Source organism: Acinetobacter sp. ATCC 27244, assembly GCF_000156555.1.
Lineage (GTDB): Bacteria > Pseudomonadota > Gammaproteobacteria > Pseudomonadales > Moraxellaceae > Acinetobacter > Acinetobacter haemolyticus.
Genome location: NZ_GG665959.1, coordinates 22,700 through 68,832, shown reverse-complemented (window position 1 = coordinate 68,832; position 46,133 = coordinate 22,700). Strand labels below are relative to the sequence as shown.

The 46,133-nt window shown below is 41.4% G+C and carries 49 protein-coding genes; 25 read left to right on the top strand and 24 right to left on the bottom strand.

The genetic code is table 11. The annotated features are described in order from the left end of the window. The coding region (locus tag HMPREF0023_RS10860; RefSeq protein ID WP_008942113.1) for a chlorhexidine efflux transporter at positions 1-211 on the bottom strand (211 nt) is incomplete at its 3' end. A gap of 94 nt (positions 212-305) precedes the next feature. On the opposite strand from HMPREF0023_RS10860, the gene HMPREF0023_RS10855 reads away from it, so the two are divergent. From HMPREF0023_RS10855 to HMPREF0023_RS10845, 3 genes are all read left to right on the top strand, one after another. Then, positions 306-1,196, top strand: coding sequence for a LysR family transcriptional regulator (locus HMPREF0023_RS10855; protein WP_004641653.1), 891 nt, complete (start codon positions 306-308; stop codon positions 1,194-1,196). A 516-nt stretch (positions 1,197-1,712) separates the two neighbouring features. Further along, positions 1,713-1,922 (top strand): cold-shock protein, encoded by a 210-nt coding sequence (locus HMPREF0023_RS10850; protein ID WP_004641656.1) that lies wholly within the window; start codon positions 1,713-1,715, stop codon positions 1,920-1,922. Between the two features lie 372 nt (positions 1,923-2,294). Beyond that, the gene (locus HMPREF0023_RS10845; RefSeq protein ID WP_008942111.1) at positions 2,295-2,594 is read left to right on the top strand and encodes a hypothetical protein; all 300 of its coding nucleotides are present in this window, start codon (positions 2,295-2,297) and stop codon (positions 2,592-2,594) included. Between the two features lie 72 nt (positions 2,595-2,666). On the opposite strand, the gene HMPREF0023_RS10840 is transcribed toward HMPREF0023_RS10845, so the two are convergent. The 4 genes from HMPREF0023_RS10840 to pncB all read right to left on the bottom strand — a co-directional run bounded on the left by HMPREF0023_RS10840 (position 2,667) and on the right by pncB (position 6,830). Next, positions 2,667-3,608 (bottom strand): exclusion protein, encoded by a 942-nt coding sequence (locus HMPREF0023_RS10840; RefSeq protein ID WP_171502684.1) that lies wholly within the window; start codon positions 3,606-3,608, stop codon positions 2,667-2,669. A 217-nt stretch (positions 3,609-3,825) separates the two neighbouring features. After that, on the bottom strand, positions 3,826-4,677 hold the full coding sequence (gene asd, locus HMPREF0023_RS10835; RefSeq protein ID WP_008942109.1) for an archaetidylserine decarboxylase: 852 nt from the start codon (positions 4,675-4,677) through the stop codon (positions 3,826-3,828). Beyond that, positions 4,674-5,522 carry a sulfurtransferase gene (locus tag HMPREF0023_RS10830; protein ID WP_008942108.1) on the bottom strand — a complete coding sequence of 283 codons (849 nt, stop codon included), beginning with the start codon at positions 5,520-5,522 and terminating at the stop codon, positions 4,674-4,676. The genes asd and HMPREF0023_RS10830 overlap by 4 nt, the downstream gene beginning before the upstream one ends. A gap of 102 nt (positions 5,523-5,624) precedes the next feature. Further along, a complete protein-coding gene (gene pncB / locus HMPREF0023_RS10825; protein ID WP_008942107.1) occupies positions 5,625-6,830 on the bottom strand; it encodes a nicotinate phosphoribosyltransferase in 1,206 nt (401 codons plus the stop codon). Between the two features lie 153 nt (positions 6,831-6,983). Here pncB and dtd point away from each other — a divergent pair, with 153 nt between their 5' ends. Next, the gene (dtd, locus tag HMPREF0023_RS10820) at positions 6,984-7,424 is read left to right on the top strand and encodes a D-aminoacyl-tRNA deacylase (protein WP_008942106.1); all 441 of its coding nucleotides are present in this window, start codon (positions 6,984-6,986) and stop codon (positions 7,422-7,424) included. Positions 7,425-7,529: 105 nt separating this feature from the next. Here the strand turns inward: dtd and HMPREF0023_RS10815 are convergent, their stop codons facing one another. From HMPREF0023_RS10815 to serB, 3 genes are all read right to left on the bottom strand, one after another. Further along, entirely contained in the window at positions 7,530-8,009 is a 480-nt protein-coding gene (locus HMPREF0023_RS10815; protein ID WP_004637199.1) for a hypothetical protein, read from the bottom strand. Between the two features lie 142 nt (positions 8,010-8,151). Further along, positions 8,152-8,487: a ciprofloxacin tolerance protein AciT gene (gene aciT / locus HMPREF0023_RS10810; protein ID WP_004637201.1), complete on the bottom strand. Its 336-nt coding sequence runs from the start codon at positions 8,485-8,487 to the stop codon at positions 8,152-8,154. Between the two features lie 407 nt (positions 8,488-8,894). Continuing rightward, complete coding sequence (gene serB / locus HMPREF0023_RS10805; RefSeq protein WP_005087273.1) at positions 8,895-10,115, bottom strand: phosphoserine phosphatase SerB; 1,221 nt, start codon at positions 10,113-10,115, stop codon at positions 8,895-8,897. Between the two features lie 86 nt (positions 10,116-10,201). Between serB and HMPREF0023_RS10800 the strand changes: the two genes are divergently transcribed. The 8 genes from HMPREF0023_RS10800 (at position 10,202) to glmS (ending at position 18,486) form a co-directional block, all read left to right on the top strand. Further along, complete coding sequence (locus HMPREF0023_RS10800) at positions 10,202-11,476, top strand: hypothetical protein (protein WP_004637204.1); 1,275 nt, start codon at positions 10,202-10,204, stop codon at positions 11,474-11,476. A 284-nt stretch (positions 11,477-11,760) separates the two neighbouring features. Continuing rightward, positions 11,761-12,882 (top strand): bifunctional 3,4-dihydroxy-2-butanone-4-phosphate synthase/GTP cyclohydrolase II, encoded by a 1,122-nt coding sequence (gene ribBA / locus HMPREF0023_RS10795; RefSeq protein ID WP_008942104.1) that lies wholly within the window; start codon positions 11,761-11,763, stop codon positions 12,880-12,882. An 11-nt stretch (positions 12,883-12,893) separates the two neighbouring features. After that, positions 12,894-13,364 (top strand): 6,7-dimethyl-8-ribityllumazine synthase, encoded by a 471-nt coding sequence (ribE, locus tag HMPREF0023_RS10790; RefSeq protein ID WP_004637206.1) that lies wholly within the window; start codon positions 12,894-12,896, stop codon positions 13,362-13,364. A gap of 3 nt (positions 13,365-13,367) precedes the next feature. After that, complete coding sequence (nusB, locus tag HMPREF0023_RS10785) at positions 13,368-13,817, top strand: transcription antitermination factor NusB (RefSeq protein ID WP_004679125.1); 450 nt, start codon at positions 13,368-13,370, stop codon at positions 13,815-13,817. Positions 13,818-13,831: 14 nt separating this feature from the next. Then, positions 13,832-14,749 (top strand): thiamine-phosphate kinase, encoded by a 918-nt coding sequence (thiL, locus tag HMPREF0023_RS10780; RefSeq protein WP_008942103.1) that lies wholly within the window; start codon positions 13,832-13,834, stop codon positions 14,747-14,749. Next, positions 14,727-15,248 carry a phosphatidylglycerophosphatase A gene (locus HMPREF0023_RS10775; protein WP_008942102.1) on the top strand — a complete coding sequence of 174 codons (522 nt, stop codon included), beginning with the start codon at positions 14,727-14,729 and terminating at the stop codon, positions 15,246-15,248. Before thiL ends, HMPREF0023_RS10775 begins: the two co-directional genes overlap by 23 nt. A 22-nt stretch (positions 15,249-15,270) precedes the next feature. Next, positions 15,271-16,635 carry a bifunctional UDP-N-acetylglucosamine diphosphorylase/glucosamine-1-phosphate N-acetyltransferase GlmU gene (gene glmU, locus HMPREF0023_RS10770; protein ID WP_008942101.1) on the top strand — a complete coding sequence of 455 codons (1,365 nt, stop codon included), beginning with the start codon at positions 15,271-15,273 and terminating at the stop codon, positions 16,633-16,635. A gap of 12 nt (positions 16,636-16,647) precedes the next feature. After that, on the top strand, positions 16,648-18,486 hold the full coding sequence (gene glmS / locus HMPREF0023_RS10765) for a glutamine--fructose-6-phosphate transaminase (isomerizing) (RefSeq protein WP_008942100.1): 1,839 nt from the start codon (positions 16,648-16,650) through the stop codon (positions 18,484-18,486). A 64-nt stretch (positions 18,487-18,550) separates the two neighbouring features. Here the strand turns inward: glmS and HMPREF0023_RS10760 are convergent, their stop codons facing one another. From HMPREF0023_RS10760 to pncA, 3 genes are all read right to left on the bottom strand, one after another. After that, positions 18,551-19,189: a YitT family protein gene (locus HMPREF0023_RS10760; RefSeq protein ID WP_005088791.1), complete on the bottom strand. Its 639-nt coding sequence runs from the start codon at positions 19,187-19,189 to the stop codon at positions 18,551-18,553. 223 nt (positions 19,190-19,412) lie between these two features. Then, complete coding sequence (locus tag HMPREF0023_RS10755) at positions 19,413-19,877, bottom strand: Lrp/AsnC family transcriptional regulator (protein WP_017396433.1); 465 nt, start codon at positions 19,875-19,877, stop codon at positions 19,413-19,415. Between the two features lie 88 nt (positions 19,878-19,965). Next, positions 19,966-20,625 carry a bifunctional nicotinamidase/pyrazinamidase gene (gene pncA, locus HMPREF0023_RS10750; protein WP_008942098.1) on the bottom strand — a complete coding sequence of 220 codons (660 nt, stop codon included), beginning with the start codon at positions 20,623-20,625 and terminating at the stop codon, positions 19,966-19,968. Between the two features lie 272 nt (positions 20,626-20,897). Between pncA and dapA the strand changes: the two genes are divergently transcribed. The 3 genes from dapA to purC are packed head-to-tail and all read left to right on the top strand — an operon-like array spanning position 20,898 to position 23,164. Beyond that, complete coding sequence (gene dapA, locus HMPREF0023_RS10745) at positions 20,898-21,791, top strand: 4-hydroxy-tetrahydrodipicolinate synthase (RefSeq protein ID WP_008942097.1); 894 nt, start codon at positions 20,898-20,900, stop codon at positions 21,789-21,791. 15 nt (positions 21,792-21,806) lie between these two features. Continuing rightward, a complete protein-coding gene (locus HMPREF0023_RS10740) occupies positions 21,807-22,409 on the top strand; it encodes a hypothetical protein (RefSeq protein ID WP_005087342.1) in 603 nt (200 codons plus the stop codon). 35 nt (positions 22,410-22,444) lie between these two features. Next, complete coding sequence (gene purC, locus HMPREF0023_RS10735; RefSeq protein ID WP_004637244.1) at positions 22,445-23,164, top strand: phosphoribosylaminoimidazolesuccinocarboxamide synthase; 720 nt, start codon at positions 22,445-22,447, stop codon at positions 23,162-23,164. A gap of 81 nt (positions 23,165-23,245) precedes the next feature. Here purC and yddG read toward each other — a convergent pair whose 3' ends face one another. From yddG to HMPREF0023_RS10710, 5 genes are all read right to left on the bottom strand, one after another. After that, entirely contained in the window at positions 23,246-24,133 is an 888-nt protein-coding gene (yddG, locus tag HMPREF0023_RS10730; RefSeq protein ID WP_008942096.1) for an aromatic amino acid DMT transporter YddG, read from the bottom strand. Then, a complete protein-coding gene (locus HMPREF0023_RS10725; protein ID WP_008942095.1) occupies positions 24,133-25,410 on the bottom strand; it encodes a replication-associated recombination protein A in 1,278 nt (425 codons plus the stop codon). Before HMPREF0023_RS10725 ends, yddG begins: the two co-directional genes overlap by 1 nt. Before the next feature lie 84 nt (positions 25,411-25,494). Further along, a complete protein-coding gene (gene ampC / locus HMPREF0023_RS10720; protein ID WP_008942094.1) occupies positions 25,495-26,682 on the bottom strand; it encodes a class C beta-lactamase in 1,188 nt (395 codons plus the stop codon). Between the two features lie 25 nt (positions 26,683-26,707). Next, entirely contained in the window at positions 26,708-27,868 is a 1,161-nt protein-coding gene (locus tag HMPREF0023_RS10715) for a PQQ-dependent sugar dehydrogenase (protein ID WP_008942093.1), read from the bottom strand. 114 nt (positions 27,869-27,982) lie between these two features. Next, positions 27,983-28,435, bottom strand: a complete 453-nt coding sequence (locus HMPREF0023_RS10710; protein ID WP_026056253.1) for a YcgN family cysteine cluster protein — start codon at positions 28,433-28,435, stop codon at positions 27,983-27,985. 188 nt (positions 28,436-28,623) lie between these two features. Here HMPREF0023_RS10710 and HMPREF0023_RS16330 point away from each other — a divergent pair, with 188 nt between their 5' ends. The 7 genes from HMPREF0023_RS16330 to ahr all read left to right on the top strand — a co-directional run bounded on the left by HMPREF0023_RS16330 (position 28,624) and on the right by ahr (position 33,430). Then, complete coding sequence (locus HMPREF0023_RS16330; protein WP_004637251.1) at positions 28,624-28,782, top strand: DUF1328 domain-containing protein; 159 nt, start codon at positions 28,624-28,626, stop codon at positions 28,780-28,782. A 161-nt stretch (positions 28,783-28,943) separates the two neighbouring features. Beyond that, positions 28,944-29,681 carry a dienelactone hydrolase family protein gene (locus tag HMPREF0023_RS10700; protein WP_008942091.1) on the top strand — a complete coding sequence of 246 codons (738 nt, stop codon included), beginning with the start codon at positions 28,944-28,946 and terminating at the stop codon, positions 29,679-29,681. Between the two features lie 213 nt (positions 29,682-29,894). After that, positions 29,895-30,929, top strand: coding sequence for an A/G-specific adenine glycosylase (gene mutY / locus HMPREF0023_RS10695; RefSeq protein ID WP_008942089.1), 1,035 nt, complete (start codon positions 29,895-29,897; stop codon positions 30,927-30,929). A gap of 75 nt (positions 30,930-31,004) precedes the next feature. Beyond that, positions 31,005-31,541 carry a M23 family metallopeptidase gene (locus tag HMPREF0023_RS10690; protein WP_005088803.1) on the top strand — a complete coding sequence of 179 codons (537 nt, stop codon included), beginning with the start codon at positions 31,005-31,007 and terminating at the stop codon, positions 31,539-31,541. Between the two features lie 9 nt (positions 31,542-31,550). After that, on the top strand, positions 31,551-31,796 hold the full coding sequence (locus tag HMPREF0023_RS10685) for a hypothetical protein (protein WP_008942088.1): 246 nt from the start codon (positions 31,551-31,553) through the stop codon (positions 31,794-31,796). Between the two features lie 26 nt (positions 31,797-31,822). Continuing rightward, the gene (locus tag HMPREF0023_RS10680; protein ID WP_008942087.1) at positions 31,823-32,377 is read left to right on the top strand and encodes a DNA-3-methyladenine glycosylase I; all 555 of its coding nucleotides are present in this window, start codon (positions 31,823-31,825) and stop codon (positions 32,375-32,377) included. 27 nt (positions 32,378-32,404) lie between these two features. Continuing rightward, positions 32,405-33,430: an NADPH-dependent aldehyde reductase Ahr gene (ahr, locus tag HMPREF0023_RS10675; RefSeq protein WP_008942086.1), complete on the top strand. Its 1,026-nt coding sequence runs from the start codon at positions 32,405-32,407 to the stop codon at positions 33,428-33,430. On the opposite strand, the gene HMPREF0023_RS10670 is transcribed toward ahr, so the two are convergent. After that, positions 33,427-34,854 (bottom strand): PLP-dependent aminotransferase family protein, encoded by a 1,428-nt coding sequence (locus HMPREF0023_RS10670; protein WP_017396435.1) that lies wholly within the window; start codon positions 34,852-34,854, stop codon positions 33,427-33,429. The two genes, ahr and HMPREF0023_RS10670, sit on opposite strands and share 4 nt — an antisense overlap. An 89-nt stretch (positions 34,855-34,943) precedes the next feature. Here HMPREF0023_RS10670 and HMPREF0023_RS10665 point away from each other — a divergent pair, with 89 nt between their 5' ends. Further along, on the top strand, positions 34,944-35,354 hold the full coding sequence (locus HMPREF0023_RS10665) for a hypothetical protein (RefSeq protein WP_017396436.1): 411 nt from the start codon (positions 34,944-34,946) through the stop codon (positions 35,352-35,354). Here the strand turns inward: HMPREF0023_RS10665 and HMPREF0023_RS10660 are convergent. Then, positions 35,302-36,204, bottom strand: a complete 903-nt coding sequence (locus HMPREF0023_RS10660) for a LysR family transcriptional regulator (protein WP_008942083.1) — start codon at positions 36,202-36,204, stop codon at positions 35,302-35,304. The genes HMPREF0023_RS10665 and HMPREF0023_RS10660 overlap by 53 nt on opposite strands. A gap of 129 nt (positions 36,205-36,333) precedes the next feature. On the opposite strand from HMPREF0023_RS10660, the gene dkgB reads away from it, so the two are divergent. Both dkgB and HMPREF0023_RS10650 read left to right on the top strand, forming a co-directional pair. After that, positions 36,334-37,140, top strand: coding sequence for a 2,5-didehydrogluconate reductase DkgB (gene dkgB, locus HMPREF0023_RS10655; RefSeq protein ID WP_008942082.1), 807 nt, complete (start codon positions 36,334-36,336; stop codon positions 37,138-37,140). Between the two features lies 1 nt (position 37,141). Then, complete coding sequence (locus tag HMPREF0023_RS10650) at positions 37,142-38,329, top strand: MFS transporter (RefSeq protein WP_008942081.1); 1,188 nt, start codon at positions 37,142-37,144, stop codon at positions 38,327-38,329. A gap of 41 nt (positions 38,330-38,370) precedes the next feature. On the opposite strand, the gene HMPREF0023_RS10645 is transcribed toward HMPREF0023_RS10650, so the two are convergent. The 6 genes from HMPREF0023_RS10645 to HMPREF0023_RS10620 form a co-directional block, all read right to left on the bottom strand. Continuing rightward, a complete protein-coding gene (locus tag HMPREF0023_RS10645) occupies positions 38,371-39,018 on the bottom strand; it encodes an START domain-containing protein (RefSeq protein WP_017396437.1) in 648 nt (215 codons plus the stop codon). 89 nt (positions 39,019-39,107) lie between these two features. Continuing rightward, positions 39,108-39,929 carry a 4-hydroxy-tetrahydrodipicolinate reductase gene (gene dapB / locus HMPREF0023_RS10640; protein ID WP_008942079.1) on the bottom strand — a complete coding sequence of 274 codons (822 nt, stop codon included), beginning with the start codon at positions 39,927-39,929 and terminating at the stop codon, positions 39,108-39,110. 114 nt (positions 39,930-40,043) lie between these two features. After that, on the bottom strand, positions 40,044-41,159 hold the full coding sequence (gene dnaJ, locus HMPREF0023_RS10635; RefSeq protein ID WP_004637270.1) for a molecular chaperone DnaJ: 1,116 nt from the start codon (positions 41,157-41,159) through the stop codon (positions 40,044-40,046). Between the two features lie 147 nt (positions 41,160-41,306). Next, on the bottom strand, positions 41,307-41,684 hold the full coding sequence (locus HMPREF0023_RS10630) for a membrane protein (protein WP_017396438.1): 378 nt from the start codon (positions 41,682-41,684) through the stop codon (positions 41,307-41,309). A gap of 132 nt (positions 41,685-41,816) precedes the next feature. Next, the gene (locus HMPREF0023_RS10625) at positions 41,817-44,945 is read right to left on the bottom strand and encodes an efflux RND transporter permease subunit (RefSeq protein ID WP_008942077.1); all 3,129 of its coding nucleotides are present in this window, start codon (positions 44,943-44,945) and stop codon (positions 41,817-41,819) included. Between the two features lie 2 nt (positions 44,946-44,947). Beyond that, entirely contained in the window at positions 44,948-46,048 is a 1,101-nt protein-coding gene (locus tag HMPREF0023_RS10620; protein ID WP_008942076.1) for an efflux RND transporter periplasmic adaptor subunit, read from the bottom strand. Positions 46,049-46,133: the final 85 nt, after the last annotated feature.

Sequence of the window (46,133 nt, the reverse complement as noted above, 5' to 3'; positions counted from 1 at the left end):
GCGTTTTAGAAATTTGTCGTTTTTCCCACATTTCAAAAACATAGTTGTAGAAAAAATTTACGGTCACCGCAATAACTGCGATTAGCACCGATAATGGTCCTGTATGACTCATACTTGTACCAGAAAGCACTGCCAAAATCATGGCACAGATCAAAAAGCTAAATACTTCATAGAAAAAAACATAAGTTACTCTTCGTTTCGTTCCTTGCATGATCACACCTTAAAATCAACAATCGCTAGATTTTACGCTCTAGATCTGATAAAAAAAGTCAATCGTTATCAGATTTACTGAAAAGGAAATTGCAATGAAACTGAGTAGTGAGCAGCTTGAATTGATTCTAGAAATCATTGATCGTGGAAGTTTCTCTGCAGCTGCCCGCGCCTTAAATCGGGTTCCTTCCGCAGTGAGCATGGCGATTGCCAATTTAGAAGCTGAATTGAATTTAAAATTATTTGAACGCAGTAAAAATCATCTAGCACCAACGGAAATTGCACTTTCAATTGAACCCCACGCAAGATTGATTGTGACGAAGCTACGCCAGCTCGAAATGCATCTCTCTGAACTTTCAACTGGATTAGAAACTCGTATCTGTATTGGTGTCGCAGCCGATATCAATCAAAAAATCATCTTAAAGGGCATTGAACAATTAATTCAGCACTATCCTCTTTTAAATATTGAAATAGTTTGCGCACCACAGCAAGAATTAAAAGCACGCCTACAAAACAATGAAATTGATTTATATATTGCTTATAGCTCATCAAATATCGATATCAATCAACGTTTTCGACTATTAGGTGTTGAACAGTTTGTCGCTGCCATTTCCCCCGAGCAAGCACAACAACTCAAGGCACAACATAAAAATGAACTCACGATGTTGTCTGAGTTTAGACAAATTATTGTCGCTAGTAAAAATTATCCTCTACCCGATCCTCGTATTTTGGTTTCTGACTCATATTGGTATACCGACAATCTATCGATGGCAATTCATATGGTAGAACAAGGGATGGGTTGGGGAAATTTTCCGCTTTCAGTCGTGTCGGAGCATTTTACCAAGCACAGTTTAGTGCGTTTAGAGTTTAGTGACACCACCAATGGACTGGATATGCCCATCCATGCCATTTGGGCCAGCTATAAACCCTTGAGTAAAACCATTCAACTGCTGATCGAGCTTTGGAGTAAAGAAATTTTTGAATAGGCATAAAAAAAGCCCGACATCCTGTCGGGCTTTTTTCGTATTTCGTTTCTAGGTGCAACTCCTGTCGTACCTCACGTCCTGATGCTCAAACTTATTATTTTTGTTTTATGTTTTGGAACCTCCTGTTCCTGATGAGTTCATATTAGGCAATTTAAAGCAGTCTGAATATGGGATATTGTCCCTAATCACTGTAAGAAAAAGCGTACATTGTTCACGGCGGAAAATAATTATTAGATCAGCTAAATTCACATAAAAACTTACACAGAACTTGATCATGAATATTGCAAAATATAAGAAAAATAAATATTACATATAAAAAACTTGAATATTATTCAATTCCATGTATACTTAAGTTAACTAGAAAAAGTATAGTTTAGTAAATCTTCTTTAAGTATCGCAGTTTTAGTCATAATCCTTCGTTTTTTTAGATCTTAAGCTCAATTCTTTATCCTTTTTCAAAGTTATACATAGCCTCATTAAGCGGCTGAAAATTATTAAAATTTAGTAGGATATATTATGTCTAATACAGTTACTGGTACAGTAAAGTGGTTTAACGAAACTAAAGGTTTTGGTTTCATTCAACAACAATCAGGTCCTGATGTGTTTGCTCACTTCAGCGAAATCGCAAATTCTGGTTTTAAAACCTTATATGAAGGTCAACAAGTTTCATTCAGCGTTGCTCAAGGTCAAAAAGGCCCAAATGCTGTGAACATTGTTCCTTTATAATCGCTAAATAAGCATGAAAAAAGCCCGACATCCTGTCGGGCTTTTTCGTATTTCGCACTTTAGGTATAACTCCTGTCGTACCTCACGTCCTGATGCTCAAACTTATTATTTTTGTTTTATGTTTTGGAACTTCCTGTTCCTGATGAGTTCATATTAGGTGATTCGATTGGGGCTGAATATAGGTCATTGACTGGAATTGGTGTAGGAAATGGCTTACAGGGCTTTTACTTTATTAATTTAAATAAAAGTAATATTAAAAAAATTTAAACCCTTTTAAAAGACCAGATTTTTATACTTTATTTTATCAAAAATAGACATTTTAACGTTAAAAAAGAATATCATTATTAATAATGAAATCGTCACGCTAAGTTTATGGCTTTTCTTATTGAAGGTTTAAATTCAAATAGAAATCTATCTTTAGATATGTGTTATCCAGAATCATTTCGAAATTTGGATGAATTAATCATTATACCTGAAGAAAATTTACTAGTTATTAAAGAACGATGGAATGGAAAATCATGCGATACATTCTTTAATTTACAAACCTTAGAGCGAACTGATCCTTTTAAAAGATACAATCAAGAAAATGGCAAAGCATTTCATAACGCCTATTATTTTAACTACAAGATACATCGAAAGATGCCATTTAGCTTAATCATTCATCTTGTTTAGCTGCACTAGCTCAAATTTAACCTGATAAATAGTACTATCAGACCAAATTTAAGCTAATACAATTGATTAAATTTAAAGATTACGCCAGTTTTCTACATTATAAAAATGAGAGAGAGCTATCAATTCTTTATCACAGAACTCTGTTTCCTTTTCATATTCAGCATATTTTCTATCAACGGTAGGTGAATGAATGGAATCATTCATTTCTTGAAAAATAATTGCTGTATCGAAACTCTTAACTTCATGAGTTATATTTCCTTTTTCGATAACACGATACTCTTTTAATTTTTTTTCATCCGCAGCAATCCTTTTAGCCTGCATCCGAATGCTTTCAAGCCCTTCTAGTTTGAGCTTATTTATAGCATTTTTAGCTGAATCACGAATATTTTGCTTTAGCTCTGGCTTTAGCGTTACTTGAATTCCTTCTATTAAATCTCTGTCAACAGAGTTCCCTATTAGATAATCTGCTATAAGCTTAAAAAGCTCATTGTCTTTATTTACAGTAATAGATGTCCTCCCAATTACTGGCAAATTACTTGCCTCAGACTTTTCTAGACTTTCTTGAATAGGATCAATTCTAAGTTCTAAACCACCGACTTTTAAAAGTGAAAATACATTATGCAGAAAGTTTTTGAACCCTGCTGCTGTCGGTGCACCTAAGCGGCTTGCAAAAGAAAAAATATTTCTATCAGGATCAAAGAAAATATAAGAGGCAAAACCTATATTAGTATCTTCCTCTAATTCTTTGAGAATATTTGAAGCATGTATATTATCTGCTGTTTTCTTAATTTTTTGGACAGCATCGTTTGTCTTAGCAGAAACAAACAAATAGAAATTTTTGATTCCATCAACAGGAACTAAGAAAATTTTGTCTCCCGTCATAACTACATTACTAGCTATCTGCATACTAGTATCCCAGTTTGTAAGAGCCTTTAAAAAAGGCTTTAAATCAAATGGATATACATCTAACGTATTTGTGTCCTGAATGTTGTAGCAATAGTGATATATTTTCAATTCATTTACCTTAATATAGATTGATTTAAATTTAATCTAATAACTATATACGGCATTCATATTTTAATAAATATCTATATATCAGGTTTTCAATAGTTAAAAAACTTTATGCGACAGATTAAGACGCTTTTATTTTTCGAAAACCAACATAATACAGTTTATAAAGAATATGTAAAAAAGCCCTTTAAAAATTTTAAAGGGCTTTTTATCTTTAAACTTAAATCGAATGACCCAAACGCTCACCCATCACCACGGTCGAATTGGCTTTGAACTGCTCGTCCCAAACCATTTTATCTTTTTCAAATAAAACCACAGCAGTTGAGCCTAGATAGAAACGACCTAACTCAGCACCTTTATCCAACTGCATTTGATGATGTTGCAATTCAACACGACCCGTCGGTTTTACCTTACCAGTTGCAACTGTTTCAATCCCTGCAACAATCATTGCACCAACCAACACCACTGCCATACGACCAAGCTCAGTGTCAAACAAACACACCATACGCTCATTACGCGCAAATAAACCTGGAACATTTTCAGCCGTGGTTTGGTTGACTGAGAACAACTCACCCGGAATATATAAAGTTTCGGTCAATGTACCTGCTAATGGCATATGCACACGATGATAATCTTTAGGTGACAAATAAACAGTTGCAAACTGCCCATCAACAAATGGTTTTGCTAGCTGTGGGTCGCCAATCAATTTCTCAACAGAAAAGCTTTGACCTTTCGCTTGAAAAATATCACCCGCTTCAATCTTGCCGAGCTGTGAGATCGCACCATCCGCAGGACAAACAATACTATCGGCACGTTCATCTACACCACGTACACCTTGTTTCAAAGCACGAGTGAAAAACTCATTAAATGATTTATATTGATTTGGATTGGTTTGCTCGGCAATGCTCATATCAATGCCATATTTTGCTTTAAACGCCTGAATAACAGCAGTTTTCACCAAAACATTTTCACTTGCGGCAACCTTGCCGACCACACGGCTAAGTTGATGTTGCGGTACTAAATTTTGTGCTTTGATAAAAAGTTGTTTTTTTAAATCTGCTGCGAAACTCAAGATGGTGACTCCCCTGTAGTAATAGGACTATCGAGGCGATTGCCCCATTCACTCCACGCACCATCGTAGGCTCTCACTTGCCAATCAAGCAATCTTGCTAAAATATATGCCAAACCAGAACGGTGATGTGACTGACAATACACCACTACAGGTTGTTGTAAATTAAAGCCGAGTTGCTCTAAACGTTGTTGAGTGCGTTCAAGCGGGTGTAATTTTAGATGATTTTCACGATTAAGGGCAGTACTCCACTCAAAATGCAGTGCATTTGGGATGTGACCGCCGCGTCGCGCAGCTAACCGTAACCCTGTATATTCCTCATTACTACGACAATCCCATAGTTGAATATCACCTTGTTCGACTTGCGCCAATAACTCTTGATATTCAACTCTGTACTGCTGTACTGCGTTCAAGTCAACTTGCACTAATTCCTGAACAGGGCTAAAACGCTCAACTTCAGCACTTGTTGGAAGTCCAGCGCCTAACCAAGCATGAATGCCACCATTGATCAGACTGGTTCGCGTAAAACCAAGGCAATGTAAATTCCAGATTAAACGCCCAGCCCAAGCACCGCCTTCATCATCATAGACCACGACATGATGCTGAGGAGAAATATTTAGCTTTTTAATTAAAGCGCTTAAACCGTCATTATCTGGCAACACCCCATTGGCCTGCTCATTTTGAGCAACTAAATATTTAGGTTGCAAATGAATGGCATGCGGAATATGTAATTGTTCATAAACCGAGGCACGGCTTAGATCAACAACACGAATTAGCTCATGCCCTAAATAAGGAACAAGCTGTTCAGGCTCAATCAGTAAACCAAGTTTAAAATCAATATCAGTCATTGTTATGCGCTTGTGTCATCACATCATGTTTGATTTTAGCATAGCTCACTTTTTATCTTTGCTCGATTTTTTGCATTCATTTAGCAGAAAAGGAGATATAAGCTAACTCTCATCCTCAATCTCAAACACCTGACGCAAATACGCCAAAAACGTTTCATTATCAGTCATGGTTTTACCAGAACTATCCGAAATCTTTGCGACAGATTGACGATTGCACTCGACCAACTTCAACACAATATTCAGCGGTGTCTGTCCCATATCATTGGTCAGATTAGTTCCGATCCCAAAACTCACCTGAAAGCGATCTTTAAAATATTGATGTAATGCCCAAGCTTTCTCTAAATTCAACCCATCACTAAAGGTCAACATTTTGGTTTTACTATCGATTTTCAACTTACGGTAATGCGCATAGGCTTTATCGCCCCATTCGTAAGGATCACCACTATCATGCCGTAAACCATCGAATAATTTGGCAAAATACAGGTCAAAATCGCGTAAGAATGCATCCATACCGACCACATCAGTCAAAGCAATCCCTAAATCACCTCGGTATTCTTGTACCCATGCTTCTAAGGCGGCTTTCTGAAAATTCCTCAATCGCACATCAAGTGCCTGAAAAGCCTGTAAAAACTCGTGTGCCATCGTCCCAATTGGGCTAATCCCTAATTCTTTGGCAAGCAATACATTACTGGTACCACGAAATACTTTCGGCGCAGCTGTATGAAAAGCCTGTACCACATGTTTTTGCCAATCAAAACTATAACGGCGACGTGTACCAAAGTCTGAAACCAAAAACGGTGGTTCATTATCTTGTTGCTCTTGGGCATATTGTTGTAGTTGAACCAGTTTCTGCTGGAGTCGACGTTCACCCTCCTCCAACACAGCATCCGTACGGATACGGCTGAAGTACAACTCATTCACGATGGCCAAGACGAAGATCTCAAACATCATCGCCTGTACCATCGGCCCCTCGATACGGATATCTAATCGCCCTGCCTCATCAATACTGGCTTTGATAAAACGACGCTTGAGTTGGAATAATTCTAAATAATCGACAAAGTCGCTTTTGATAAACCGCAATGAACGCAAGTATTGCAGTTCATCTTCTTTAAACTTTAAGTCACATAGTAGGTCAAGCTGATGGTTTAACTCAGGCAATATCTCCGATAAAGGATAAAGGGTGTCGTCTAAATTTCGACAACGGAATAAATAAACACTATGCGCTTGCGGAAACTGATGTAATACCACTTGTAACATAGTGAATTTATATAAGTCGGTATCCAGTAATGATCGAACAATGGCAGACATAGATGATGGTTTTAACCAATTTTTATAAGATATGTTTTGTTATACAACTAAATGCTTCTTATTGAATAGTAGACTTTTGCTGCACGGCTCAATTTTAACCCATGTCTCTGTTAAACTTAGCGCATTTCTTTCATTCATCATTCAAATTTATTTATGCGTGCACTAATTCAGCGAGTTCTCGAAGCCAAAGTTGTGGTTGACGGTCAAACAACTGGTGAAATTGAAAAAGGATTATTGGTTTTCTTAGGTTTAGGCAAAGAAGATAACTTAGAAAAAGGTCAAAAACTGATAGATAAAATTTTAAAATATCGAGTTTTTGATGATGAGCAAGGCAAAATGGGCTGGAATGTGAGCCAAGCCAATGGTGGAATTTTATTGGTTTCCCAGTTTACCTTAATGGCCCAAACGCAAAAAGGTTTACGACCAGACTTTGGTCCTGCAATGCCCCCTAATGACGCAAAAGTGCTGTATGAACAATTGGTTGAGTATACTCAACAACAATTTCAAAATGTACAAACGGGTATTTTTGCCGCAGATATGAAAGTGCACTTAGTTAATGATGGCCCTGTGACCTTTCAGCTTGAAATCGAATAAAATAACGCAATAAAAAACTCCCTTTTATAAGCTGCACCCTTCAAATTAGACTAAGAGCGTCCAACTCTCGGGGTACAGTTCATTTAGGGAGTTTTTCGAATCGGTTTATTTACCTGTTTTTTCTTTAATAAATGCACGTGCTTGGCGAATTTTTTCTTTCACTGGTTTTGGTACTTTTGGTGGAATCAATTTAGCGGCTTGGTTGAACCAAACCAACAGGCTAAAGTCACCTTCCATTTTGATGCTGCCATCTTGCATACCCGTCATAAATGCCGTTGGATCACCTTTTAATAAGGTTTTCACGCCCTGCTCACTTGATGCAAACTGTAAAATAAAATCAGCTTGTTCTGGGCTACCAGCAACTGTTTCAATCTTGCCACGATTAACTAGAATCTGGCGAGCCATGCCTAAATCGGTGCCAATTTGAATACGGAATTCACGGTCATGAACTAACTCAATAAACTTCGGGCTAGTACGTGCCAATTGCTTCATACGTAACGCCAAACCTGCCACCAATAAATCAAGCGGATCTGTGCTTACATCAACGATAGGTAACTTAACCACTGGTAAAGAAGAAAGCTTCATGACATTTATGCCTACAGTATTATGATGAAAATTAAGACAACCGTATCCTAGCACAATTGTAGATCAGACAGCCAAAGCTTTGTCACAGAATGCAACAAAGGCATGCTGAGCATGCCTTTGTTGCGATTCGAATTATTATAAATTATCGGCTAGAACATTGTTGCTGATCATCCTTGTATACTGGTGTATGTTCAATATACTGACGATTTGCCAGCTGTTTTTGTGCTTGTTTGTCTTCACGTAAAAGAATGAATGTAACCGTTACCATCGCAAGGCTTAAAGCAGTCAGATAACTATAGGCGACTGATATATCGAAGATCGTTTGTACTCCAAAACGTACGACTTCTAACAGTCCCCAGCAGAGCATACCCGCCAACATAAAACCTAACCAACGACGATAAGGAGAAAAGAAAACAGCAATAACTGCGACAGCGATTAAGCCAAATCCAACCCACATGGTGAAATTCGCTGCTTCCATAGGAACCTCCGTCTTTAAAGGGATGGTCTGTGTCTTGCGCAGACCTCATCATAATTGTTCTGTAATCTCTAACAGTACTACGTATTGCATTTGCGTCTTTATGCATTATGGAGGGTTTTTTTTAGAAAAAAAGAGCTTGAAATTAGCCTTACGACACAAGCTGTCGCAATATGCTTTTGTCATTACATTTTTTAAAATTACAAAAGTCCTGAATCTCCATATAGCATCAATTGCGGCGTGTCATTACAAAAAACTATCGCTATTTTTTAGCTCAAAAAAACTTTTTTTCGAATTTTTTTATCGTTGTTTTTCTATACATTTAGACATAATTATGACCAAATCATGACGCATCAAAAATGAACAATGCCGCTTTAAAAAGCGGCATTGTTGAAGCATAGAATCTCGATTTAAGCGCGATTTAAGTCTTTATCGTGCATACCTAGTAGATACAGTACACCATCTAAACCTACACTTGAGATTGCTTGATTGGCATTTTGACGCACTAAAGGTTTAGCTCGGAAAGCAACACCTAATCCAGCAATCGACAACATTGGCAAATCATTGGCCCCATCACCGACGGCCATTGCTTGCTCAAGTGAAATTCCCATTCTTTCTGCCAGTTGACGTAACAATTCAGCTTTACGCGCACCATCAACGATCGCGCCTTTTACCTCACCTGTCACCACACCATCTTCGACATCCAAAATATTGGCATGTACTTCATCAATCCCGAGTTTGGCTTGTAAATATTCAGCAAAATATTGAAAACCACCCGATAAAATAGCCGTTTTATAGCCTAGTGCTTTTAGCGTTGAAATCAAACGTTCAGCGCCTTCTGTCACGGTTAAACGCTCTGCGATTTTCGGTAAAACTGAAGCATCTAGGCCTTTTAGCAACGCCACACGTGCACGGAAACTTTGTTGAAAATCAAGCTCACCTTGCATCGCACGCTCTGTGATTTCAGCAACTTGCTCGCCTACACCTGCTTCTAATGCAAGCTCATCAATCACTTCTTGTTCAATCAAGGTTGAGTCCATATCGAAACAGACTAAACGGCGATTACGACGGTAAGCATTATCTTCTTGTACGGCGACATCAATATTCAGCTCACCTGACAAACTTAAACAAGCAGCACGCATCGCTTGTGCATCGAGCATCTGCCCGCTTAGACCAAATTGTACACAAGCCCGACGTGGGAATGGGCTTTCTTCATCTAACCCTAAACGTCCCGACAAGCGTGTAACCGTTTCAATATTAAAGCCTTGACTCGACACAATTCGGGTAACGGCTTGCAAGTGTTCTGCGGTCAACTCTGGCGCAAGCGCAGTCACGATATAGCGTGTACGCCCCCCCTCACTCACCCATTGATCATATTCTGCGTTGGAGATTGGTTTAAATCGCACAGTGAGACCAATATCATGTGCTAAAATCAAAATCTCTTTCATTGCCAATGCTGTTGCAGTCTCATTATCCGAAGCCACAACGATCCCAAGGGTCAATTGATTATGGATAACAGCCTGACCAACATCGAGTATTTGCAAAGAATGTACGGAGAGTACCTGCATTAATCGAGTAAACTGATTCGGTTGATCTGGTCCTAGAAAGGATATAAGAATGATTTCTCGCATGAATTGACTCGTGTTTGAGCGACAACTATTGTGTGTAAGAATCATAACATAACCGAACCTAAATCTATTTACCTTGGAAGTTTAACTTGAATGCGCCTCGCCAAGGGCTATTTGCTAGCCTACTGATCGTAAGTTTTGCATTGCATACCTTTTTATTGGTGATTGCAACGACACATCAACTCAATGAAAATCGTGCCAGCCAAGGACAGTTGATGACCAGTCAGCTGGTGGCCGACAGTCTTGCTGAACTAGAACCAGCCAATACGGTTTCATTGGCATTGGTCGCCAATCGCTATGCAACCAATCCAAGTGTTGCATCTATTCGAATTTTAGATGCGAATAAACAAGTGCTGGCAACCAGTGGTATGGCAAAAACTCGCCAAGGTGAAGTGTTTGTCCGTGATGCGCTGCAAAATGAAAAGAAAGTTGGAACCGTTGAAATTACACTGATTCAGCCAAGTATTGGTGAAATCTTACGAACTCAGTGGTTAGCCATTTTTGCTTCATTATTCCTTCACTTCCTCATCTGGCTGGCATATCGAGTCATTGCGCGTCCAACCCGTAGTGAATATTTGACGCGAATCAATCAAGAAAATCATTTAAAACATGAGATTCAACGCTTAACTCAAGCCCTTGCTTTAGAAAAGCAAAATGCCATCACTTTGGTTGCACAAGCACAACAGCAAGCAAAAACCCAAAACAAAACTCCAGCTGAGAAGAAACCAAGAGAATCTACTCAATTGGATGATCATAGCTTGGCTTTAAACATTCAGTTTTATGATCCAAAACAGTTACTAAATAGTGTCAACCAATCTGTTTCTGTGCCTTATTTTAAACTATGCCAATTGTTTCTCGATAAAAGTATTGATCTCTCAACTAAGCATTATCAGATCGATTCAACACAAATCCATGTGGTACAAGAGTTTAGTGCGGAGGGTGCAACCTTATCGACAACTTCGGAACAACCTGAAGCGCTTGAATGTCTGATGATGATCGGTGCTGTGTTCCAATTATTATCAGATGTTTTATATAAGCGTTATCGAGAAGACAAACGTTTTGCACTGCAAACACGAGGGGCTGTTGCCAGTGCCGTCGATGCGATGCAATTAGATGCAGTTGAAGCTGCAAAACGTTTAACACAACATATTCATGCCAAAGAAGCTGCTTTGCATTTGAACCATGAACAACTCAAAACCATTCAAAATCATTATGAACTGGTCGCAATGCCAAACCCAAGTAATATCATGACCCGCCATGCCTTTATGATTAATGGCATGAATGAAGAATGTGCAACCGTGGCGCAGACACTACGCACTGAAATCTTGATGGGCAAGAAAGCAAAAGCAGCAACCGAATCCTGATTCAAATGCTGTAGCTGATTAAGATATTTGATCCAGTTGCTCAATCTTTAATAAAAATAAGGCTTTGTTTTACGACAACGCCTTATTTTTTCCTGTGCAAATTCATCAAAAAATCATCATCAAAAGCCTATGACTGTGTATCCAGCCCAAGCCAATATTTGCTTTTCCACATCGCATTTTTGAATTGATCAAGAAGCACAGGCGAAATTTTTTAAAATGCGTTAAACTATGCCAGATTTATCGAATACTAGTGCCTGAAAAGGCAGCATCAAGGGTGAAAGCGAATGCCGCTGAGTCGTGTTGAAGAGCTTGTCGCAGATATTCGTGCAGGCAAAATGGTCATCCTTATGGATGATGAAGATCGTGAAAATGAAGGTGATTTAGTTATCGCTGCTACGCATGTACGTCCTGAAGATATTAACTTTATGATTACTCATGCCCGTGGTTTGGTCTGCCTAACCCTCAGTCGTGAACGCTGCAAACAACTTAATCTCCCGTTGATGGTTGATCAAAATGGTGCTCAACACGCCACCAACTTTACACTCTCGATTGAAGCAGCCGAGGGTATTAGCACAGGTATTTCGGCAGCTGAACGTGCGCATACCATTCATGCAGCAGTTGCAGCACATGCTAAACCAAGTGATATCGTACAACCTGGGCATATTTTCCCATTAATGGCACAACCAGGTGGTGTATTACACCGTGCAGGACATACCGAAGCAGGCTGTGATCTTGCTCGCCTTGCAGGTCTAGAACCAGCCTCTGTCATCTGTGAAATTATCAATGATGACGGTACCATGGCACGTCGTGCTGATTTGGAAATTTTCGCTGAAAAACATGGTTTAAAGATTGGAACCATTGCGGATCTTATTCATTATCGTATGACCAACGAACAAACCGTAGAACGTTTATCTCAAGAAACCATTGAGACAGAATACGGCACTTTCGATTTATATAAATATCGCGAAATTGGTGACCCTGATATTCATTTAGCATTGGTTAAGGGCGAGCCGAAAGAAGGCGTGACCACAGTTCGTGTGCATGGTTTCAGTCCTGTCCGTGATCTGCTCAAACTCAAAAAAGCAGATGGTTCAGCAGCGTGGAATCTTGATCTTGCCATGAAAACCATTGCCGCATGTGAACGTGGCGTGTTGGTTTGGATTGGTCAAGATCATTTGGAAGATTTGGGTCATGCACTTCATCAGCTCAATCAACCAAAACCATTGAAATCAAATGCCGCACTATCGCAGCAATATCAAACCATTGGTGTAGGCGCACAAATTTTACGCGATCTAGGTGTGGAAAAAATGAAACTGCTCAGCTCACCGCTGCGTTTCAACGCCTTATCAGGATTTAATCTAGAGGTAGTGGAATATATCACTGCCGATCAAATCACAGCAAAATAATCGAGGTTGCTATGGCAATTCGCCGAATTGAAGGTTTATTACATCTCGCAAGCGAAGGTCGTTATGCGATCTTAGTGGGTCGTTTCAACAGCTTTGTGGTTGAACATTTACTTGAAGGTGCGATCGACACCTTAAAACGTCATGGTGTTGCAGAAGATGCAATTACCGTGATTCATGCACCTGGTGCATGGGAACTGCCTATTGTTGCAAAAAAATTAGCCGCATCAAATAAATTTGATGCCATCATTGCATTAGGTGCAGTGATCCGTGGTAGCACACCACATTTTGATTTTGTTGCAGGCGAATGTGCCAAAGGTTTAGGTGTGGTTGCACTTGAAAGCACAATGCCAGTGATCAATGGTGTCTTAACAACCGACAGCATTGAACAAGCAATCGAACGTTCTGGTACGAAAGCAGGAAACAAAGGTAGCGAAGCTGCATTGACTGCAATCGAAATGGTTAACTTATTAAAGGCAATTTAAAGCATGTCGCAAACACTTCAGGCCGCTTATGCAGCGAAACGCAAAGCACGTCGTTTTGCTGTACAAGGGATTTATGAATGGCAAATGAGTCAGAATCCTGTTCATGAAATTGAAGCACGCACGCGTGTAGAAAATGCCATGCACAAAGTTGACCTTAACTATTACCATGAATTGCTCACTCAAGTGGTTGCTCAACATGAAGCTTTAGATGAGTTACTCATTCCTGTACTTGACCGTGAGTTATCTGCACTTGATGGTGTAGAACTTGCAACGTTACGACTAGGCGCGTATGAATTAAGAGATCACCTCGAAGTTCCGTACCGAGTAGTACTTGATGAAGCAATTGAGCTAGCAAAACACTTTGGTGGTGCAGACAGTCATAAATATATCAATGGTGTATTAGACCGTCTTTCATCAAAGCTTCGTGAAGCTGAAAAACAACAAGCAAAATAATAGGCTTGTGTACTATGGCTGAGTTTTCCATTATTGACCAATACTTTAAACGCCCATCAAACGTTGATGTGAGTTTAGGAATTGGCGATGACTCAGCCATTGTTACCCCTCCTCCCGCACAACAACTGGTGATCTGTACAGACACATTAGTTGCTGGCCGACATTTCCCCTTAAATACTTCTGCCCATGCCATTGGCTGGAAAAGTGTCGCGGTTAATTTATCCGACCTCGCAGCTATGGGTGCAAAGCCACACAGTATTTTATTGGCACTGAGTCTACCAACGATTGATCACGAGTGGTTAGCTGAATTTAGTCGCGGACTATTTGAATGCTGCGATCAGTTCGGTGTCAGTTTAATTGGTGGTGATACCACCCAAAGCACACAACTCACGATCAGTGTCACTGCACTTGGTTGGATTGAACAAGGTCAAGCCGTTACACGGGCTGGTGCACAAGTGGGTGATTTTATTTGTGTCAGTGGACAAGTTGGAGATGCCGCATTTGGATTACAGCATTTAGGGCATCCCTTACAGCAACGTTTGGATTATCCAACACCACGTTGTCAATTAGGACAACAGTTGAAGGGTTTGGCATCGAGTATGATTGATGTTTCAGATGGTCTCGCCCAAGATCTAGGACATATTTTAAAAGCATCAAATAAAGGTGCCACATTACAACTCGATCAACTTCCGATAGATGAATCACTAAAATCACTTGAAATGCAAAAGGCTTGGCATTATGCGCTGGCTGGCGGTGATGATTACGAATTATGCTTTACAATATCACCGCAAAACTATGAAAAACTATTGCGACAATCTTTAGATGTTCCGCTTACAATAATCGGCGAAATTACCCAACAAACTGGATTGTTATTTGAGTATATGGGTGAAACTTACCCATTACATGTTCATGGATACCAACACTTTGCATAAGCCACCCATTCACTTTAATCAAATGACTTGGTTTGATCGATTCATCGTTTTCTGCGGTGTCGGTTTTGGTTCTGGTTTAGCACCCAAAGCACCAGGGACTTTTGGTTCTGCATTTGCCTTGCTTTTTATTCCAATTTGGCTACAGCTTGGATTCATGGGCAGCATCATTGCAATTGTTCTCATGTCATTGGTCGGTATTTATATTTGTGGACATACCGCAAAAGTGATTCATGTTCACGATGATGGTCGAATCGTTTGGGATGAATTTGCAGGACAATCCATTACTCTGCTGCCTTTAATTTATTTACAACAAGTGAACTGGTTATGGGTCATTACTGGTTTCATATTATTCCGTATCTTTGATGTCTGGAAACCCTTTCCAATTAGTTGGGCCGATCAAAAAGTATCTGGTGGTTTAGGGATTATGCTCGATGATATTATCGCAGGGCTATGGGCAGCACTTTGTATTTGGATCATTCATTTTTATTTTTTAACTTAAACAATTGATACTAGAGTTAGGCATGTCAACAACAGTTATTATTCTTGCTGCAGGGAAAGGAACGCGAATGCGTTCACAACGACCAAAAGTATTACAACCTCTCGCTGGTCGCCCCTTACTCGGCCATGTGATTCAAACTGCTAAAAAACTGAATGCTCAAAATATTATTACCATTTATGGGCATGGCGGAGAGCTAGTTAAACAAAGTTTTGCTGAAGAACACATTGACTGGGTTGAACAAGCTGAACAACTCGGTACTGGTCATGCAGTTCAAATGACACTGCCTGTATTACCACAAGACGGTACTTCGCTGATTTTATCGGGTGATGTACCTTGTATTCATGCAAATACCCTACAAAAATTATTAGATGCATCTACTCAGACAGGGATTGGTTTGGTGACACTTACCGTAGAAGATGCAACAGGCTATGGTCGCATTGTTCGTCAAGACGGTAAAATTCAGGCCATTGTTGAACATAAAGATGCCAGCGAGGCACAACGCCAAATTAAAGAATTGAATACTGGTATTTATTGTGTCAGCAACGCAAAACTACATGAGTGGTTGCCTAAACTATCGAATGAAAATGCACAAGGCGAATATTACCTGACCGATATTGTTGCAATGGCGATTGCGGATGGTATGGAAGTTGCCTCTGTTGAACCAGAGCTGGCATTTGAGGTGGATGGTGTCAATAACCGCCTCCAACTGGCGACTCTGGAACGTCAATTCCAGCAACAGCAGGCCAAAGAATTGATGGAACAGGGTGTGCATTTGATTGACCCGAATCGTTTTGATTTACGTGGTAGTCTCAAGTGCGGTCAAGACGTGCAAATTGATATCAATGTCATCATTGAAGGTGACTGTGAACTGGGTGATAACGTACAGATCGGTGCAGGTTGTATCTTAAAAAATACCCGTATTGCTGCTGGCACCAAGATTCAAGCCTATAGTATTTTCGAAAATGCAGTCGTAGGTGAGAACACTCAGATTGGTCCGTTTGCTCGCTTACGTCCAGGTGCAAACCTAGCCGATGACGTACATATTGGTAACTTTGTTGAAGTCAAAAACACGAATATTGGTCAGGGCTCTAAAGCCAACCATTTTACGTATTTAGGTGATGCAGATATCGGCGCAGATTGTAATATCGGTGCAGGTACCATTACTTGTAATTATGACGGTGCAAATAAGCACAGAACAATTATTGAAGATCATGTTTTTATTGGGACAAACAACTCATTGGTTGCACCGATCAAAATTGGTCAGGGTGCAACAACTGGTGCGGGCTCGACGCTGACTCGCAATGTGACTGAGCATAGTTTGGCTGTCGAACGCTCAAAACAGTTCGAAAAAGCAAATTATCAACGTCCCCAAAAGCTGAAAAAATAAGAGGGTAATTATATGTGTGGTATTGTTGGTGGCGTAGCAGAGCGTTGTGTAACCGATATCCTGATTGAAGGACTCAAACGACTAGAATATCGCGGCTATGATTCCGCTGGTCTAGCCTTATTAAATAATCAAAAAATTCTACGCGAACGTCGTGTTGGTAAAGTTGCAAATCTAGATGAAGCCGTATCAGAACAACAATTGACTGGTAATATCGGGATTGCACATACCCGTTGGGCAACACATGGCAAACCAACCGAAGACAATGCACATCCTCATATCTCAGGCAATGTGGCTGTCGTTCACAATGGTATTATTGAGAACTATCAAGAACTCAAAGATGCATTACAAGCGCAAGGCTATGTATTTACGTCACAAACAGATACTGAAGTTGTTGCCCACCTCGTCAATGATGCGCTCAAGAACACGGATAGCTTACTTGAGGCAGTTCAACAAGTTGTTCCACAGCTAAAAGGTGCCTATGCACTTGGTATCATTCATACTGAACATCCAGATGAGTTAATTACCGTCCGTGAAGGTTCACCTCTAGTGATTGGAGTGGGCATTGGTGAAAACTTTATTAGCTCAGATCAATTAGCATTACTTCCTGTCACCAACCGCTTTGTGTATTTAGAAGAAGGTGATATTGCACGCTTAACTCGTACTAGCATTGAAGTGTTTGTCAATGGTGAACGTGTTGAACGTCCAGTGAAGGAACTAGATGCAACCGTGAGTAATGCCTCAAAAGGTGAATATAAGCATTTCATGCTTAAGGAAATCTATGAGCAGCCTGAAGCAATTCAGCAAACCATCTCCCAAGCGCTTAATGGTAATGCGCTACGCGAAGATTTCCTTAGCCATGCGAATGCGGATTTTAGTAAAATCCAGCAAGTGCAAATTATTGCTTGTGGTACCAGTTATCATGCAGGCATGATTGCCAAATATTGGTTTGAACAATTAATCGGTGTCTCTTGCCAAATCGAGATTGCAAGTGAGTTCCGTTATCGTAACCCTGTGATTGTGGCGAATACACTATATATCTGTATTTCTCAATCAGGTGAAACTGCGGATACCTTAGCTGCGTTGCGCGAAGTTCAGAAACGCGCCAAAGCACAAGAGATTTGCATTAGCACGATGACCATCTGTAACGTTGCAACTTCATCAATGGTGCGTGAAACAGATCATCATTTGCTCACCTTGGCTGGCCCTGAAATCGGGGTTGCATCCACCAAAGCGTTTACCACGCAGTTAGCTGCATTAATGCTTTTAATTCTAAAGATCGGTCAAGTCAAACAGCAAATTACTGAAACACAATTAACCGAGATTATCAATGGATTGTGGCATTGCCCTAAAGTCATTTTAGATACCTTACAATGCGATACTGAAATTCTACGCTTATCTACGCTATTCGTTGAGAAAAACCACTGTCTATTCTTGGGTCGTGGCACACATTTCCCAATCGCATTAGAAGGTGCTTTAAAACTTAAAGAAATTTCTTATATTCATGCTGAAGGTTATGCAGCAGGTGAGCTAAAGCATGGTCCATTGGCATTGGTGGATAACGAAATGCCAGTAGTCATTTTAGCGCCTCAAGATGACATGTTGGACAAATTAAAATCAAATATGGAAGAAGTTCAAGCACGTGGCGGTGAACTATTTATATTTGCAGATCAGCATAGCGGCGTGCATGCGAAAGATCGCCAACATGTCGTTCATATTCCAGCAGTTTGCGAATGGTTAGCACCAATTGTTTACAGTATTCCTGTGCAATTATTGTCTTATCATGTTGCGGTCTTACGTGGGACGGATGTCGATCAACCACGCAATCTCGCCAAGAGCGTTACTGTAGAATAATCAGATAGATAAAAGGAGGTTTCAACACCTCCTTTTATCTTTTTTTATCTATGCTGCCCAGCTTTTAAGCCACATAGCGTGTGGCTTTATGATTCAATAAAATAATCGAATTTAAGATCACTACACCCAATATTGAAATTAAAATGAGATGCCATTCCACAAAAAATAAAGACGTTAATAAAATGGCAACATCTATTCCCATTTGTACCTTGCCAGCAGGCAACTGAAAGCGCTCTTGCAAATACAGCACCAACAAATTAATTCCACCTAAGCTAGAACGATGTCTAAATAGAATTAAAAAACTGACGCCCATCAACACATTCGCGAAAACGGTTGCATAGATCGGATGTACAGTCGAAAGCTGTACAAAGTGAGGAATGATTTCAGTAAAACCCGCCAATAAAGCGACTGCGATAAAGGTCTTGACCACCAAAGCCAGTCCCATTTTTTTATAGGCAAAATAATAAAAAGGGATATTAATCAAGAAAAATAAAATTCCGAACTGAACATCAGTAATGTAATGAATTAACAATGATAAACCCGCAGTTCCACCTGTCATGATTCCTGCTTGTTTCAACAAGATCATGGCAAAAGAAAGAATAAATGTGCCAATTAACATCGCAAGTGCATCTTCTATCTTGGAATGTTGCTCAACCACAGGCGTGACGGCACTTACCAAAGATATATTTTGCTCGGTATTCATACGGGAAAAACTCAATAGGAGAACAACACAGGGAGAGACATCTTTCAAAGAAAGATGTGGCACATTTGATCATTTTTATTTAATTTTCGCAATTTATTCTTATATTTTTATCATAAATGCAATTTATGTTCATAATAATAGATTGGGTATGTACTGCCCCATTTTAATGCAATGGTGCTTTAAGGCCTATCTAGCCATCCGAGTTGCACGTATTATAATGTGGTTACTTCGTGGCAATCCCGTTCTCTTTAAGCTTTTCTAAGACAATCGAGGTGTTTAAATTACTCACCCCAAAGTCACTTGAAGATAATGTTCCGATTAACTTGACCATGTCATCCAGATTTCGGACTGCAACTTTAAGTGCGAAGTCATAACTGCCTGTTAATTTATGAATATCTTTAACTGCAGGCTCGTGTAAAAGGAAATCAACAAATCGATCATGGGTTGCATCATTATAATTCTGCAACTTCACTTCAATAATTCCCATGATAGGCGTCGGGTCGGCACTCAAAGCAACCTGAGCATAATAACCGGTAATAATTTTTTTCTGTTCAAGTTGAATACGGCGACGTGAGCATTGAGAGGTAGATAATCCCACCAATTCAGCTAACTCTTGATTAGCCAAACGTCCATTTAACTGTAAATGATGAATAATTTTTCGGTCAAATTCATCCAGCTCTTCAATCATAAAATTCTCAATTTTCAAATCTAGATAGGCATGGGGGTAAAGTGTATAGGCGATATTCAACACTTCTCAAAAGTTTAACCTTTTGAGCCTAGTTGTCACGAGTTTCGTTAAAAATTGGTCCCGACTGGATACGAATAACGCCTTTCGCTAACATCTGCTGCCATGCCTCGGATAAAGAGCCATTCAAATCAATCGCTTTACAGGCATCTTCAATCACATAGGTTTTAAAGCCCAAATCCGCAGCATCAATTGCTGTCCACGCTACACAAAAATCTGTGGCAATTCCTACAATATACACTGTATCGATCTGATGCTCTTTGAGATAGCCATTCAATCCCGTTGGTGTTTGACGATCTGCTTCCATAAATGCAGAGTAACTATCGATATGCTGATGAACACCTTTTCGAATGATCAACTGTGCCGTTGGGATCTGTAGTTCAGAATGAAATTCAGCATCATGTGTCCCTTGAACACAATGTTTTGGCCATAGCACTTGAGTCCCATAGCTCAATTCAATTGTCTCAAAAGGCTGCTTGTTTTTATGATTATCCGCAAAAGAAATATGCTGATCTGGATGCCAATCTTGGGTCAGTACGACATGTTCAAACTGAGGAGCAAGTCGATTAATCAAGGGAATAATTTGATCCGCATCGGCAACTGCTAAGTTCCCGCCGGGTGTGAAACCATTTTGGACATCCACCACAATCAATGCAGCATTGTTCAATAATTTTGATGTTTGATGACTCACCCTCAACTCCTTACGTGAATTGTAACCCTGCTTATAGATCAGACTACACCGATCATCGCATTGATCAAAACGAAATTCGTGGAAAGATGACTTAAAGTTTTCGACAGTTTCACCAAAGCATATTGTTCTTATGTCTCCGATCAGTCATAATTTGCATAATTGTCATTCAACTTCTACTCTATTGTTGAACGGCGAATCAAAATACTGCATCCATCCCATATTCGTTTTTAATTATCTCAATCTCGGATGGAAAAATAGGATATTTTTTTAAAATGACTCAGCTAGCACAGAATATTCAAGGCTCAATTGTCGCACTCGTCACCCCTATGTTTGAAGATGGTCGCGTAGATTGGAAGAGCCTTGAGAAGCTCGTTGAGTGGCACATCCAACAAGGTACACATAGTATTGTTGCTGTTGGCACAACGGGCGAAGCGTCTACACTAAGCATGGAAGAACATACACAAGTCATCAAAGAAGTGATTCGTGTTGCCAATAAACGCATCCCGATTATTGCAGGTACAGGTGCAAACTCAACTCACGAAGCGATTGAACTCACCAAAGCAGCCAAAGAACTTGGTGCTGATGCAGCTTTGCTCGTGACACCCTATTATAATAAACCAACTCAAGAAGGCTTATATCAACACTACAAAGCGATTGCTGAAGCTGTTGATATTCCACAAATTCTTTATAATGTTCCAGGTCGTACTGGTGTTGATATGCAAAACGAAACCGTAATTCGTCTTGCTGATGTGAAAAACATTGTTGGTATTAAAGACGCAACGGGTGATGTACCACGTGGTAAAGCACTGATCGATGGCTTAAATGGTAAAATCGCTGTTTACTCTGGCGATGATGAAACCGCTTGGGAATTAATCTTGCTCGGCGCAAAAGGTAATATTTCCGTTACTGCCAATGTTGCACCTAAACAAATGAGCGACGTTTGTGAAGCAGCACTCGCTGGCGATAAAGAAAAAGCGCAAGTTTTGAATCAACAAATTGCAAATCTACACAATATTTTGTTTTGCGAATCAAACCCAATTCCTGTGAAATGGGCATTGCATGAGATGGGATATATTGGAACGGGTGTACGCCTTCCATTAACCACTTTGGCAGAACAATATCGTGAACCTCTCCGCGCTGACTTAAAAGTTGCGGGAATTATTTAATACGAGCAATTTATGATGCAATTACGTGTTGGTATAGTCCTAGTCATTTCAGCATTGAGCTTGGCTGGTTGTGGTCGCTTTGCCTTAAATAATCACTCTTTAGATTATAAAAAAGCGGAAGCACTTGAACCACTCAAATTCCCTGAAGGAGCAACGGTCAGACCATTTACACCTTTGTATCCAGCTCCAACAGTGGATCCATTAGCGATTCAACACGCACCGACTTTTGAGAATAAGACAGGCAACCGCTACGCCTTACCACGTCCTGAATCGATGCAAACGACAGCAAGTAATCCAGATGATAACGTGGTGACGCTAGGTCGACCACAACTCGTTATGGATGGAAACCGCAATCCATTACTGAAAGTGGAAGGTCCAACTGCTGAAGCATGGCAATATACCTTTGCTACATTGAATAGTCTTAACTACAAAGTGATTTCTCAAGCCAATAACGGCTATGAGGCAACAATCCAAGTTGACAATCAAACCTATGTGTTAAAGCTCTCTGCTGTTGGTTCAAACAATACCATCGCTCTATTTAAACCTGACGCCACCTTTGCAGACCAAGCGATTGCAACCGAGGTGTTAGCCCAGATTTACCAAAATTGGCCAGCCTAGTCGTTTACTAGGCATATTTTTCAAAAGGTTCCCCCATGTTAAAACAAACCTTGCTCTATACTGGTAAAGCAAAATCTGTATATGAGACAGATAACGCTGATCATCTGATTTTAGTCTTTCGTGATGATGCCTCGGCATTTAATGGCGAAAAAATTGAGCAGCTAGATCGTAAAGGCAAGGTCAACAACCGTTTTAACGCCTTTATCATGGAAAAGTTGGCTGAAGCAGGGATTGAAACCCACTTCGAAAAATTACTTTCTCCAACTGAAGTGCTGGTTAAAAAACTTCAGATGATTCCTGTTGAGTGTGTCATCCGTAACTATGCTGCTGGCTCACTCTGCCGTCGTTTAGGTGTCGAAGAAGGTAAAGAGCTTACACCGCCTACATTCGAATTGTTCTTCAAAGACGATGCTCTTGGCGATCCAATGGTCAATGAGTCTCAAGCAATCGCTTTAGGCTGGGCGACTGCTGATCAACTTGAAAAAATGAAAGAACTCACTTACCAAGTAAACGATGTGTTAAAAGCATTATTTGATGCAGGTAATATGATTCTTGTTGATTTCAAACTTGAATTTGGTGTGTTCCACGATCGCATCGTACTTGGTGATGAATTCTCTCCAGACGGTTGCCGTTTATGGGATAAAGACACCAAGAAGAAATTAGATAAAGATCGTTTCCGCCAAGGTCTAGGTGGTGTGGTTGAAGCTTATGAAGAAGTTGCGGCACGTTTAGGCATTAACTTAGATGACCTTTAAACAATGCTAAAGTAAAAAAACCAGCAAATGCTGGTTTTTTTATGGCTATTTGAAAGGGGTCTTTTCATTTTAAAATATAGATCAATCTTTCCTTGTTCTTGTTGAAAACCAACATAAAATTGACCCTATACAAACCATAAATGCGCCATACCAAAAGGATAACTCTAATGGTGTACTCAGTAGAAATGCTGCAAAAAGCGCAGAAAACACAGGAATAAAATAAGACGCACCTGCCAATAACGTTACATTGCCATGTAAAATCCCGACATTCCAAGCTGCATAACCAAAACCCATGGCCACAGCTGCCATAACCAATGAAACAGAGGATGACCAATCAAAATTTAATCCGCCTCCGCCCATCAAGAAATACTTAATCCAAAGTACAACTGCCACCAGAACAAAAAACAAAGTGATGCCATTCGCACCCTGTGCAATTCTGGCTGTCAATGTGCAATAAGCCGCCCATAACAGTGTTCCAACAAAGGCCAGACCATAGCTCAGTGGGTTGCTTTGAATATTGCCCCACATATTCGGTAAATCAAAACCTTGCTCGCCACCCAGCACCCAGCCAATCCCCAATAAAGAAATAGCAAAACCAGGAATAATTAAGACATTGGCTTTCTGCTGATTAAACAAAATTGCAGCAACCATGGTAAAGGTCGGCCAGAGATAGTTCACCATTCCCACTTCAATCGCTTGCCTGTTATTTTGGCTATATCCAATTGAAAGTGATAAACATATTTCATAGGCAACAAATAAAAAACTTCCCAAAATTAGATACGTCTTTGGAAAACTTTTTAGTTGAACCCAGCCCACAGAAAACAATAAAAATACTGATGCAAGTGTATAAATCAGCGCTGCCCCCCCTACTGCACCAAAGTGAGTACTGACATCTTTAATCAGCGCAACGATCAAACTCCAAAGCAAGATCGCAACTAATCCAATGAGTGTGGCTTTTTTTGAGTTCATTATTGTTGCTGTTGTTGCTCTTGCTGCCAACGTCGTTGCTGCAAGCGTTCAGCCTCAACCTCTCGCTTATTTAAAGCCCGCTCATAGAGCTTGGTTCCTTGTAGTTCTGGCGGCAAATACGCTTGTAACACGAAATGTTCAGGGTAATTATGAGGATACAAATAATCTAGGCCATAACCCTGCTGCTTCATGAGTTTGGTTGGCGCATTACGTAAATGTAATGGCACAGGTAAATTCGCTGTTTTTTCTGCCAGTTCTAAAGCACGATTAATTGCTAAATAAGTGCTGTTACTTTTTGGGCTGGTTGCCAAATAAACCGCACACTGTCCCAAGATAATACGCGCCTCAGGCATACCTACGGCTTGCACCGAGCGGAAACATTCACCTGCTAACAATAATGCATTTGGATTAGAGTTGCCGATATCTTCCGATGCCGCAATCAACATCCGACGCGCGATAAACACAGGATCTTCGCCGCCTTTGAGCATACGTGCCATCCAGTACAGGGTCGCGTCTGGATCACTACCGCGGATCGATTTGATAAATGCTGAAACCAAATCATAATGCTGCTCACCCGATTTATCATAACGGGCAATATTCTGTTGAGCCACTTTGACCACAATCGCATTGGTGACAACATTTTCAACATCTGCCTCAAAGGTGCTGGCAATTAAATCAATCAGATTGAGTGCCTTACGTGCATCTCCAGCAGCGAATTGAATCAGTGCATCATATTCCTCAATCTGGATAAAACGCTCTTTTAGAAACTTATCCGTTTGAATGGCTTTATTGAGTAAGGTTTGAATGGCTTCCGCATCCAAACTATTCAATGTATAGACCTGACACCGTGACAGTAATGCACTATTAACTTCAAAAGATGGATTTTCTGTGGTTGCCCCAATCAGCGTGATTTTGCCTTTTTCAACTGCATTGAGTAAGGCGTCTTGCTGCGATTTATTAAAACGGTGGATCTCATCAATGAAGACCACTGGTGTAAGTAGATCACCGCTTTCAGCAATCACCTCACGCAGCTCTTTCACCCCTGTATTGAGCGCAGATAAGCTAATGAATGGACGATCCACAGCTTGGGCCAATAACAATGCGATCGTGGTTTTCCCTACCCCTGGTGGGCCCCAAAAGATAATCGAAGGCAAATGCCCTTGATCAATCATCTGACGCAAAGGTGCATTGTCACCCAGCAAATGATCTTGTCCAATAATTTCAGACAAATCACGAGGGCGTAAACGTTCAGGTAAAGGAATATGCGTATCTGACATCATCACTGGCTTTATGCTGTTTTGTCCTAGTCTATTGTGTCTGACACAAATCTACAATTTGAATCTGCAAAACAAATGATCAGGCTATTGAGCTGCATTCTGTTTGAGAATTTGCTGCATCGCTTGATAGGTTGCGGTAATACGTGCTTCATTCGGGAAATTGGTATTGGCGAGCATCACCATACCGATTTTTTGCTGTGGAATAAAAGCAGCATACGCTCCAAAGCCATTGGTCGCCCCTGTTTTATTAAAATAGGTTGCTGGTGAAGCAATCTTCGGTTGTTTGATTGGAGTAATCGCATGACTTTCCAGTGCCATTTTGCTCGAATTGCCTTCTAACAAGGTTTCTAATTTCACAGGATAAGCATATTGCTCCCAACCCAAACCTTGTGTCATAGCACCCAGTTCAAAATAGCCCACATGGGTATGTTCAATGGCTTTACGGATAGGCTGTTGCAACTGTTGCACATTGATCTGCGCATCTAGAAACTTCAACATATCTGCACTGCTACTTTTCACACCATATGCTTCTGCATCAAACATACCTGGTGATACACGCATGGCTTGATCAGCTTTGTACCCCCATGCATATTGCGACATATATGGCTTAGGTACATTGATAAAACTTTGCGTCATGCCCAATTGAGGAAAAAGCGTTTGCTCGATCAATTCTACATAAGGTTTTTTCATGGCTAAAGCAGTCACATAACCCATCAAACCAATACTCGGATTGGAATATTGACGTGCAGCACCGATTTTTGTTTTTGATTGCCATTCTTGAAAATATCGAATCATATCCTGCTGTTTCACGACATGATCAGGAAATTGCAGCGGGAAGCCTCCAGCGTTGTATGTGCCTAAATTCAATAATGTCGCTTGATTTACGGCTGTATTTTTAAGTTCAGGAAAATACTGCGCTGGATGATCAGAGAATGACAACTGCCCTTGTGCCTGCGCATAGCCTGCCAAAGTCGCATTGAAGACCTTACTCACCGAGCCAAGTTCAAATAAGGTCTTATTGCTCACAGCTTGCTGGCTTTGTTTAGAGGCTAGCCCATAATTGACAAAATAGTGTTTACCATTCAAGGTCACTGCTACTGCCATTCCCGGTACTTTATATTGCGTCAATAAAGGCTTAAATTGCTGATCAATCACAGCTTTCACCTGTTGCTCAGTCAGGTTTTTAGCCCAAAGTATTGAACTAAAAGATAATAGTCCTGCCGCCATCAGCAATTTTTTTAAAGTTCTCGAAAAGTCGTTCGGCTTAGTCATTCATCATTTCACTTTAAGTTAAGATTTAATTTGCATTGAGCTTAAGTAGTTTTGCCTGTGGTCCATCTTCAATGACCCAAATCGATCCATCTTGAGCCTGATGTAGACCACGGATTCGTTGTTTCATATCTAAACGTTGCACTTCTTTAACAGGCTGTGTATTGAGATCTACCACAACAATAGATTTAGATGATAAACCTCCAATCAGAGCCTTTTGTCGCCATAGCGGAAATTGATCACCTGTATAAACAATCATGCTTGAAGGTGAGATTACTGGAGTCCAATCAATTTCAGGCGCTTTAAACTCGGGTCGGGTGCTATGGTCTGGGATCGGCAGGCCTGAATAGTGATTGCCATTTGAAACAATTGGATAACCGTAATTTGCACCTTTGACAATCAGATTTAGCTCATCACCACCCTCTGGGCCCATTTCAACGACCCAAAGTTGTCCTTGGGTATCAAATGCGATGCCAAGCGGATTACGATGTCCTAATGACCAAATTTCAGCGCTTACTCCACCTTGTTGACTAAATGGATTTCCCTCAGCAGGCGTACCATCTTCATTTAGTCGCAATACTTTACCCAGATTGCTCTTCATATCTTGGGCTGGATCAAATTTTTGTCTCTCCCCTGAGCTTACCCATAGTTTTCCATCTGCACCAAATACCATGCGATGTCCATAGTGCCCTTGTCCTGATACCTTTGGAACTTGTTGCCAGATCACCTTTACATCCGTGAGTTTAGGTTGTGTGGCACTGGACAAATCGAGTTTGGCGCGTGAAATAACAGCTCCATAGCCTCCTTGTCCTTTTACAGCATAACTCAGATAAATCCAGTGATTATTCGGAAAATCAGGGTGCAGAATCACATCTCCTAAACCACCTTGTCCCCCATAACTAACCGCAGGGATCCCCTCGATACTCAAGCTTTGTTTGGTCTTAGGATCGAATATCTTTAACTGACCTCTGCGTTCTGTAATGAGCAAGCGTTGATCAGGTAATGATGTGATTGCCCAAGGTTCATTAAATTGTGCAATGTTTTCTATATGGTAAGTCTGAAGACTCGCTTGTCTGCTATGTTGCGCTGTACTTTGATCTGTGGTTTTAGGATTGCTATTGTTTGTACCGCAGGCTTGTAAAAATATAAAACCACTACATAAAAGTGGGGTGACGATGTGCTTGATCATTCCTTTTCTCCCTCTTATTGTCTTTTCTCATAGTACGGGGATTTATCTGAAAAACTGCTATAAAAGTGTTGTTTTTATTATACGTGCCCATTCAACTACAAATGATCAACACCACTAACGAACCCAGCGCACAATATATTCTTCGATTTGCTCTTCATCGATTTCAGTTTCTGAAATACAACGACCTGCGACTGATTTTTTCGCATTGATCACACTTTTGCGTGAGCCTGTCACCAAATAATGCCATGAGGGTAGATTTTTACCCTCGCTTAAACGACGATAGGCACAACTTGATGGCAACCATGAAATATTTTGTAATTGTTCAAAGGTGAGTTGGATACAATCAGGAACTTGTTGTTGCCGATTAGCATAATCTGAGCATTGAGCTGTTTTACAATCTAATAACTTACATGCCACCTTAGTGTATGCCACCTCAGCTGTATCTTCATCTTCCAGTTTAATGAGACAGCACAATCCACAACCATCACACAAAGCTTCCCATTCCGCTTGATTGAGCTGATCAAGCGAATATTGTTTCCAAAAGTTGGGGCGTAGCACAGTGGACATCATGATGTTTTCAATTTCAAACGAGCAATCCATTATAGCATTTTTGTGTCACATTCTTTATTTAAACAACACATTTCACCTATTGAACAGCGCGTGATCGAACATTAGCACCACAGAAAAACAATATAAGGATTAAAAAATATACAATAGGATAGATAGAGAAATAACTAAAAATAGGAGAATACAACATGTTCCGTTGGGCAATTATTTTTGCTGTGATTGCATTAATTGCGAGTTTACTTGGCTTTGGTGGTGTTGCAGGTTTATCCAAAGACTTTGCCGTTATCTTGTTGATTATCGCAGCAATCCTAGCAGTGGTGGGTTTTTTATCTCGCGGTAAGGTTTAAGTTTATTCATCCTGCAATCAAAAGAAGAATCGAAAGATTCTTCTTTTTTTTCACTAAAAATCCAGTTACCAAGAGACTCATTTTTGTTGTTTTAAGATGCCATCAATTACAATATTTTATGTTTTAATCGATACGTTTTAAAAAAAGACTAGGACTTTAAAATGAGCTCTCAAATTATAACTCGTGAAATTGAATATACCGCTCCAGATGGTCAACGCTTAATTGGTTATTTTGCAACACCACATACAGATCAGCCGATTGCAGGTGTCATTGTTGCACCTGAATGGTGGGGTCGTAACGAATATACTGAACAACGCGCACGTGAGCTTGCAGAACATGGTTTTTCTGCCTTAGCAATCGATATGTATGGTGATAAAAAAGTCACCACTGCTGTACCGCAAGCCTCAGAGTGGATGAATCAGACCTTTGAACAACCAGATACGATTGTCAATCGTGCGAAAGCAGGGTTAGCAACCTTAGCAGCTCAACCCGAAGTCAATGCCGAAAAACTAGCAGCTATTGGCTTTTGCTATGGTGGTAAGGTTGTACTTGATTTAGCTCGCTCTGGTGCAGATATCAAAGCAGTTGCCACCTTCCATGCCGTATTAGCAACAAGTACACCAGCACAAAAAGATCAGATCAAAGCTGAAATTTTAGTTTTACATGGTGAGCTTGATAGCATGGTCACCTTAGATAACGTCGCGAGTTTCCGTCAAGAAATGCATGATGCTGAGGTCAGCCATGAAGTCATCATTTTCGAAGATGCTAAACATGGATTCAGCAATCCTCTCGCGGATGAACGTGCGAAGGCGAATAATGTTGACCTCGGTTATAATGCAGAAGCAGAACGCCAAGGTCTTGAAGCCATGTATGAGTTGTTAGATAAGCATTTAAAGTGATTAAAAAAACTATCTCGAAAATCCATAAATATGGAATTAAATGAATATCTCGTTTGTTTAATTCCGAACAATTTCGACTAGTGCAAGGCGACAAGGATGCCGCCTTTGCACAAGCAAATATGAGTAAGGATTGAATAACAAATTTGTTTGTATGCACCAACTCCTCTCTGCTTTTCCGCTATACTAGCCCTCTGCTTTTGATTGTTCTGATTCATGTCTGATTTTTCATTTTCTGATGCACTGCTCGCTTGGTACGACCAACATGGTCGTCATGATCTGCCTTGGCAAATTGCAGATGATCCTTATAAAGTCTGGGTATCAGAAATCATGTTGCAGCAGACACAAGTCAAAACGGTATTGCAATATTTTGATCGTTTTATCGAACGCTTTCCTACCGTACAAGACTTAGGACAAGCCAGTTGGGATGACGTTGCACCTTATTGGGCAGGACTTGGGTATTACGCAAGAGCAAGAAACCTACATAAAGCAGCAGGTATCGTCAGTCAGCGAGGCAAATTCCCTGAAATATTAGAACAATGGATTGAACTTCCAGGAATTGGACGTTCCACAGCTGGCGCACTGATGTCACTCGGCTTACGTCAATATGGCGTCATTATGGATGGCAACGTGAAACGTGTTTTAGCACGTTTTTTTGCGATTGAAGATGATCTATCTAAACCACAACATGAACGTGCTTTATGGCAAATTGCAGAGGATCTATGCCCTCAACAACGCAATCATGACTACACACAAGCCATCATGGATTTAGGTGCGACTGTTTGCACGCCCAAAAAACCATTATGTTTATATTGTCCAATGCAACAACACTGTCAGGCCTATCAACAAGGATTAGAACAAGAGCTTCCATTTAAGAAAGCTAAAAAGCCTGTTCCGATTAAAACAGCCCATGTTTTGCTCATACAATCAGGTGATCAATGGCTATGGCAGCAAAGAGAAGCACAAGGTTTGTGGGGAGGATTATACTGCCTACCTATTATTGAGCAAGCAACCGAATTACAACAGATTGAGCAACACTTTAAACTACAAGCTCAAGTATCATCATTGCAGATTAGCCATAGCTTTACCCACTTTACATGGTTGCTAGAAGGAAAAGTGTTCCACGTGGAACATGATCAAAAAGAACAACTCAGTATTGAGTTGAATGGACACTGGCTTAGCCCAGATCAAGCCATAGCCAAAGGGATCCCTACTGCAATGAAGAAAATGATCAAGGCCGCAGATGCCTAAATAAGATTAAGTCATTATGAGTGTTAGCGCTGTGTTTAGTCGTTCCAACTTTCTATAAAAATGCAAGGAGCCAGTATGCATCATTCAATCCGCTATGCCCTTCTCGGTGTATTGACGATCTTACTCTCAGCATGTGCCAGCACACCTCAAAAACCAACACCGCTACCAAATACCCAAGTCAACAAACTACAAAATATGCGCCTCGATAGCCGATTACCAATACCGGTCAAAGGTATCAGTCGAAGTGCGTTGAGCGACACGTGGGGAGCTGCTCGTAGCCAAGGTCGTCGTCACGAAGGAATTGACATCATGGCAGCACGAGGAACGAAGGTGTATAGTGCAACTGACGGGCTCGTCGCAGACTTACGCAACAACAATCTGGGTGGAAAAGTGGTCTGGATTTTGGGGCCATCAGGATCATGGCACTACTATGCACATCTAGATCGTCATAAACGTGGGCTCAATGTCGGTGATTATGTTCGCAAAGGCGAGCACATTGGATATGTGGGAAATACAGGCAATGCACGCCATACAGCTCCACATCTACACTATGGTATTTATTTAAATGGCAAAGGGCGTGGCGCAGTCAATCCATTCCCTTATTTACGTTAGGAACACACAATGTCAGAAGCATTGATCGAACGACTGGTTGAATTTGCAGAGTCAGGGAATCAACAAAAAATCATTCTCAATGGAACCAGTTATCAAGGCTGGATCATGGAGATTACCGAAGATGCACTGCTAATCAGTACAGGTTTTGCAGATAAATCAGGTAAAGACTTTTGGCTAAAGTTTAATGATTTGGATAGTGCCACACTGTATTATTGGGATAATCATAGTGATGAGTGGGTTGAATTCAAACTCTAAAATTCACAGTATCAGGAGCAACAGATATGACGATTCAACGCTGTGGTTGGTGCTCTAACGACCCTTTGTATATAGCTTACCATGATGAAGAATGGGGCAAGGCTGAACATGATGAAGCACGTTTATTTGAAATGCTTTGCCTTGAAGGTCAACAAGCTGGCTTATCATGGATTACTGTTCTAAAAAAACGTGAATGTTATCGTACCCATTTTTTTCAATATCCAGTTGCACACATCGCAGCACTCACCGATGATCAACTAGAAAATAAGCTCAATGATTCAGGATTAATCCGTCATATCGGTAAACTCAAAGCCATTCGAGACAATGCGATCGCATGGCAAAAACTCAAAGATGAAGTTCAAGATGTTTCCGCTTGGTTTTGGAACTTCGTCAATCATCAAGCACCAAACAACGATGTGATGCATTATCGTGAAGCACCTGCTCAAACAGAAATCAGTCAAATACTTTCCAAAACACTAAAAAAGCGTGGTTTCAAATTTGTTGGGCCAACCACCTGCTATGCCTTCATGCAAGCGGTAGGTATGGTCAATGACCATGAAAACCATTGTCATTTTAAATAAAACGATCCCCTCCAAAGGAGTCCTTTCATGAGCAATAATCAAATTCGCGCTTATGCAGCGATGCAAGCAGGTGAACAGCTGGTTCCTTACCAATTTGATGCAGGTGAATTACAAGCCCATCAGGTGGAAGTCAAAGTTGAATACTGTGGTTTATGTCATTCTGATCTTTCAGTCATCAACAATGATTGGCGTTCTTCAACCTACCCTGTCATTGCTGGTCACGAAATCATTGGCACAATCACGGCGCTCGGCACGGAAGCAAAGGGGCTCAAACTGGGTCAACGTGTTGGGATCGGTTGGACAGCTGAAAGTTGCCAAGCATGTGATCCGTGTATTGGAGGCAATCAGGTGCTCTGTACAGGTGAAAACGTGGCAACCATCGTGGGTCATGCGGGGGGCTTTGCAGAAAAAGTACGGGCTGGTTGGCAATGGGTTATTCCTCTACCCGATGATTTAGCGCCTGAAAGTGCGGGTCCACTCCTTTGTGGTGGGATTACCGTGTTTGATCCATTACTTAAACATAAAATCCAAGCCACACATCATGTCGGTGTGATCGGTATTGGTGGCTTAGGTCATATCGCAATTAAACTGCTCAAAGCTTGGGGTTGTGAAATCACCGCGTTTAGTTCTAATCCAGAAAAAACGGACGAACTTAAAGCAATGGGCGCAGATCATGTCGTGAATAGTCGTGATGCTCAAGCGATTAAAGCACAACGTGGTAAGTTTGATTTATTATTAAGTACGGTCAATGTCACACTGAATTGGCAAGCCTATTTGAGTACCCTTGCACCCCATGGCAGTCTCCATTTCTTAGGTCTTACTTTAGAGCCAGTTCCTGTTTCAGTCGGTGCGCTCATTGATGGTGCCAAATCTGTCACAGGCTCTCCAACAGGTTCTCCTTTGGCATTACGTCAGCTTTTAAAGTTTGCTGCACGTAAAAATATTGCACCACAAATTGAACTATATCCTATGTCACAACTTAATGAAGCCATTGAGCGACTTCATTCTGGTCAAGCCCGCTATCGGATTGTTCTCAAAGCTGATTTTGATTAGGCTGAAGACGAGTCTAAGCTCTGTTTTACCCAATCCGCCAATTGCTGAATCGCTTGGCGGATTTCTTGTGTAAAAGCATGCCCCGCATTTAAACGGATAAAATGCCGATAGCGCTGATCTTCACCAAATACTTCACCCGGTACAATATTGATACCTTTAGCTTGTGCGAGATAATATAGATCAAGCCCTGTAATCGTGTCAGGCAGCTGCATCCATAAAGCATAGCCTCCTTGTGATTGACTTAATGCAATCGGAATCCCCTGAAAAGTTTCTAAAATACAGGCACGATACTGTTCCACCTGCTGCATGAGCTTGGGTCTTAATTGATCTAAATGTTCTCTATAACCACGACTATAGATAAAATCAGCCAAACCAAGCTGTAAAGGCGTATTCACACCAACGTTATTTGCCAATAATTGGGGGCGTAAGGATTCAAGTTGTTGCCCCAAACAGAACCAACCAACTCGATAAGCACTGGATAATGACTTTGAAACTGATGCACACCAGACCACATAGCCCTGTTGATCCCAATAACGAATCGGTAATGGGCGTTCCTTCTGGAAACTACACTCCGCATAAATATCATCTTCAATAATGAAACATTGATACTGCTGCGCCAGTTCAGCAATCCGTTGTTTCTGCTGGTTACTGAGACAATATCCTAACGGATTTTGATAGTTTGCCGTCAATAAACACAGTTTGGCACTGCCCTGCTGCATAAAATGCTCTAAGCGTTCCAGATCTATTCCCTGATGGTCTGCGGGGATTTCAATAATTTTACGTTTTAAACTGGCCAGCATTTGTAGCTGACCATTAAAGGTCGGGGTCGGAATCAGAATACTATCGCCCTCTTTGCTCATTTGCTGGATCAGTAGCGAAATCGCAGGCAAACAGCCATTGCTAATAAAAATATCCTCTGCCGCAATATAAATCCCATCCTCACGCCAATGATCCGCAAGCGCCTGTCTCAACACGTGATGCCCTTGTTTATTGCAATACAGAAAATCTTCAGGCTGGCAATGCTTCAACGCCCGTTGCAAAGAACGGCGCAACCCATCAACAGGAATGAGATGAGGTGAAAGTTGTATTGCCCCGAGTGGTGTCAAATGGCTTTGAATGGAGGCAGTTTGAATCTGATTTTGTAGATCAAAATTGGAAACTTGTCGTGGCATCGATTCAAACTGAGGACTGTCAGGAGCAGGACTTTGATACTGTCTAGAGCTAACAAAATAACCTGACTTGGCTTTGACATAAATCAGCCCTTTTGCTTCCAACAACTCATAGCATTGTTGTGCCGTACTCAAACTGATCTCTTGCTGACGTGCAAACTCACGTAAAGAGCTGAGCTTCTGCTGTGGTTGCAGCTCATGGTGATAAATCTTATGTGCCAACTGTTCGGCGAGACGCTGATATTGAAAAGTCATTCTGTACTGCTTTTTTAAAAATTTCTGTATCTGTATTGGTTTATACAACACTATTAAGCTATAAAAATCAACTACAGGAGGATAAGGCAATGAAAAATAAACTCTTATTTATAGTATGTAGCGTCCTATTTACTGGCTGCCAATTTACCGACCAGACCGTTTATCAACAGCAACAGATCTGTAAAAGACTTGCTGAGGGGTATTTAACCACTCAAAACCAACAAATGTATGAGTTTTGGAAACTTGAACAAAACCCAACACAAGGGCAGCAACATACAATCAAGTTGACCTATAAAAAACCCAATGAAAATGGACTGATTTTATCAGGTCTGCTTTTGCCAACCGTTGAGTTGGAGTGTACTTTAGAACAGCAACAGATTATGGTGTCGCTCATTCAGGCAGCAGGTAAACAAGTCCGTGTTTTAGAGGTTCAACTACCCGATGCAACTAACGACATACCGAGAAACCTTGTTCAAGTTGCTCAGTCAAAAATTCGATAAATAGGCGGACTCGTTTGGGTAAATGTTCTTGTTGATAATAAACCGCATGGATGCGTTGATAAGAATGTTCGATTTGGTCTTCAAACAAAGCCACCAAGCGACCCTCTTCTAAATCTTTCCAGATTTCAAACTCAGATAATCGGGCGATACCTAAACCACGTAAACATAATTGTCGTACCGTTTCTCCACTCGACGCTTTAATACTCGATTGCGCCACAAAGTATTCACCATCGATTTTTATCGGCCATTTATTGATATAAAGTGGACGAGTAAAACCAATCACATCATGCATCGCCAGTTGTTGCGGATGTCGTGGCGTACCACGCTGAGCAAGGTATGCAGGGCTAGCAACGATATATAAACGGCTTTGACACACCAATTTGGCATGCAAACTTGAATCATGCAACTCACCGAAACGAAACGCGACATCGGTTTTATGTTCAAGTAAATCAATCACCTGATCATTACTATTTAACTCAATCTCGATATTTGGGTAGCGTTGATGAAATAACTGCATTAACGGTGCAATCACATGCAAGATAAAGGGTACGGCTGAATCTACTCGAATGATGCCAGACGTATCCTGATCAGATCGAAGTAAGGCTTCTTCGGCTGCGTTGAGATCATTGAGAATTTTACGCGCGTGATTTAAAAACTGTTGACCTTCCTGCGTTAATTTTAATTTCCGCGTCGTACGCTCGAGTAAAGTAACATCTAATTTTGATTCTAAACGACTGAGCGAACGACTGAGTCCGGATGCAGTTTGTCCTAACCGCTCTGCTGCAGCAACAAAAGAACCTGTATCGACAATGGTAATAAAAGCCAGTAGTTCTTCAATACTTGATTTCATAGCGGATCATTATTGATATTGAGTCAACTATATTTTGCAAATTCATCTATTTTTTAGCAACAATAATCGTCGCACAATCACATCATCAACAAAATAGGCTCAATCGAGCACAACAAGATGAGGTGAAGCATGCATATCCCACAGTTTGGTTTAGGTACTTTCCGTCTTAAAGATCAAGTGGTGATTGATTCTGTTAAAACGGCGTTGGAAGTCGGTTATCGTGCAATTGATACAGCACAAATTTATGAGAATGAAGCTGCAGTCGGACAAGCGATTGCCGAAAGTGGTGTTGCACGCCAAGATTTATTTTTAACCACAAAAATTTGGGTTGATCACTTTGCAGAAGATAAATTGATCCCAAGCTTAAAAGACAGCTTACAGAAACTTCGCACTGATGCGGTCGACCTTACCTTGATTCACTGGCCCGCACCACAATTGGGTGTATCCATTCCAGCAGTGATGCAGTTGCTATTAGAAGCAAAACAACAAGGTTTGACTCAGCAAATAGGGATCTCGAACTTTAATATTGCCTTAACCCAGCAAGCGATTGACACCATTGGTGCCGAACACATTGCGACCAATCAAATTGAATTAAGTCCTTATCTACAAAATCTGAAGCTTGCGAATTATCTAACTCAGCAACACATTGATGTGACTTCTTACATGACGCTTGCCTATGGCAAAGTCCTGAATGATCCAACCTTGCTTGAAATCGCAGCACAACATCAAGCAACCACCGCACAAGTTGCATTGGCTTGGGCTTTACAGCAGGGTTATGCCGTGATCCCTTCTTCAACCAAACGTGAAAATTTAATCAGTAACTTAAAAGCACAAGATCTAACGCTGAGTTCTGAAGAAATGCAATTGATTGCTCAGCTTGAACGTAATGGTCGTGAAGTCAATCCTGAACAATGGGCACCTGAATGGGATCAATAATATGAACCGTCACGTTCATTTTACTTTGCTCGCGCTAGCGATTGGTGCATTTGCAATAGGTACAACCGAATTCTCCCCTATGGGACTATTGCCTAATATTGCCAACGATCTAGGGGTATCCATCCCCAGTGCAGGTCTACTCATCACAGGTTATGCATTAGGTGTCATGATATGCGCTCCTATCATGACTCTCTGGTTTGGTGGCTATGCGCGCCGCAATGCACTCATTCTGTTGATGGCGATTTTTACCATTGGAAATCTTATAGCAGCCTTTGCACCCAGCTATATGAGTTTAATGGGGGCGCGGTTGATTACCAGCTTGAACCACGGTGCATTTTTTGGAATTGGATCAGTGGTTGCCGCAAGTGTCGTTCCTGCAAATAAACAAGCCAGTGCGGTTGCAAGCATGTTTATGGGGCTGACCATTGCAAATATCGGCGGTGTACCACTTGCCACATGGGTAGGACAAAATATTGGTTGGCGCATGTCATTTCTTGCGATTTCAGCGCTCGGTCTGATTACCATGCTGGCGCTGTGGAAAGCCCTACCCGTCGGTTCGGTCGGGCAAAAGCCCAATATAAAAATGGAACTGAAAGTCCTCACCCGTTTACCTGTGGTATTAGCACTGCTCACCACTGTATTCGGGGCTTCAGCAATGTTTACCCTCTACACTTACATTGCCCCGAGCTTGGTCGAATTTACCCATGCGTCACCGAGCTTTATCACCATGATGTTGGTCTTGATTGGAATTGGTTTCTCTCTTGGCAATCATTTTGGAGGAAAATTTGCAGATGTATCGATGGATAAAACGCTGATCGGATTCTTAGGATTACTGATTGGCTTAATGGTGATTTTCCCAATCTTGGCTCAAACACAGTTAGGGGCAGCGATTGGTTTAGTACTTTGGGGTACTGCAGCCTTTGCAATCGTACCACCGCTTCAAATGCGTGTGATGTCTGTTGCACGAGAGGCTTCTGGACTCGCTTCCTCAGTCAATATCGGCGCATTTAACTTGGGCAACGCCATCGGTGCAGCAGCAGGAGGTGCCGTCTTAAGTTTGGGTTTAAATTATGCTGCAGTTTCAATGATTGGAGCAGTGCTAGCTGCGATTGGATTAGTTTTAGTTTTCATCCAAATAAAATTAGCCACTAAAAAAAATACGCGGTATCAACAGTGTTCTCAAACTTAAACGAGTAAAAGCCTGATGTAAAATCAGGCTTTTTATTATGATTATTTTAGCAAATCCGGTAATGTCGGTTGCTTATATAAAGGGTTTTGTACTTCTTTTTTCATTTTCATCAGCATCTGATAAGGCTGCTGTTGTACAAACATATTCACAAAACTTAATGGAATTGCACCTGCTGGATCAGCATAACCACGGGTTGAAACTTTCACTTTGTTGTCAGCCACTTTTTGGAAAATCCAATCCCCTTCATAACGACTCAAACGAATAATATCGGGTTGCACTGGATAATCATGCTTAATTGCCTGATTTTTGATACTAATACTGCCATCCGCATTCTTATTCATTTTTCCTTTAATCACCACATCACGATCTTTTAGCGGAAATGGAAAATCCAAAACCATATATAAGATGAACTCACCTTTTTGATCGTCTCGTGATAACAATTGCGCTTTGCCTACGTAGGGTACCCATTGTGGTGTGCGTTCAACATCCAATACCACAGCCACAGCACGTTCTAATGGCACATCAAAAGTGGTTTCTGCTTTGTATTGAATGACTGGATTATTTTCTGTTTGATAGGTCCAAACTTTAATGTCATTACGGTGTAAACTGAGTTTAGGCGCTGTTGCAGCACTGGCGACTAGACTCGCGGTACTAAGTAACGCAGCAAGAACGATATATTTTTTTTTCATGTCATGCTCAATTCTTTTCATCATTACTCGAGCTTGTATCGCCTAAAGATCGACATTACAAGCTCTTTTATCACGTAATATTTAAGGTTTTATACTTCAATTTCATTAAAACCCAAAACATCCTTCATATCATATTTTTGAGCTTTACGTCCTACTACCCATGCAGCAGCACGTACCGCACCTGAAGCAAAGTTCATACGATTTGTAGCTTTGTGTGTCACTTCAACACGCTCACCCTCGCCAATAAACATCACCGTATGCTCACCCACGATATCACCACCACGAATGGTTTCAAAGCCAATCGTTTGACGATCACGAGGTCCTGTATAACCTTCACGGCCATAAACCGCTACTTCTTTTAAGTTACGACCTAAAGTATCGGCAATCGCCTCACCCATCATAAAGGCTGTGCCTGATGGTGCATCTACTTTGTGACGGTGGTGGGCTTCAATAATTTCGATATCAACCGTATCACCGAATACCTTTGCAGCCAACTCAAGTAATTTAATTGATACATTTATACCAACTGAATAATTTGCAGCATATACGACTGGGGTATGTGTTGCAGTTTCATCTAAAAATGCCTTTTGCTCATCCGACATGCCTGTGGTCCCAATCACCATCGCCACACCGGCTTCACGACAAAGCTTTAAATGCTGTTCAGTCGCAACAGGTGCAGTAAAGTCAATCACCACATCACAGTCTTTCAGCACTTCACTCAAACTTCCCACAACTTTGACACCGATGTTGCCAATGCCTGCAAGCTCACCCGCATCTGCACCAACCAAGCTGCTTTCAGGACGCTCTACTGCTGCGGCAAGTTGATAGCCAGCCTGTTGTACTGCTTGAATCAGAATACGCCCCATGCGTCCGCCTGCACCCAAGATCCCAATGCGTGGAGAAGTTGACATAATATTTCCCAGTCTTTTATTTAAACAATCCTGCTACTATAGCAAAACTCTCACATTCCGCTAAAAAATTCCCATAAAAAAACCTGCCGAAGCAGGTTTTTTTGTTGATGCCGATTAATCAAATAGGCGATCAAAGAATGATTTTTTCTTTGGCGACGATGCATGACCATCTCCATCCAAAGATGCTTGTAATTCTTTTAATAACTCACGCTGACGACTGGTTAAGTTCACAGGCGTTTCAATAACGATACGACATAGTAAATCACCAACCATGCTACTACGTACTGGACGGACACCTTTACCACGTAGGCGGAACAGTTTACCTGTTTGCGTACCTTCAGGAATCTTCAAGCTGACGCGCCCTTCAAGCGTTGGAATTTCAATTTCTTTACCTAAAGCAGCATCGGCAATACTAACAGGCACATCCATATAAAGATCTGCACCATCACGCTGGAAGATTTCGTGTTCACGCACGACAACTTCTACATATAAATCACCAGACTGACCATCGCGAATCGCCTCACCTTTACCCGTCAAGCGTACGCGATCTCCATTATCCACACCCGCTGGAATGGTGACTTCAAGTGTTTGTTGACGGTCTGCTACCCCTGAACCATGACAGGTATTACATGGGTTCTTAATGATTTTTCCTTGTCCACGACAAGTACTACAAGTTTGCTGAACCGAGAAGAAACCCTGTTGCATACGGATTTGACCCGTACCGTGACATGTACGACAGGTTTCAACGTCATTTGGATTTTTCGAACCTTTACCATCACAGGTTTCGCATGGTGCAGGTGCAGTAAAGGTAATGGTCTTTTTCACCCCTTTTACCGCTTCTTCGAGCGTCAGTTCCATCACATAGCGGAGATCTGAACCACGACGTTGACGTTGTTGTTGACGACCGCCACCACCGAAAGCACCACCGAAAATATCACCAAACTGGCTAAAAATATCTTCTGCGCTAAAACCGCCACCGAAGCCACCGCCGCCACCAAAGCCGCCTTCAAAAGCACTGTGCCCAGCACGATCGTACATACTACGCTTTTCGCTATCGGAAAGTACTTCGTATGCTTCCGATGCTTCTTTGAATTTTTCTTCTGCTTCAGCGTTGTCAGGATTTCGATCTGGATGATACTTCATCGCCAACTTACGATAGGCTTTCTTGATCTCATCATCACTTGCGGTTTTCGAAACGCCTAAAACCTCATAATAATCACGTTTAGCCATGGTTGGCGATGCTCCTCACGGAATGTATTTAAATCTAAAAAACATAAAATAGGCTCTGCTGGCATTTTATTTATAAAAGCCAACAGAGCCTTAATAAGGACGATCTTATCTATTTACAAGGGTAATTCCGATAAAAAAACAATAAATTTAGAAAACTGCCTTGTTTCTAAAATACTTAGCGATGCCTTTTAACCACGCATTGAGTAAAAATAGCCATGCAATTGCACTAAATATCACACCAGCAACCGTCAAGGCAGTTACCCAAAGTGTGCTGTCCCATGCAAAGAAGAACAATGGAATAAACCACAAAGCAGCAAAAAAAGCCATTATGATGAATAACAGCACATTACGCATAATCCAGAGTGCGTGCGCATGAATCCATACCTCTGCATCATCCACAACAGCAACTTTTCGCGCTAATACATAGGCGAAGGCCGCAAATACGATTGTAAACAATGCAAGAAACATGAACACGTAAGAAATCGCCACGTAACGGCGATGCTGCTCAACCTTATCTTGCCCCATGCTTGATATCACCTCATTCATCACATTTTGCCAAATCGACTATGCAATGGGATTCCATTATTTTTTAATATTAAAATATAGGTGCTACTATATTGAAATTTTCAATATTTCGCACCTCTATTCGCAAAAAAATTATGTGCTAGGTGTTGCTTTCTTAACCTTAAACCATGTTGCATAGAGTGCAGGAAGGAAAAATAAGGTGAGTAATGTTGCAACAATCAATCCCCCCATAATCGCCACCGCCATCGGCCCGAAGAAAATACTGCGGGAGAGCGGAATCATTGCTAACACTGCGGCAAGTGCGGTTAACACAATTGGACGAAAACGACGCATAGTTGCATCAATCACTGCGTCCCAAGCTGCTTGTCCTGCTCGGATATCCTGTTCAATTTGGTCAATCAGAATCAGCGAGTTACGCATAATCATACCAGACAGCGCAATTGTTCCTAGCATGGCCACAAAACCAAAAGGTTTATTGAACAATAATAAGAACGCGACAACTCCGATTAAACCCAGAGGTGCTGTCAGCAATACAATCGTTGCTCGAGACATACTACGGAGTTGGATCATTAACAACGTCATCACCACGACTAAGAATAATGGCATACCGGCATTGACAGAACTCTGACCTCGTGCCGACTCTTCAACCGTTCCGCCCACTTCAAGTAGATAACCACTTGGAAGATCCTCACGCAAAGTTTGCATCTGATCCGCCAATTGTTGAACCACGGTGGCTGGTTGAAGTTGTGTGCGGATATCTGCTCTCACAGTAATGGTGGGTAAACGGTTACGATGCCAAATGAGACCTTCCTCAAAACGTGATTCAATCTGGGCAATTTGCGCCAAGGGCACCGTCGTCCCTTTGCTGGTCGGTACGGCTAAACTGGCTAAAGAGGCAACTTCAGCACGTTCCGTCTCATCACCACGTAAACGAATTTCAATCAATTCACGTTTCTCACGATACTGATTCATGACAGCCCCAGTCACCGAAGCATTGAGGAAGTTTGCCAAATCGACACTACTCACTCCCATCTGACGCGCACGATCTTGATCAATCTCGATTGCAATAATCTTACTCGGCTCTCCCCAATCCAGATGCACGTTGGTGGTATTTGGGTCCTCACCCACCACTCGTGCAACTTTTTGTGCCCATTGACGTACGGTTGCTAAATCCTCACCTGAAACTCGATATTGCAATGGATACCCCACAGGTGGACCATTTTCTAACAATGAAACACGCGTCCGCACTTGTGGCAGCAATTGCTTAATCTGTTGCTCTAAGGAATGACGAATTTCATCTCGATCATCCAAAGATGAAGCCAAAACGACAAATTGCGCAAAGCTCGCCTGCGGGAGTTGTTGATCTAAAGGCAAATAGAAACGAGGTGAGCCTGTTCCCACATAAGCCACATAATTATCAATTCCCTCTTGCTTGGCCAAGAACTGCTCTACTTTTTGTACAGCTTGCTCAGTCGCCGTCAGAGATGCACCTTCTTCAAGTTTTAAATCCACTAAAATTTCAGCGCGGTTAGAGGGTGGAAAGAATTGCTGTGGCACAAACTTAAACATCATTACTGAAAGTACGAATATGCCAACCGTCGTCGCAATGACCGTCTTGCGATAGGTAATACAGATTTCTACAGCCCGACGGAAAGACTGATAAAACTTGGTTTGATAGGGATCATGATGTGCACCATGCGCCTGTACGACTGGTGCAGGCTGCTTACGTAATCGTGCCCACAAACGTAGATACCATGCTGCCTTTTGCTGTTGCTTGCTAAAATCAGGTAATAATTTTTCACCCAAGTACGGTACAAATAATACCGCTGCAATCCAAGACACTACTAAGGCAATCGTCACCACTTGGAAAATCGAACGGGTATATTCACCTGTTCCCGATTGTGCGGTTGCAATCGGTAAAAAACCTGCTGCGGTAATCAATGTCCCCGTTAGCATCGGAAAGGCGGTGGTCTGCCATGCAAAACCCGCTGCTTTGAGTCTGCTGTAGCCCTGCTCCATCTTAATCGCCATCATTTCAACGGCGATAATGGCATCATCGACCAACAAGCCAAGCGCGAGAATCAGCGCCCCTAGCGAGATCTTATGCAACCCGACATCAAATAGGCTCATGCCCGCAAATGTCATGGCCAACACCAGCGGAATTGACAACGCCACCACCAGTCCAGTGCGAAAACCCAAAGAGAAAAAGCTCACCAATAACACGATGATTACGGCTTCGGCCAATACTTTTAAAAACTCTTGGATACTGCGTTTTACTGCGACAGGTTGATCAGAGACTTTTTGCAGTTTCATCCCGAGGGGTAAACTTTTTTGTAGGCGGGTAAATTCGGTTTCAAGGTTTTTGCCCAGAGCAATAATGTCTCCGCCTTTACGCATCGAGACAGCAATACCGATCCCATTTTCACCCATAAAGCGCATACGTGGCTGGGCAGGCTCGCTAAAACCACGATATACCTCGGCGACATCACCCAATTGAATGGTTTTGTCCCCGACCAACAACGGCATTTTTCTAAGCTCATCCACACTATGTAGATGCCCACTGACACGAATCTGAATACGATCTGTGCCTGTTTCAAAGAAACCCGCACTGGCCATGTCATTTTGTTTTTGTATCGCTTCTTGTATGGCGGTAACTGGAACCCCCAGCTGCACTGCCTTAGTATTTGACAGCTCAATCCAAATCTTTTGATCTTGCAAGCCGACTAAGTTGACTTTGCTCACATCTTTGACGCGTTGCAGTTGTAATTGCAAACGATCGGCATATTCTTTCATCACCGCATAGTCAAAATCCTTGCCTGTCAGCACATAAATATTGCCAAACGTATCGCCGAACTCATCATTGAAAAATGGTCCTTGCACCCCATTTGGCAACTCAGCGCGAATATCATTAACCTTTTTACGGACGTTATACCAAACGTCAGGAATTTGTTTTGATGGCAAAGAGTCTTTTGCCACAAAGGTGACCAATGACTCTCCTGGACGTGAGTACGCCATAATGCGGTCATATTGACCTGTGGTCATCAGCTCTTTTTCGATTCGATCTGTAACCAGCGTCGAAACTTCTTTTGCGGTTGCCCCTGGCCAGAAGGTTTGCACCACCATCACTTTAAACGTGAATGGTGGATCTTCACTTTGAGAGAGTTTTGAATAAGACATTATGCCAATAATGCCCAATATCAACATGAAGTAGAGCACAATACCTTTATTGTTGAGTGCCCACTCTGAAAGGTTAAATTTCATGCTTAACCTCCCGTTTTAACAAGAACTTCACGATTTTCACGGTCGATTGGATGGATTTTTTGTTGCTCACGTAACAAATGTACCCCTCCAACGACAACCCAATCGGTTGCCTTCAAACCAGAAATAACGGGCACCCTGTCACGTGCATAAGCACCTAAAGTCACAGGAACTTTACGTAATGTTTTATCCGTATTGACCACCCAGACATAGGCCTGTTGATCTGTCGCGGTAACACTCGATAAAGGTACACTCAATACATCATTTTCATTCGATACAAAGAATACGCGAGCACTTTGACCTAACTGGATACTGGACTGACCTTCGAGCAAGGAAACTTTGACGGTGAAAGTACGGGATTGATCTGCTGCTGGTGATACTTCACGCACCTTTGCAGCAAAACGAGCATCGGGTTGTGACCATAAAGTTACCCATGCAGGTTGCCCAACTTTGATTGCACTGACCGCTTGCTCAGGCACGCCAAAGACAACTTCTCGTTCGCCATCAATTGCCAATTGATATGCTGCTTGTCCCGCAGCCACCACTTGTCCAACCTCAATTTGACGCTGAGTAATCACCCCTTTCTTATTGGAGATCAGTTGATTATAACCAGTTTGATTTGCAGAAACTTGGTAGTTAGAACGTGCTTGCTGCAGATTTGCTTGAGCAGATTCATATTGATTTTTCACGGCATCAAACTGTGAACGGCTCACCGCATTGACAGGTAACAATTGCTGATATCGTTGGTATTCTTCCGTAGCAATTTTGGCTGCGGCCTCAGCACTTTGTAATTGTGCCTTCGCTGCATTCATTTGCAATTGAGCATCTTTTACATCAAGTTTAGCCAAGACTTGCCCAACATTGACTCGATCACCCACCTCAACATACCGCTCCGTCACCTGTCCCCCGACACGAAACGCCAAAGCAGTTTGCTGTCTTGCTTGTACATCACCTGCATAACTTTTTTGATCTGTGTGATTACGACTCGGTTGCGTCACCATGACATAAGGAATTTCCTCGGTTTTAGGAAGCTCTTTTTGGCATGCTGATAAAGTGACACTGCTGAGTACGAGCAACCCCACAATGACATGATTTAGCAAATTCATCTTTTTTCGCTCTTATTCAAATAGATTTTTTAAGGCACAATAAGTTTATTGACAGTTACCATCATAAATTGTTTAATTTTTAATT

Excerpts from the sequence above, each read along its gene's own strand:
- HMPREF0023_RS10855 (WP_004641653.1), top strand. The coding sequence starts at position 306 with ATGAAACTGAGTAGTGAGCAGCTTGAATTGATTCTAGAAATCATTGAT.
- HMPREF0023_RS10850 (WP_004641656.1), top strand. The coding sequence starts at position 1,713 with ATGTCTAATACAGTTACTGGTACAGTAAAGTGGTTTAACGAAACTAAA.
- HMPREF0023_RS10845 (WP_008942111.1), top strand. The coding sequence starts at position 2,295 with ATGGCTTTTCTTATTGAAGGTTTAAATTCAAATAGAAATCTATCTTTA.
- HMPREF0023_RS10830 (WP_008942108.1), bottom strand. The coding sequence starts at position 5,522 with ATGACTGATATTGATTTTAAACTTGGTTTACTGATTGAGCCTGAACAG.
- pncB (WP_008942107.1), bottom strand. The coding sequence starts at position 6,830 with ATGTCTGCCATTGTTCGATCATTACTGGATACCGACTTATATAAATTC.
- dtd (WP_008942106.1), top strand. The coding sequence starts at position 6,984 with ATGCGTGCACTAATTCAGCGAGTTCTCGAAGCCAAAGTTGTGGTTGAC.
- HMPREF0023_RS10815 (WP_004637199.1), bottom strand. The coding sequence starts at position 8,009 with ATGAAGCTTTCTTCTTTACCAGTGGTTAAGTTACCTATCGTTGATGTA.
- aciT (WP_004637201.1), bottom strand. The coding sequence starts at position 8,487 with ATGGAAGCAGCGAATTTCACCATGTGGGTTGGATTTGGCTTAATCGCT.
- serB (WP_005087273.1), bottom strand. The coding sequence starts at position 10,115 with ATGCGAGAAATCATTCTTATATCCTTTCTAGGACCAGATCAACCGAAT.
- ribBA (WP_008942104.1), top strand. The coding sequence starts at position 11,761 with ATGCCGCTGAGTCGTGTTGAAGAGCTTGTCGCAGATATTCGTGCAGGC.
- ribE (WP_004637206.1), top strand. The coding sequence starts at position 12,894 with ATGGCAATTCGCCGAATTGAAGGTTTATTACATCTCGCAAGCGAAGGT.
- nusB (WP_004679125.1), top strand. The coding sequence starts at position 13,368 with ATGTCGCAAACACTTCAGGCCGCTTATGCAGCGAAACGCAAAGCACGT.
- thiL (WP_008942103.1), top strand. The coding sequence starts at position 13,832 with ATGGCTGAGTTTTCCATTATTGACCAATACTTTAAACGCCCATCAAAC.
- HMPREF0023_RS10775 (WP_008942102.1), top strand. The coding sequence starts at position 14,727 with ATGGATACCAACACTTTGCATAAGCCACCCATTCACTTTAATCAAATG.
- glmU (WP_008942101.1), top strand. The coding sequence starts at position 15,271 with ATGTCAACAACAGTTATTATTCTTGCTGCAGGGAAAGGAACGCGAATG.
- glmS (WP_008942100.1), top strand. The coding sequence starts at position 16,648 with ATGTGTGGTATTGTTGGTGGCGTAGCAGAGCGTTGTGTAACCGATATC.
- HMPREF0023_RS10760 (WP_005088791.1), bottom strand. The coding sequence starts at position 19,189 with ATGAATACCGAGCAAAATATATCTTTGGTAAGTGCCGTCACGCCTGTG.
- HMPREF0023_RS10755 (WP_017396433.1), bottom strand. The coding sequence starts at position 19,877 with ATGATTGAAGAGCTGGATGAATTTGACCGAAAAATTATTCATCATTTA.
- dapA (WP_008942097.1), top strand. The coding sequence starts at position 20,898 with ATGACTCAGCTAGCACAGAATATTCAAGGCTCAATTGTCGCACTCGTC.
- HMPREF0023_RS10740 (WP_005087342.1), top strand. The coding sequence starts at position 21,807 with ATGCAATTACGTGTTGGTATAGTCCTAGTCATTTCAGCATTGAGCTTG.
- purC (WP_004637244.1), top strand. The coding sequence starts at position 22,445 with ATGTTAAAACAAACCTTGCTCTATACTGGTAAAGCAAAATCTGTATAT.
- yddG (WP_008942096.1), bottom strand. The coding sequence starts at position 24,133 with ATGAACTCAAAAAAAGCCACACTCATTGGATTAGTTGCGATCTTGCTT.
- HMPREF0023_RS10725 (WP_008942095.1), bottom strand. The coding sequence starts at position 25,410 with ATGTCAGATACGCATATTCCTTTACCTGAACGTTTACGCCCTCGTGAT.
- ampC (WP_008942094.1), bottom strand. The coding sequence starts at position 26,682 with ATGACTAAGCCGAACGACTTTTCGAGAACTTTAAAAAAATTGCTGATG.
- HMPREF0023_RS10715 (WP_008942093.1), bottom strand. The coding sequence starts at position 27,868 with ATGATCAAGCACATCGTCACCCCACTTTTATGTAGTGGTTTTATATTT.
- HMPREF0023_RS10710 (WP_026056253.1), bottom strand. The coding sequence starts at position 28,435 with ATGTCCACTGTGCTACGCCCCAACTTTTGGAAACAATATTCGCTTGAT.
- HMPREF0023_RS16330 (WP_004637251.1), top strand. The coding sequence starts at position 28,624 with ATGTTCCGTTGGGCAATTATTTTTGCTGTGATTGCATTAATTGCGAGT.
- HMPREF0023_RS10700 (WP_008942091.1), top strand. The coding sequence starts at position 28,944 with ATGAGCTCTCAAATTATAACTCGTGAAATTGAATATACCGCTCCAGAT.
- mutY (WP_008942089.1), top strand. The coding sequence starts at position 29,895 with ATGTCTGATTTTTCATTTTCTGATGCACTGCTCGCTTGGTACGACCAA.
- HMPREF0023_RS10690 (WP_005088803.1), top strand. The coding sequence starts at position 31,005 with ATGCATCATTCAATCCGCTATGCCCTTCTCGGTGTATTGACGATCTTA.
- HMPREF0023_RS10685 (WP_008942088.1), top strand. The coding sequence starts at position 31,551 with ATGTCAGAAGCATTGATCGAACGACTGGTTGAATTTGCAGAGTCAGGG.
- HMPREF0023_RS10680 (WP_008942087.1), top strand. The coding sequence starts at position 31,823 with ATGACGATTCAACGCTGTGGTTGGTGCTCTAACGACCCTTTGTATATA.
- ahr (WP_008942086.1), top strand. The coding sequence starts at position 32,405 with ATGAGCAATAATCAAATTCGCGCTTATGCAGCGATGCAAGCAGGTGAA.
- HMPREF0023_RS10670 (WP_017396435.1), bottom strand. The coding sequence starts at position 34,854 with ATGACTTTTCAATATCAGCGTCTCGCCGAACAGTTGGCACATAAGATT.
- HMPREF0023_RS10665 (WP_017396436.1), top strand. The coding sequence starts at position 34,944 with ATGAAAAATAAACTCTTATTTATAGTATGTAGCGTCCTATTTACTGGC.
- HMPREF0023_RS10660 (WP_008942083.1), bottom strand. The coding sequence starts at position 36,204 with ATGAAATCAAGTATTGAAGAACTACTGGCTTTTATTACCATTGTCGAT.
- dkgB (WP_008942082.1), top strand. The coding sequence starts at position 36,334 with ATGCATATCCCACAGTTTGGTTTAGGTACTTTCCGTCTTAAAGATCAA.
- HMPREF0023_RS10650 (WP_008942081.1), top strand. The coding sequence starts at position 37,142 with ATGAACCGTCACGTTCATTTTACTTTGCTCGCGCTAGCGATTGGTGCA.
- HMPREF0023_RS10645 (WP_017396437.1), bottom strand. The coding sequence starts at position 39,018 with ATGAAAAAAAAATATATCGTTCTTGCTGCGTTACTTAGTACCGCGAGT.
- dapB (WP_008942079.1), bottom strand. The coding sequence starts at position 39,929 with ATGTCAACTTCTCCACGCATTGGGATCTTGGGTGCAGGCGGACGCATG.
- dnaJ (WP_004637270.1), bottom strand. The coding sequence starts at position 41,159 with ATGGCTAAACGTGATTATTATGAGGTTTTAGGCGTTTCGAAAACCGCA.
- HMPREF0023_RS10630 (WP_017396438.1), bottom strand. The coding sequence starts at position 41,684 with ATGGGGCAAGATAAGGTTGAGCAGCATCGCCGTTACGTGGCGATTTCT.
- HMPREF0023_RS10625 (WP_008942077.1), bottom strand. The coding sequence starts at position 44,945 with ATGAAATTTAACCTTTCAGAGTGGGCACTCAACAATAAAGGTATTGTG.
- HMPREF0023_RS10620 (WP_008942076.1), bottom strand. The coding sequence starts at position 46,048 with ATGAATTTGCTAAATCATGTCATTGTGGGGTTGCTCGTACTCAGCAGT.